The sequence below is a fragment of the Olivibacter domesticus genome, from assembly GCF_900109575.1.
In the GTDB taxonomy this organism is placed as follows: domain Bacteria; phylum Bacteroidota; class Bacteroidia; order Sphingobacteriales; family Sphingobacteriaceae; genus Olivibacter; species Olivibacter domesticus.
The window spans coordinates 1,642,734-1,700,404 of record NZ_FOAF01000001.1; the positions used below are offsets into that span (position 1 = coordinate 1,642,734).

Consider the following 57,671-nt stretch of genomic DNA (forward strand, 5'->3'; position numbering starts at 1 on the left):
TGAAACTTGCGTCATCAGAAGCCAGGAACAAGACTGTTTTCGCGATTTCATTAGGATCACCAAGCCTTTGCAGCGCTGTAGCGCCAGCCAAAAATCCTTTTGCTTCAGCAGGTACTACCGTATCTAAGCCTGGCGTATCTATAGGTCCCGGACTAACAATATTGACGCGGATTTTTCTTCCAGCCAGTTCATTTGCTGCAATTTGGGCAATTTTATTCAATGCTCCTTTAGTTGCAGAATAAACAATGGCCCCCACGTTTGCCGCAGTGGCAGCAGTTGAAGATGTGAACAGTACTACCGCTCCATCAGCCAGATGAGGAAGTAATTTTTGCAACGTAAAGAAATGCCCCTTGACGTTGGTGTTAAATTGTGCATCAAAATTTGCTTCGGTTACTTTTTCTATTGGCTCAAATGTTCCAATTCCCGCATTCAGGAAGAGAACATCTAATTTGTTTCCACTTTCTGCAACTGCTTTTTCCAGAATCGCAATGCCATCGAGTTTTGAAGTGTCTGAAACCACCGTAAATAATTTCGGGTTGTTTATTTCAGCATTTGCTTTTTGTAAATTTTCGGTATTTCTGCCTGTAATCCAAACATTTGCCCCTGCAGTGATAAATGCTTTTGCTGTTGCCAGGCCTATACCTGTAGTTCCACCTGTAATAACGACGTTTTTATTTGTAAAGTCCATAATTAAATTTTAGCTATTTTTGTAGTCTGTTTTTTGAACTACAAACGTATAGAAAAGTAGTTTTAAAAACAAACTACTTTTAAATTTGACATAATGAAAACAATTGAAAGAAGATCAACATGCCCAATCAATTATTCGGTGGAAATTTTCGGCGATAAATGGATGCTGTTGCTCTTACGGGATTTAATGTTTAATGGGAAAAATTCCTTCCTGGAGTTTCGGGCATCGGACGAGAAAATATCTTCAGCTGTACTTACGGAAAAGCTCAATACACTATTAAATGAAGGGATTGTTTCTAAAGTAACCTCCCCGAAAAATGCTTCCAAATTCCTGTATCTGCTAACTGACAAGGGAATCGAACTGGTGCCGTTTATGGTGGAGATTCTTAACTGGGGCTCCAGGTACAACCCTGACGGCGGTCCCAAATCACTGCTTGAAGGAATTAAAAAGAATAAAAAGAAAGTAATTATTGAGCTTCAGGATAAATTAAGAAGCCAGCGACATTCTCATACAGAAAACCGAATCAACGCTTTTTAGTGAAGTCAATACGACTTGTCATCATTCAGTACGTCATTTTTAACTCTTAGAAAAGGTTAACCATATTTAAATCATATTTTGGTATATTATTCATGTGCTTTTGTATATTAAATATATATATATACTTAGCCGGTTGGTACATTTGCTCGAATCTAAAATAGGCTTATGAATAAAATCTTACTCAGAAAACTATGGATGCCAATTGGATGCTTCAGTTAATCATTTCAGAAAAATACCGATTTCAACGTCATTTGTTATTAATCGCATTTTGTATTGTTGTTTTGTATTACAGTCCACCGGACTATGTAGAGCCTTTCGAGACCTATAATCGAGTCGTTGTTTTTTTTCAGATTATCTTACTAGCCTACAGTAATATGTATTTTTTTGTGCCTAAATTTTTGTTTAGAAAAAAATACCTGAGCTATGGACTTTTTGTGCTTTCGAGCATGATTCTTTCGTTTTACATTCATGAAGTTTTTTCTTGGTGTTTCAAACCTAGTTTACTGCCTTACGAGGATGATAGTATTAACTTTTTCACCTTTTCGTTTATGATTATGATGCTTATTATTGCATCGGCAGCAGTTAAATTATTCCAGCAGTGGATATCCAATGCTCAACTCATTCATGATCTGGACTTGGCAAAAACTAATGCTGAGCTGGAACAGCTCAAGAATCAGATCAATCCGCATTTCCTTTTTAATATGCTCAACAACGCTAATGTTTTAATTGAAGATGATCCTAAAAAAGCTTCACAGGTTTTGATGAAACTAAGTGATCTACTTCGTTATCAGCTTTATGATAGCTCGAGAGATAAGGTTTTATTAACTTCAGAAATCCATTTTTTAGAAGATTTTTTAAACCTGGAAAAAGTTAGACGGGATAATTTTAATTTTTTAATATCCAAAGAAGGTGAGTTGAGCGGTGTGCAGGCCCCTCCCTTATTATTTATCTCATTTGTCGAAAATGCTGTAAAACACAATAATGACTCAGCGAAATTATCCTATGTAAATTTGTTTTTCGAAGTTCGCCATACTGAGCTTTATTTCAAATGCATAAACTCGAAACCCGCTGTAAAAGCAGTTAATAAATCTGGGGGATTAGGCCTGGCCAATATTAAAAGAAGATTAGAACTCCTGTTCCCTTCTTCACATGATTTGAAAATAGAAGACAATTCGGAAACGTACTGCGTTACCTTAATTTTAAAATTATAATGAACTGCATAATAGTAGATGATGAACCATTAGCAAGGAAAGCAATTCAAAAACTGGTTAATGAGACAGAAAATTTAGAATCTATAGCTTTATTTAACGGAGCAGATGCTACAAGAGAATTTCTGGCAAAAAATGCTGTTGATTTAGTATTTCTTGATATTCAAATGCCAGGAGTGAATGGAGTTGAATTTGCCAGAACTATTCCTAAAAAAACTTTAGTGGTGTTTACTACCGCTTTTCATGAATTTGCTTCCGAGAGTTATGAAGTCGACGCTATTGACTATTTGATCAAACCTGTAAAATTAGAGCGCTTTCAAAAAGCGGTTGAAAAAGCGCAGACGTATTGTAAATTATTCCATACTGATTATTCAAACAGCAACATAGAAAATATAACCGATGATTATATTTTTGTAAGGGCAGACCGCAGAATGTTCAAAGTGCATTTTAGTGATATACTTTATATCGAAGGGTTAAAAGATTATGTTATTATTTACTTAGAAAATCAAAAAGTGGTTACCCTAATGAATATTAAAACCATCCATGATTTGCTTCCGAAAAGTTTCTTTGTCAGAGTCAGCAAATCATACATCATCAATGTAAATAAAATAGATTCTGTAGATAACAATACAGTGTATATAGGAAAAAATGAAATACCGATTGGCAATATATACAGGGATTTCTTTTTTAATGAATTTGTAACCAAAAAGATTTTGAATAAGTAATAAAAAGGGTCCTTCCGATTTTAATGGGTCTCCTGGAAGTGCTCAACCCGTCCCCTATTTTTCAAACTCTACCTTAGAAATCCGCTTTCAAGCTAATCCACACGGGTGCATGATCGCTGCTCTTTTCCCACCCTTTGACATTTCGGTCAATACCAACCTCGATCAATCGTGGCGCAATCGTCGGGTTCAGCAAAATATGATCCAACCGAAGACCGGAATTGTGGCCATAGGCATTCCAGAGGTAGTCCCAAAAGTTTGAAAAAGAAAAAGCCAAATAGAAAGATCATCTTTCTCATGGAAGAAGGAATTTGGAAACGCTAATCTCAGAAGATTGGCGTTTTCTCTATAAACATGGTGAATTATTACTGTTAGCGAACGAAAAGTATATATCACTTGTAGGAAAGCAACAAATCACCTTTCACCATTAGCATTCATCAGTTCGGATTTTAACGCAACAAGATTTTTGATTCTTTGGGACCATTGTCTTTGAAGTAACCAGAGTTGAAATACAAACGCAATACCGATAAATACAAGAGATAATGTTCTAAAAACGGCCATATCCACTCCGTAAAAGAAAAAAAACAACATTCCAACCATGAAGATTATTCTGGAGCATAAGGAACCCCATTTGAACCGCTTGAGTTTCTCTAGATATACTGCTATTGAAGTGATTATATTGTCGCCGTGTACAAGATTTTTTGCAGCCAAATATCCTGTGAAATTAAAAGCAATTGCTTGCAGTATGCAGATTATAAATATCATATTAATGGCCAAAGGTCGCTTTTCACCGTCAAACATACTGTAGTATACACATAGGACAATTAGCCATGCGCTAATTTCCAGTAACAGCTGCTTTCTGATCCCTTTAAGGATTGGATGAGATCTTTCTGTAAGCATTCCTGCCAATTCCTCTTTTTGCTTTACCCCGATGGGCTGTCCGGTCCAAAGGCTTTTCATTTCTTCAATTCTCATGACTGTTGGTTAATAATAATCTGATTTTATTTTTTATCCGGGAAACCTTCACGCCAACATTGTTCTCTGTTATCCCTATGATATCTCCTATCTCCCGGTAGCTATACTCATCGAGGACTAAAGCTATAATCGCACGATCTCCTTCGTCCAACATTTTAATTGCAGCCATCAACCGATCTTTACAATCGGCTAACGCACAGTCCTCATTTGCGGGCGGCATTTCTGGCACTTGATCCACATAGCTTATCACATTTTTTTTCCGATTATTCCGAAATGCTGCAATAGCGGTATTAAGAGCAATGCGATAGATAAATGTGCTGGTTTTTGACTGCCCCCTGAAATCATCAATCGAACGCCATAGCTGAAAAACTATTTCCTGGAATAGATCTTCCCGATCAGTCGGCGTGTCCCGATATAATCGGCAGACCTTATGAATGATTCCCTGATGGACTGAAACGATCTGTAAAAATTGGTCTTCGTTCATACTGTTGGATGGGTTCCGCTAAGTTATAAATACTATTGCGACTGTTTCTCGTTCATCTCCTCCTTTCTAGCTTTTCTATTCTTTTAGTAAGGATACCAACGCTGTCAAGAAATAGGCGGTTCTGCTGTTTCAACGCGTCAAGCTGTTCGACGATCTGTTTGTCTCTAATAATTGACCTGCCTTCTGGAGAAGATTCGCGGCCGCATCCGCTTATTGCGAAAAGAAAAATAATGAGTAGGGCTTTCATACTGCTAATTTTTGAAGGTTAGTTGCATTTTATGAAGCGAATCTTACAGATTATGGAAAAAAATTTATACCTCATCCATGATAAAAAAAACCTACCTCTGTGGTTTTTACCCATTCGACATGAGAGCGATGAATCATCAATTCTGATGAGGGGGCAAAAGTTTTTGCGTTCCAAAATCGGCGCCGCTCATGCGCTGCGGATCGATTTTAAAGCAAATAGTATGTGGAATAAGCCTATTTTTTTAAAAGTAACTACGTTATTCAAAATTTGGTATTGTATATTTTTACGTGTAAATTTGAGATAATTTGTGCATAAACGCTAAACAATTACCTTTATTTTCCCGTTATCAAATAAACTATTAGGAATATTATTCTCTCATTTATGAATAGCTATCACATTCTTGTTATTGAAGATGATGAACTGATGCAGAAGGTCATGCATTTTATTTTATCCAAAGAGGGCTATACAGTTACCGTGAAGAGTAACGGAAAAGAGGGCTTGGAAGCATTGCAAGATGTTGAAAATAAGTTCGACTTAATAATTACTGATTTAATGATGCCGCATGCCAATGGATTTGAAATACTTAACGTTGCCCGGCAGACGGGTAATGGTGGAATTCCGGTTATTATTGTGAGCAATTTAAGTAATGAACAGATGATTCTAGATGGTTTTACAATGGGTGCTTCCGACTATGTTAAAAAACCTATTATGGCAGGTGAGCTCGTTTTACGGGTGAAGCGTTTGCTAAACAGCCCAAAGCTTGTCTAAACTGTATTATGCTAAACATGCTGCCTATGTTTAAACTTTCTTTACCGGATGGACCTTTTGCCATCGAAATAGCTTCGATTCTCATTGGGGTTGCGGTTTTTTCAACCTTGCTGGCCTATATTTCAATGCTCATTTATCGATTGAAGGGTTATGTGGGACAAAAAAGAGCAGATAACACGATTCCGCTTGTCGATAATCTCTTACTTGAGAAAGTGTTATTGCATCCGCAGATTAATACGGAAATACCAAAAGTAGAGATGGTTGAGCTAGCTAAGTCTTTTGATATAAAAGAACTGAATCCAGGCTGGGCAAAACACTTGTTGATAGCGAGACTGGTAAACTACAGAAAGAACGTCCGTGGCAATATAGGAAATGCTATCCGTTCGCTCTTTATCCAACTAGAACTGGATAGCGTGTGTTTAAAAATGCTCCGCTCGAGAAAATGGTATAAAAAAGCAAAGGCGCTATATATACTTGTAGAAATGGAGATTGTGATTCCGGACGTAACACTCCTGCCACTTACTAACAGTCATAATCATCATCTCCGTTCTGCTGCTAGACTGGCCTATATTAAACTGAGCAAAAATGATCCATTTAAGTTTTTCGATGTAGTTACCGAGCCATTATTACAATGGGATCAGGTAGAGCTTTTCCGCGTGATAACGAGTTCGGAAAATTTCTCGATGCCAAACTTCGCACGGTGGATTACCTACAGTTCCAATAAGTCGGTTGTGTCGTTCTGTCTAAAACTTGTTGTGCATTATATGCAGTTAGAGGCGGTACCCGCTGTTATACGCCTTTTAGACAACAAAGATCATTTTTTAAGAGCCAACGCCATTAATGCATTGGGCAAGATGGATGTAGATGAGGTAGCAGACCAATTGCTGCATATGTATCATAACCAGCCGATCATTTGTCAAACTGAAATTTTGAAAGCCCTTGGCCGTTTTAGAAATCAGCAGGCAAAAGAGTTTTTGAAACGAGAGTTTCTACATTCCAACGATTTTAACCTACGTAAACATGCAGCTCGCTCCTTAATAAATATTTTATCTAAGGAAGATGTATTGATTAAAGAGCTCATGAACAATGCGACGAAGGAAAGTCTCATGATTTTGAAACATTGCATGGATCCGCTAATCAAATTTTAATATGGAGAAAGTAAGTATTAGGGAAGTGTTTGCGCAATTTTTCGAAGGAGCTGTTTTTGCATATGGACTGACCCTTTTGCTGATTTACGCCCTATTGGCTTTTTTTTCCTTGATAGCGGTAAAACGTTATAAACGATTGGATGATCTGCAAAGCCTGAATGACTTAGTTGCCTCTTCGCTTACACCTGGTATTACCGTCTTAGCGCCGGCATATAATGAAGGTCTAACGATTATCATGAACGTGCGATCCTTGCTTACCCTGAATTATCCAAATTACGAGGTAATTATCATTAACGATGGCAGCGAAGATACGACACTTTTACAAATGGAGGAAGAGTTTGATCTTCTATTAATCGATTACGCTTATAATGAACGCATTATCACCCAGCCCGTTAAGGGAGTTTATAAATCGAAGAACCCTGCCTATTCAAAGTTGACGGTTATTGATAAGGTAAATGGCAAAAGCAAGGCCGATGCAGTAAATGCAGGCATCAATGCCGCCAATTACGCCCATTTTGTATGTACTGATGTCGATTGCGTGCTGCATAAAGACACCTTGTTAGAACTAATAAAGCCAGTTTTGCAAGAGGAGAAAAAGCGAGTCATCGCTGTAGGAGCTACCTTACGATTAGGCAATTCTTGCGATTTTGATCATGGAGTAATGATACGCATGCGTCCTCCCCGTCAACTATTGGCTCGTTTTCAGGAAGTTGAATATATCAGAGCCTTTGTGATGGGAAAAATGGGATGGTCTGTATTAAACAGTGTACCCAACGTTTCAGGTGGCTTAGGACTTTTTGATAAGGAGGTGGCCGTAAGTGCAGGAGGTTATGATCACCAGTCGTTCGGTGAAGACATGGAACTTATGATTCGCATGTGTCGATTTTCCCTTGATAATGGGATCGATTATGTTATTCATTATTTGCCCAAAACCCTATGTTGGACAGAAGGACCCGCAACGATCAAGGTGTTTATGCGGCAACGAACGCGTTGGGCTAGAGGGCTTGCCCAACTTATGTATACACACTTTAGCATGGTGTTGCGGCCGAAATATAAAACCATGGGAATGGTTGTGATGCCTTATAATTTCTTGTTCGAACTATGTGCGCCACTTATTGAATTTATTGGTATCCTGATTTACCTTTTTATGGCACTCACCGGGGTAGTCAATTGGCCTTATGCTGTTATTTTACTAATATTTGTATACACATATGCGGTGATGATTACCACCTTCGCTATTCTCACAGATCAATTAGCTTTTCGATATTATAAAACTTGGAAGGAAGTGTTACTTCTTTGCACTACTCCGCTGATGGAGTTTTTCATCTACCATCCCTTAACTGTTATTTTTTCGATAAAAGGCTATCTACAATTCTTGGGAGGAAAAAAGCAAAGCTGGGGTAATATGCAAAGACAAGGGATGGGCACAAAAAAAATATAAAATGATTCAAGAAATCAGTCATATAACCGAACATATAGTATTCATTTACGGTTGTACGCTCTTGTGTATATATACTTTGCTTGCCTATATGGCCTTACAGGGCGTGCGCAAATTTAAACGCAGAAATGACTATATGGATTACGATAAAGTTCTCGGCTCAGAATTACTTCCGGGTATTTCTGTTGTGGCACCAGCGTTTAACGAGGGGCTCTCAATTATCAGTAATGTGCGTTCGCTGCTTACACTCAATTATCCCAAGTTTGAAGTTGTGATCGTGAACGACGGAAGTACAGATAATACTCTCGAGCAGCTCATCGTTGAATTTGAAATGCAAGAAGTGGATTTCGCCTATGACGAACAGATCGTAACACAGCCCGTCAAACGGATTTTTAAATCTCGGAAAGCTGTATACGGCAATCTAATAGTAGTTGATAAGGTGAATGGAAAGAGCAAGGCTGATGCTTCCAATGCCGGTATAAATGCCTCCACCTATAATTATTTCTTATGTACAGATGTTGATTGCCTGCTCGATCGCAATACGCTGATACAGTTGATCAAACCATTTCTGGAAGAAGAAGAGAAAAAAATAAAGGAGGTTGGAGAACCATGTCCGGAATGTGGTTACGTGCATGTGATTGAAGATAATGTACGTGTTATCGCCTCGGGTGCTACGCTACGTTTAGGTAACTCCTGTGAGGTAGAAGAAGGCGTAATCACACGTATGAGACCGCCAAGACAACTGCTTCCGCGCTTTCAGGAGATGGAGTATATCCGTGCCTATGTGCTCGGTAAAATGGGATGGAGCGCGATGAATGCTGTGCCAAATGTATCAGGTGGTTTAGGGCTTTTCGATCGGGAGATAGCTGTTAAAGCGGGTGGTTATGATGCCAAATCCTTTGCGGAAGACATGGATATTATTACCCGTATGTGCGCTTACATGATCGAGAATAAAATGAAATACGCAATCCGATACATTCCTGTTACGCTGTGTTGGACGGAAGGGCCAGCTACTTTAAAGGTTTTTGGACGTCAGCGTACGCGTTGGGGAAGAGGATTGGCCGAAATTATGAGTATTCATGGCAGGCTTATTTTTAGGCCAAAATATCGGAAGCTTGGTATGATTGTGATGCCTTATAATCTCTTTTTTGAGTTTTTGGCCCCAATTATTGAAACACTCGGTGTTTTTTATTATATCTATCTTATCCTTTCCGGTAGCGTTAATTGGCCTTATGCTGTGCTACTTCTAGTGTTTGCCTATCTCTTTTCTGTGATGATCAGCAGTTTAGCAGTTCTGTGGGATCAAATAACTTTTCGTTATTATAAGACTTGGAAAGAGGTTGTAGGACTGTGCCTGATGGCTTTCCTGGAACCTTTGATATATCACCCTTTAATAGTGTTTTTTGCCTTAAAAGGATACTTCAACTTCGCAACGGGAAAAAAACACTCTTGGGGAAATATGCAGCGGCAAGGTTTTGGAAAAAAGAAACCCGCCATGGCAGTAACCAAATAAACATAACGTCAATCATCGGATAAATTTTTAAACATGAAAGTCGTAAAATTATATTTCGTCATTCTATTCCTCAGTTCTTTTATAAGGGAAACACAGGCACAATTGTTCGAGAGAAAGGATCAAGCAGATACCTGGATGACCCGCGCCCAGCAAGCGCTTAAAAAAGGAAACTATCCAAAGGCGGTGGAATATGCTGAACACGCTTTTAGCGAAAGGAAAAATGATGCCGACGTAAAACTACTCCTAGTTCGTAGCTATATACTGAACAAACAAGGTGTTAAGGCGAGACCTTTGGTGAGAGAAATAATTCGAGAGCATCCTGAATATCGAGATGCCTACCTGTACGGAATCAATATCGAACTGAACAGTCGCCAGCTGGCAGCAGCTGAGTCTATTGCAAACCAGGCTATCCAGCAATTTCCCAATGATATTGATTTTATGGTAAAGCGATTGAGCATCTTGGACGAATCGCAGAAGTATATTCGAGCTGAAGATTATGCGGAGAACCTGCTGCGAAAATATCCAGATAACCAAAGGGTAAAGGATGCCTATACGGCACACTATGTGCAAAGTGCGCAACACTATAGAAGAGAAAATCTGGAACAACGTGCACTACAAGACTTAAACAAAGCGTTGGCTATTGATCCAGGTCATCATGATGCCCGTGAATTGTTGAAGAGTATCAACAAAGGCTCGGAAAATATAAACGATCGATTGCAGCAGATTGAAGCAGCGCTGGAAAGTAAGCCGGGCGACTATAGTTTGTTGCTGGAGAAATTGAATATTCTCCGCGAAACCTATCACTATGCTGAAGCATTAACTATTTGGCAACAGCTTCATAGACTTTTTCCAAGTGATACTAAAGTAAACGGCCTTGAGGTGGAATTGCGTAAGGAGGCGGCGACGTTCTATGCGCAAACAGATCCTTATTCCTTATATATTTCGTTATTAGATAAAAATCCTAATGATATTGAGACCCTTCGTAAATTAATTGCTTGGAGTTTAAGCAGAGGGGCTTACCGCGAGGGCCTGAGCTGGGTGAACAAAGGATTGCGACGAAATCCTAATGCTTTTGAGCTGCTTGCACAGAAAGTAGATTTACTGGAATATACACAACGTTTTACGGAGGCGGCTGCGCTTGCGCAGCAGTTATACCAACAACGTCGGACAGACGACTGGAAAGAGCGCGTGGTTTATCTTAAGAATGCGAGTGCCCGTGAGTATATTGCGCAACAGCAATATCCAGAAGCACTGGACGAAGTGTCAGCAGGGTTGGTGTTGAATCCGCAAGATCCAGATTTATTGCGCACGCAGATTAATATTTATGCTTTGCAAAAAAGAATTAACCTTGCGATCAACGCTATCCGCACACTGAATCAGGTAGCACCCAGCAATCGTCTGCGTTTGCAGGAAGGCGTACTACTTATAGAGACGAAGCAATATGATGAAGGGCTATCTATTTTGCATCAGTTGCTGGAAGCTGAACCAACAAATGAAGAGATTAAGCAGGCGTGGCTCGATCAAAACTTGGCCATCGGCAGAGATTTTATGCAACAAGAGGAGTTTCAGCTCGCAGTGGGTCCCTTGCGTAACGTTTTGCAAGTGCAAGCCAATAATCGTGATGCGTTGGATTACCTCGTCAACCTATACAGTGGGATAAATCAAGTGGACAGTGCCTTGTTTTTTGCAGATCAAGCATTACAAGCTTTTCCCGACGATAAAGGTATTTTACTAAAGAAATCGGCCGTGTTGACGCAGATGAAACGGTATCAAGAAGCCAACGCCATTACAGAACAATTAATTCGGCGATATCCCTATACAAAGAACTACCTAACGAGCTATTTGGAAAATCAGTACCTTGCTGCGTCTGCTTATAAAAAGGAAGGAGAACTAGATAGTGCTATCGCGATTTATCAAAAATTGCTTAGCTATGCTCCAAAGGATTCAACCGCTTTGCGTAGCCTGACTGATTACTACCTAGAGCAAAAAGATTATTCCCAAGCACTTACTTTTGCCGAACGAGGCGTGGCGGCCCATCCCGAGTTGGGAGTATTTATGCTGAGAAAGGCCCAAGCATTAGAAGGGCAAGCTAACTTCGCTGCCGCGTCAGCTGCTGCGGATTCAGCTTTTATGCAGGCACCCACCTTGGTTAACAGGTCCTATGCCGATTATTTAAAAAGCAAAACCCTTAAAAATCAATTTGGCCTATTTTTTCTAAAGAGCTCTTACGATTATTCTGATGAGAATTACGATATAGCTACTATTGAGTACCGCCGGTTTACTAAACATGGATCATGGGCAACCCGTATAAATTATGCCGGACGAAAACAGGGCACAGGATTACAAGGCGAGTTGGAATTATATTATAACCACAATAAAAGTCTGTATTCCTATGCCACTGCAGCCTATGCTAGTAAGCTTGTGTTTCCAGAATGGCGGTTAGGGTATTCTTTGTTCAAAAACCTAAAAAAAGAGTGGGAAGTTGAACTTGGAGTTCGTTATTTAAAGGCAGATAGTAACTATTCCGCATTCTCTGGCGTTGCTTCCGTTGGTAAAACAATAGGCGATTTTTGGTTTAACCTGCGCGGTTATGCTATTTTTGACCAAGAAAATACTAATAGCTCTTTTAACCTAGGATCTCGGTACTACATGAACAGACGGCAGGATTATTTTTCAGTAAATTTAGGATTAGGTACTTCACCTGATGACCGAAGCCGATTGGTATTATTCCCGAATCTGCAAGGGCTTCTTACACGCTTTGTGGGGGCAGGTTTTAATAAAACATTTGCCTATCGCACTACTGTAGGAATCAATGCCACTTGGATTACCCAAAAAATAGGGGACGATATTTATCAAAACCAACATGATATCTATTTTACCTTGATGCGTAAATTTTAAGACATGCATGCATATGACGACCTATAGAACAAGTTTCATTCTCTGTTTACTGCTTGTCAGTATTTCCGCCTGTTCTTCCGCATCACTCCCTGTTGTTATCAAAGGTGTGGCAACGAGTGAGATTATCCTGACTAGCTATGCCACTGCACGCGAAGAGCAAGCAGCGCATGTGCTGCAGCGGCATGTCGAGTTAATAACAGGTACACGTATTCCGATTGTAACAGGAGCCACATCTGCTAAGAAAACACATATCTGGATCGGACAAGCTGCCCTTGATAAAAAAGGCGATCTCGAAACGATCACCTTAGCCGGGGAAGGTCACGCTTTGCTAACCGAGGCGCCAAATGTATACATTGTCGGACATAAGGGGAAGAGCGTTCTTTATGGCGTGTATAGCCTCCTTGAAACCCATTTCGGTGTCCGCAAATACGATGCCGGCCCTGTAAGCTTTAAAAAGCGAAGCGATTTAGTTTTGCCGGATCATTTGCACGAGCTGTTTGAATCCCCCTTTATATATAGAGAATCTTTTTATCCAACGTCTACCAATGCTGAATATTTGGATTGGCACAAATTACACCGATTTGAAGATCTGTGGGGCGTTTGGGGGCATTCCTTTTTTAAATTTCTCCCGCCCGAAACCTATTTTAAGGCGCACCCCGAATATTATGCGTCGGTGAATGGAAAACGCCAGGCCACTCAGCTGTGCCTAAGCAACGCGGCCGTTTTACAATTAACAATCGCTTGGTTTAAAGAAAAAATAGCGGCTAATCCAGACGCTAGCTATTGGTCTATCGCTCCTATGGACGGGGCAGGTTATTGTACCTGTTCACTATGCAGCAAAGCAGATGCAGAAGAAGGTGGCCCGCAGGGTTCTCTGATCCGTTTTGTAAACGCTATAGCAAAAGAGTTTCCTGCGCAGCAATTTACCACCTTGGCATACGGATATACAGCCAACGCACCCCGCAAAACTAAACCAGCTAAAAACGTTTTCATTCAGCTGAGTACGATCGACGCCAATCGGCAGCTCCCCCTCTCGTCGGAACCAAAATCTGCTGCCTTTAGGAAACAATTGCAAGATTGGGCTGGCTGTACCGATAATTTATTTATTTGGGATTATACTACGCAGTTTACCGCTTACCTAAATCCTTTTCCAATGTATGATACCTACCAAGAGAATATGCAGTATCTATCCGCTCATGGTGTAAAAGGAGTATTTGAACAAGGTGGTGGTTCTACTTTTTCAGATATGGCGCCTCTGGTTTCTTATTTACAAGCAAAATTACTTTGGAATCCAAAAGCAGACCCCTTTGCTATCCGCAAAGACTTTCTAAATGGTTACTACGGAAAAGCTGCTTCCTTTATAGACGCTTACCTAAATATGTTGTTGAAGGCGCGCGATGAAAGCCACGCTATTTTGGATATTTATGGCAGTCCGATATTAAGTAGGACTAACTATCTTAGTCCACAATGGATTGAACGCTATAGTGAGCTATTGGATGAGGCTGAGGCATCAGTAGAAGGCAGTCCCTTATTTTCAAAGCGTGTGGAGGCCGTTCGCTTAAGCCTTGAATATGCTGTTTTGCAACAGTCGCGAAGTTTCGGCGTATATCCACATGGTTACTTAGAAAAGCTCGGTAGCGCCTATCAGGTAAAAACAAATTGGCCAGCTCGTATAAAGCATTTCGTTTTCCAAGCTAAAGAACATGGAGTACAAGAGTTAGCAGAAGGCGGGGCATCACCAGATGCATATGCCGCTGAATGGCAGGAGATATTTGCCAATCCCTATTTACCGTCTCTTTTACTAGGGCAGCAAGTAGAATTAAAAGGTGATTATGTGCTTGATTATCCTGCAAACGGACCGCAAACATTAACAGACGGTTTAGTAGGCAATACCGATTTTAGTTATAACTGGTTGTTATTTGAAGGGCTTGATGCCGATGCAATCATTAAGTTGCCCTTGCTAGCAAACCAATCAATATCGCTGCGGTTTAATTACCTTATAGATCCCCGCCACTATATATTTTCGCCTTTACAAGTGCTTATTCAAGCCTCACGCGATGGCAAAAATTTTCAAACGCTAAAAGAGCAATCATTAGAAGAAAACTATACAGAAGGCACTAAGGTACAGCAAAAAGAACTTACATTTCAAATTTCCAGTGAGATGAAATACATGAGATTAATACTGAAATGCCCAAACGAGCTCCCGAACTGGTTTTCGGGTGCACGTACGAGAAAACCACTTATCGCCTTGGATGAAATAACCTTAAAATAATAGTGTGAAAAGAAAGAGAATTACTGCGTAATTGTTTGTGCATATATGTATAATGTATTTAATTAATGAACTAAAGAAGTCTTTATTTGTTGTATTTTTGATCAAATAAAATCAAATTTAAGATGAACCATCCAGTTCCTAAAAATGAGAAAGAACGTGTACAAGCCCTGAGAAATTATGGTATACTTGACTCTTTGGAAGAGGATGAATTTAATAACATTACCGAAGCGGCAAGCTTAATATGTGATACCTCCATTTCACTTATATCTCTTATTGACGAAAACCGACAGTGGATAAAAGCTAAAAAAGGAATTGATATTACCGAGACACACAGAAGTGATTCGGTATGTCAGTATACCATTTTAGGTGATAAAATTTTTGAAGTTACGGATTTGTCGAAAGATGTGCGATTTTTGGGCAATCGGGATTTGACGGACGGTTCTCAGCTTTCCTTTTATGCGGGATTTCCTTTAATAGATCCTAATGGTTACGCATTGGGAGCGTTATGCGTTATTGACAAACAGCCTAAAAAACTTAACAGAAAACAAAAGCGATTATTGGAGCTTTTAGCTAAAAATGTAGTTACTTTAATTTTAGAAAGAAAACACACGCAAGAGGCCAAATATTTTGCCAAGCTATTTGTCATATCCAAAGATCTTATTAGTTCCGTTATGTTAGACGGAACAATAAAAATGGTAAACCCAGCTTTTCGAAATCTTTTAGGATGGAAAGAGGAAGATTTATTAGAACGGAACATTTTGGAATTTGTTTACCAGGAAGATCTGAAAAAAACGGAAGAAGAACTCGGGAGCAGGAGTTTAGGAAAGTCGACAATCCATTTTACGAATCGTCTATTGACGAAGGATGGTAATCACAGAACTATTCAATGGTCAGTAAATCCTAACAGCATTGAAAATCAAGTATTTGTTGTCGGCCGGGATATTACTGTAGAAACGATCAAAAATCAGGAACTTGAGATAAGCGAAAATAAACTTCGTTCTTTTTTTGAAAATTCCCAAGGGCTTATGTGCACGCACGACCTATCGGGAAATTTTTTATCAGTTAACCAAGCAGGTGCAGCCATATTAGGCTACGAAAAGAGTGAAATTCTAGGCATGTCGTTATTCGACTTGGTTCCTTCTTACCATCATGAATTTTTGCAAAATTATCTAAAAAAAATCAAAGAAAACCGAAAGGATTCAGGTTTAATGAAAACACTTCACAAAAATGGAGATCCTTTATTTTGGCTATATAACAATGTTTTAGAGCAAGATGCAGACGGAAACGACTATGTAATCGGTAATGCAATTGATATGACCGAACGTTTAAAGTTGGAACGGGATCTAAAAAAAACAAAGGAAATGTTAGAGCAGACCAACCTCGTTTCAAAAGTAGGTGGCTGGGAGGTCGATTTGGTTAATAATCGGACAATATGGTCGGATGTTACCAAGCGCATTCATGAAGTACCTGCAGATTATGAGCCAAACACTCAAAAAGCTTTAGCTTTTTACGAAGATGAAAGTCGGGAAGTTATTCAAGAGGCTTTTCAAGACGCCATTACAAAGGGAATACCTTATGATCTCGAATTACAGTTGCTTACAGCAAAAGGGCGGTTAATATGGGTCAGAAGCTATGGTCAACCTGAAATAGTTGATGGTGTTTGCAAACGTGTGTACGGTGCCTTTCAAGACATTACGGAAAGTCATGAAAAGAACCAGGAATTAAAAAAAGCAAAACTCTTGGCAGAACAGGCTAGTAAAGCCAAATCTGAATTTTTAGCAAATATGAGCCATGAGATTAGAACACCTCTCAACGGCGTTATAGGTTTCACAGATCTTATATTAAAAACAGCTTTAAATGAAACACAGAAAGAGTATCTCGCAATTGTAAATGACTCTGCAATTTCGCTTTTGGCAATCATAAATGATATCTTGGATTTCTCTAAAATAGAAGCGGGTAAACTTGAGTTGAATATAGAGAAGGTCGACTTATTTGATTTAGGCGAACAGGTTACTAATGTAATCACTTACCAAGCACAAAAGAAAGGCTTGGAGTTACTTCTTGATATCTCTCCTTATCTTCCTCGTTTCATATGGGCTGATGACGCAAGGCTAAAACAGATATTGATTAATTTATTAGGAAATGCCATCAAATTCACCGAAGCAGGAGAAATTGAACTTAAAATAGAAGAAATCGAAAGAAGTTCGCAAGAAAATAAATTAACACTAAGATTCTTCGTAACCGATACGGGAATCGGAATTCAACCTGATAAACAGCAGAAGATTTTTGAAGCCTTTGCACAAGAGGATAGCACAATTAGTAAGAAATATGGTGGAACCGGTTTGGGATTAACAATTTCCAATAAGCTACTAGGATTGATGGGAAGCACATTAGCTTTAAAAAGCGATGTGGGATTTGGTAGTACATTTTATTTCGATCTCGAACTTTCGTACGAAGATGGCGATCCAGCGCATAATGGAGATTTGGTAGACATCCAATCTGTTTTAGTTGTGGACGATAATGAACACAACCGAATGATATTGAAAAGAATGCTATCATCAAAACAAATCGATGTTGAATCGGTAAACAATGGTTTTGATGCCTTGCAAAAGTTATATGACGGTAAAAGCTATGATTTATTGATTATAGATTACCATATGCCTATCATAGACGGATTGGAGGTGATCCGGAAAATACGGCAAAACACTATTAGTGAAAATTTTCAAGTGCCCATTATTTTGCTACATAGTTCATCTGAAGATGGTACAATTATCAGAGAGACGAAAGACTTAGCGGTAAGCCATTTAACAAAGCCGATTAATTCGAGAGACATGTATGAAGCACTAAAAAAAATACATAACATCGGTAACGTTGAGGTATTTGGTATCGATAGTTCAACATCAGATATCGTCACTTCTTCTTTTGAGGTATTGATTGCTGAAGACAATACGGTAAATATGTTGCTAACCAGTACAATTATTACGAGAGTTGCACCTAAGATTCGCATTTCCAAGGCAGAGAATGGTTTACTGGCCGTCGAAGCATGTAGAGCGCAGATGCCAGATCTTATCTTTATGGATATCCAAATGCCTGAGCTCAATGGCTTGGAAGCAGCACGCCGTATTCGACTGCTACCTTACGGCAATGATGTGATTATTATAGCCCTTACCGCGGGCAATGTGAAGGGAGAAAGGGAAAAGTGTCTAGCCGCTGGTTTTAATGATTTTATTGCCAAGCCTATTGTTGAAAAAGATATAGAATCGAAAATCAAAAAGTGGTTAGCGCCAAAAAATGAGGAGGATATAGATGAACAAATGCATTTTAACAGCAAAAAAATTGAAGAGTATGCTGATGGGGACGAACAATTTGCCCGAGAACTCATAAAAGTTACCATCTCCGAATTGGAAAAAGCGAGTCAAAAACTTCAGGAAGGAAAGGAGTTAGATCTACTTTCTCTTAATCAGTTAGGACATAAACTTTCAGGAACAGCAAGTGCCGCGGGTTTAATTGTGTTGACAGAATTAGCCAATAAGTTAGAGAAATCAAATAGTTTAGAGGAGGTGAATGCAAATATGTTGGTAAGCCAAATCCAACATGAAATACAAGTGATTAATGCGTTTTTTAAACGTAAATTTAGCTAAATAGGAAAAGAGCGTATGTTGATTTTAATTGCGGAAGACGACGAACACCTTCGTAAGGTATTGCAAATCAGGCTGTTAAAAGATGGATATCAAGTTATTGTAGCCACAGACGGCCAAGACGCGCTGGATAAGCTCTCGAGCCATTTTCCTGATTTAGTAATAACAGATATTGTGATGCCTTACATATCAGGGTTAGAGGTGGTTAAATTTGTAAAGGCAAATACAGAGAGGCAGGTTCCCGTGATTGTTCTTTCTGCTTTAGGCCAAGAGGAAATTGTGCAGGAAGCTTTCCTGTTGGGCGCCGATGATTTTATCGTTAAGCCATTTAGCCTCGCCGAGTTTGTGCTTCGTCTCAGACGATTTGCATTAATGATTAAAAACTGATGCACATCGGTTTCAGTTGTATTGATTGTATAAACCTGCACGAGGTAAGCCTGGGAGCCGAGCGAAATTTTGATTTCCGAAGGAAGGATGGGCATATGAACCGCTATTCGATTAATCTGCAGCATGGTTCTTTACTGCTTATGAAAGGCGATCTGCAGCTTTACCGGGAGGGAACACAGATAGCTAAATCGAGCGCAATTATAAGTCCTAGGATAAATCTGACGTTTAGAAAGGTGATGTGAATATTTGAAAAAGCAGACTGATGGTTGTCATAAACACAAATTTAACTACAAGCCATTTAAGTAATTACTGCTTCATCTCTTGTTTGACCTGTTTTCTTTTTGCAGTCTTCCTACCAATTCATCCTCCTGCCCTTCTGTGTAGGTTAGATCATCATCTGTTAATTCACCCCACTTTTGCTTAACTTTCCCTTTCAGCTCGTTCCAAGAATTGCGAATCTATTGATTTAAAACTATCATCTCTTTTCCCTTTGCGTAGATTTTTTCAAAAAAAATGAATGGCAGGCTATTTCTGCACAGATAATCCTTTAGGTCATCTACCGTCATTTTAAGTTCGGCAGCGAGTAGAGAAGTTACCGGAATACCGAGCGCTGTTAACTGATCGATTGTTTCCTTGCTGAAGAATCCTTGCTTTTCCGCTTCTATATAAAGATTTCTAAGTTGACTATTTCGTTGAAAAACCAATCGTTCTCGACTGGTCAGTTCCTCCTGCCTTTCAGCCATGATATTTGTGGTAAACTGGTGCATTTGTTTGATATGATGTAGCGAAAGCTTTGCATCATGGCAAACCAGCTGATCGCCATTCTTTTTTGACATCCGCAATATGAAATGTACATTTTCTGATGAATCATCGTTGAGTTCTTCGAACTCCAAGTAAGTGAAGCCTGTTTTTATTTTTATCCGGTTACGCGGCATTTTATCTAACGGTATTACAGAATTAAACCATATTGAAGTATTTAAATTTGCATTTTAACTCTCATTGTAGGTGGCGTTTAACCCTTCGAACAAAATCATCAATATTGAATGGCTTGCTTATAAAATCCAGGAATGTGCAGCGCGAATCATTACTGGAATTAACTACAGCAGACATCAGTATGATAGGTATGATTTCCCGGATGTCCGGATTATCCTCAACGAGTAAAACTTTCTTTTTTAGAATCACAGCAATAAATCACTTTAGATATGCACAACTTCTTATAATAATAGTTACGAAATTTTGCGATGTTCGGTTTTTTCATTTAAGTTTTACATCAAAAGTGTTACACACGAAATGTATGATACCTCTGTACTGTTCCTGTAATTTACAGAAAAGCATATTGATCCATGGATACGTGGTCAATCAGTATCGGTAAATGATGCTGTCGTATTTCGTTGCATAAGGTGCTCTCTAATTCGAGTTCATCACCCGGTTTAAGGCCGAAGTTCGCATCATCCCTCACGCAATAAGCTGTCCACTTTTGTTCAGTTACTCTTGCTACAGCAGCAAAGCGCATACCGGATGTAGTGCATATTATTTCGAGTATTGAAGCTATATCATCTATTGCATTTAGTCTTTGGATAAGGTTTTGGTCGATATACATTTGCTGAAAATTAGTACAGAATCAAAGTTACTAAATTTTACCGGCAACCACCATTTGATCTAAGGTAGGTGTTTCTACACCGCCTTCTTTTTCAATAGTGATAGCAAACATCTCGGCCTTTTGAATTGTTTTCATCTGTTGCATAGCTTCTAAGCTAGCTTGGTTGAAAACACCGGCACTTACCGGTTTTCCATTTACAATTGCCCACAGCTGATATTGTTTTCCTTTAGGTAGGATTTTCAACTTGTTGGGCAGCAAATAAACTTCTTTTGTTGCGCCATCCCAATAAAGGGCAGCAGTAAGCTCCTCGTGGCCAGCTACCCCCTGTAGATCTAGTTTTCGCACCCCAAGTTTTCCAACAACGGCGATCCGCTGCTTAAGCGTATCGGCCTGACCCCGGTATTGTGTAAGCTCTGCTGTTAAAGACCGTTGTTGTGTGGCCATCAATAATATTTCGGTCTTCAGTTTTTTCACAGTATAGACATGGTATATCGCGCCCAATAGCAGTAATATGATGGCAGTCGCGGCAACGAAAGTGGCAGGATTTGTTTTGCGTTTTTTATGCTCAGCAATATCAACTATTTCCGGATGTTCCTGCGTATTGGTATCCAATGCACCGGCTTGATCCGCGATCAAACCCTCTTCCTGTAAAGCCTTTAATATGCGATCTTTGCCGGCTGCAGGTGGTGCTGTTGCATTAGCCTCGGCAAAAAGTTCAATACTTTCCTGCGCTTCCAATAAAGCCATCCTTATTTCAGGATATTGCATACAAAGTGCCTCCAGCTCGCGAGCTTCTTCCCCACTAGCCATACCGAGTGCGTACATTTCAATAACTCCTGACGATATGTATGCCTTTATATCCAATTTAATTCAATATTTGCCTTAATTGTGTTAATGCTTGCCTTGCTCTCGACTTTACCGTACCCAACGGTATGTCCAACTCTTTTGATATTTCCTCTTGTGTGTACCCTTGATAATAAGCCAACTCAATAATAACCCGATGCTCTTCCTTCAACTTATCCAACACGTTTCTTAGCCCCAAGTGATCTACCTTCGTTTGTGTTTCATTTCCGTTCACATGCTTACCGGGCTCCAGACTGTCGGTATGCTGTTCTTTTTTTCGGATTCCCGATCGAAGATAATCAATTGCTACATGACGCATAATATTGAGCATCCAGGTAAACAACTTACCTTTACTGACATCATACTGTTCGATACTCTTCCATACTTTTACAAAGCCTTCCTGTAGTATATCGGTCGCCTCCTCGCCCTCTCCTACTATACGCTGAATAACCCCATAAAAGGCCGCAGCATAGCTATCGTACAGGTAACTGTAAGCTTGCTGGTCCCTACTTTTCAGGAGGGATACCAATTCTTCTTCTGTATAGATGGATTTTGTTGGCAAAGACAATCAGATAAAAATCTAGTAAATATAGTTAACTTTTCCGTTTTACAACAAGTACTGCCACCAATTGTTTTGTCTACCATCTTTGACCCATATACGGTAGGCCTGGCACATCGGATTTATGAGAACTGTTTTTGTGTTGGAATTGTGCTATTTTAATACGCTATTCTATTTGAGACTTTTAAACAATAAACTTAGCTGCTTCTTGTGCTTGTTCGTCAAAGCACAAACACGGATAAACTGTTTCTCAACTGCATAAAGTAACAGACAGGCAAAAAAACATTGTAGTGCTAAATGAAAATAGTTCAAACAAATTCGATCGTTTTTTTATTATAGTATAAAAAAATACTTTTTTTGAATTAAAATAGTTTATTATTGTTCTAAATTTGTATTTTAAGAGGAAGGTGAAATGCCATTTATTTAAAAATGAACTATAAACTAGTAAAAGACACTATACAATTGTTAGAACAATTTGAGATAGAAATGCAAGAGAAAGGTCAACACACCTGCGATATTAAAGACTTCAAACATTGGATAGCCAACAGTTTTCGCGAAGAAGTGTCTATTCAAGAACCTTACTGGGAAGGTAAGGAAAAAGGTAGAACACCCGAAAGTGCTATCAATACACTTATCGTTCACATGAATCGATATGCCAAGACCTATTCTAAGTCGGCAATACACAATTCGGACTTTTCTACGCAGGAGGAATTTATATATCTGATAAATCTCAGGGCTTTTGGAGCGATGACCAAAATGGAACTTATCAAAAGAAATATTCAGGATAAGCCTGTTGGTATGCAGATTATCAACCGACTGATGAACCAAGGATGGGTAGAACAACGGGATTCTGAAACAGATAAGAGGAGCAAAATTATACATATTACAAAAAAAGGGTTACAGTCGCTAGACAAGCAGATGGACAAAATCCGTCAAGCGACGAAAATCGTTACAGGTGACCTGACCCATCCTGAAAAAATGGAACTGATAAGATTGTTGAACAAACTTGATCATTTTCATCAACCGATATTTTCTCAAAATATAGACAGTGCAGAGCTGTTGGAGCGAGTGGCTGATGGGAATTTATCAGTAAAAAATAAAATACAATGAGAAAAAAGATAGCCATCATCGGTTCGGGAATTTCAGGACTTTCAGCGGCTGCCTATGCTGCAAAAAAGGGTAATGAGGTACATGTTTTCGAGAAAAATGGAAGTCCTGGTGGCCGCGCCAGACAGTTCAAAACTGATAATGGTTACACTTTTGATATGGGGCCGAGCTGGTATTGGATGCCTGATATTATCAATGATTTCTTCCGTGACTTTGGTTATGAAACGAACGATTTTTATGATTTAACACCACTGAACCCGCAGTTTGAAATGATATTCTCTGATGGTACCATTTCCCTACCAAAAAATTATGAGGAGATGAAAATCTTATTTGAGAACCTAGAAAAAGATGCTGGGATAAAGCTCGACGAGTTTATGGAAGCAGCTCAGTACAAATACCATGTGGGGATGAAAGAATTTGTAAACAAGCCTTGTCATAACTGGTCAGAATTTGTTTCGCTAAAGATCGCCAAAAGTGCGTTTAAGTTGGATTTACTGTCCAACTTCCGAGATTATATAGGTAAATATTTTTCGAACGCCAAACTGAAAGCCTTGATGGAATTTCCGGTCATTTTTCTTGGCGCATCTCCTAAAAATATTCCAGCATTATATAGCTTAATGAACTATGGAGGATACGTTCTGGGCACTTGGTATCCCATGGGCGGATTTTATGAATTAGTAAAAGCCATGAAGACCGTTGCCGAGGTGCAGGGGGCAAAATTCCATTTTAACCATAACGTTGAGAAGCTTAATACGGAGAAGGGAAAAGTGAGATCGCTTACTATCAACAAGGAAAAATGGGAATTTGATGTAGTGATTGCGTCGTCTGATTATCATCATACAGAAACGTTACTGGATGAAAAGTACAGGAACTATTCAGAAAACTATTGGGAAAGCAAAACATTCGCACCGTCCTGTCTCATTTACTATTTAGGATTTAAGGAGCCAATCACCCGCCTTAAGCATCATACGTTATTTTTTGAAAATGATTTTGACAAGCACATCGATGCTATTTATACGAATAAAAATTGGCCAGAAAAACCATTGTTTTATGCTTGTTGCCCTTCCAAAACAGATGCTGGTGTAGCTCCAGAAAATCACGAAAATATTTTTCTGTTAATGCCTTTGGCAACAGGTATTAAAGATGATGAAAACACAAGAGAAAGGTATCTGCACGAAATGCTTCAAAGACTTGAAAAACATACTGGTACTCCCGATTTACAACTAAAAATAGATTATAAAAAAAGCTATTGTGCACGCGACTTTATCAGTGATTATAATGCGTATCGGGGTAATGCTTATGGATTGGCAAATACGTTGAAACAAACTGCGGTATGGAAGCCCTCTATAAGAAATAAACAATTATCTAACCTGTATTATGCGGGGCAACTGACTGTTCCCGGACCGGGTGTACCCCCGGCCATAATATCTGGAAAAATAGTTGCAACAGAAGTTGATAAGCTAAAAACAATCCGCCATGAAAAGGTTATATGAGGAATTATCTTATGCCGTAAGCGAAGCTACAACCAAAAAGTATAGCACTAGTTTCTCATTTGGAATTCTGGCACTGCATCCCTCTATTCGGCCGTCTATTTATGCGATTTATGGTTATGTAAGACTTGCTGATGAAATAGTTGACAGCTTTCACGATTATAATAAATCTGAGTTACTGACGCGGTTTAAAAACCAGACAACAGAGGCTTTAGATGAAGGCATCTCATTGAATCCTATCTTACAATCCTTTCAGGAAACGGTCAATAAATACAGTATCGATAGGAACCTTATCTACCAGTTTCTACATAGTATGGAGATGGATCTAAAACCGGTGGAGTACAATTCTGACTTGTATCAGGAATATATCCTCGGTTCTGCGGAGGTAGTGGGATTGATGTGTTTACAGATATTTGTAGAAGGCAATAAAGCAATGTACGAATTATTAAAACCTTATGCTATGAAATTAGGTTCTGTATTTCAGAAAGTCAATTTTTTAAGGGATTTAAAAGAAGATTACCACCTTTTAGGTCGTACTTATTTCCCAAATATTCAAATGGGTGTTTTTAATAATGAAATCAAAATGCAGATTGAGCAGGGAATTGAGATCGAATTTAAAGAAGCATTGAAAGGTATTAGAAAACTACCCAATTCTTCAAAATTCGGTGTGTATCTTGCCTACAGATATTATTTGTCTTTATTTCAAAAAATAAAAAAAATGCCTGCAGAAAAAATTATGCATCAACGTATACGCATTGATAACAGGCAAAAATTGTCTTTGGCAATGAGTAGTTACGTACAGTTTAAAATGGCCTTAGTATGAAAATAGCATTATTGGTTTTTACAATGCTCTTGGGCAATCTTTTTACTTTGAATGCTTTAACCTTAGAAACTGTACGTAAGAATTATCAGTTGGCAATTGTAGACAAAAGTATTTGCAGATCGATGATCCAACAATTAGAAAACACCCAAACAAGCCATATACATATGGCTTATTTGGGCGCGTTTCAAACGATTTGGGCAAGGCACACCTCTAACCCAATTAGTAAACTTAAAACGTTCAATAAAGGTAAAACGAATATTGACAAAGCAGTCCGAATGGTTCCGAATAGCGTTGAAATAATTTTTATTCGTTATTCGGTGCAGCGTAATAGCCCTGGATTTTTGAGATATAACGGCAACTTGAAAGAAGACAGAAACTTTTTGCACGAAAAATGGCATAGCATCACTTCTGAGACTTTAAAAACCATGGTGGAACAACTTTTAAATCGTAAATAAGATGGCATATCAACTTCAAAGAACACAGCAACTCAAGAAACTGCTAAGGATTTTTGACTTCTGTCATCAAGTTTTGAAGGAATTATTTAATGCACAGAAAGAAATATGAACCTGCTGATAATACTACTTACATTCTTTATGATGGAAGCTGCCACCTGGCTCATTCACAAATATGTGATGCATGGATTTTTGTGGGGATTGCACCGTGACCACCACGATCGTGACGATGACAGCATTTTGGAAAGAAATGATTTGTTCTTTGCCATTTTTGCTACCCCTGCAATTATTTTGATGTATTTTGGAGCTAAACAAACCTTCGGCTACCTCTTTTCTATAGGGTTAGGGATTACCTTTTATGGAATAGCTTATTTTTTTGTTCACGATATTTTCATCCACCAGCGTGTAAAATTTTTAAAAAACACAAGAAACCCTTACCTTCTTGCTATTCGTCGTGCACACAAACAACATCATAAACACCTCGAAAAAAAAGACGGAGAATGTTTCGGGTTTCTATGGGTACCAATAAAATATTTCAAAATGTACTTTAAGAACAAAAACTGATGCAACCTTATACTTACTTATTGATCAACTTTTTTACAGTAATCATTTGTTTCATTTTTTCCTTTGACAAAAGAATACAGTTCAACAAGTATTTTGGCAGCTTTCTAAAAGCAGCTATTTTGGTAGCTATTCCGTTTATCACTTGGGATGTTTGGTTTACAGCAAACGGCATTTGGTGGTTTAATACCGATTACACCCTTGGAAAAAATATTTTTGGATTACCTATGGAAGAATGGATGTTCTTTATATGTATTCCTTTTTCCTGTGTATTCACTTACTATTGCCTGAACAAATTTTTTGACCTTTCTTGGGCAAATGCTTTTAATAATATTATAGTTTTTGTCAGTATTATTATCTGTGTATTAGTAGCGTTGTTGCATCACGACAAGCTATACACACTTGTCACAGCGTTAGTCACCATATTAACGCTCATTTATTTGTACTTTATAGCAAGAGCCCAATGGATTGGACAAGCCTCACTTGTTTTTACAGTCCTGATGCTCGGTTTCATTCCTGTTAATGGTATATTAACAGGAACAGGGCTTAATTCACCTATTGTCAATTATAATACAGATGCGATATTGAATATAAGGGTACTGACTATCCCGATAGAAGATTCGGTATACGGATATACGCAGTTTTTACTGGTTACTTATTTCTTCAGATTGTTTTCCAATCGCCAGAATGTAAAATGAGTAAGTTGGTATTGGGACACGACAGGGTGCTTTATCAAACAAATTGTGCTGCTTATTCTGGAAAGCCATTGAATACTATTTAGAATGTATCTAAAAATGTTACTGGGAGATTAATGGATTTATGATCTTCAGGCACTATTTTCAGGGCATCCAAACACTGTCAAATGAATAAACATCAATTATCTTTACTAATCAAGAAGTATCAAAGACTTATTGAACTTGAAAAAAACAGTTTAAAAAAAGCACTGTATCAAACATTTATTGAAGATTTGCAAACATTATTATGATTAGCATGTTGCTAAATTAGTTGTTTTACATAGTTAAATTTTTTCAAATTGTTTTAGTGACAGCAAAGCTCCTATCCAAGGAGCTTTGTTTTTTTTCTTACAATGAGAGACCGAATAGCTTTAATTGGTATCTTCTCTTTCTTGTGGATGATCCTCAAAATACTGGCGAGCCTGTTTTAAGCCAGTAGCAATTGCAATGCTTTCATCTCCGTTTTCTTTAAGGATCTCGTTGGCAATCTCTACCGCTTTCTCACGCAAGTATTTCGGTTGGTTCTTATATGATGGTGGATAATCTCCGTTATACCAGGGCATAGTTTTCTCTTTTTTATATAACAGTTGGCGCACAATTTTGATTGCCGCGGTATCACTGCAGGAAATGCTGCAATGCACTATATCCAGCTAAACAAATCAGAAAGCTTTTGGTTTATAACTAAGACGCCGAAATCGTTGATTAGGGCTCTAACTGGTTATGAATATTCTATCATGAGTAAAAGCAAAGATCTTAGTGAGAATAAAAAGCCATTAACGGATGAACAATATCGTAAGTTATTCGCACGTATCGATCAGGGTTTTGCACTGATAGAAAAAATTTCAACCCCAGTGGGTGTTCAAAGTAATTATCGCTACCTGGCTGTAAACGCGGCTTTTGAAAAGCACACCGGTTTAAGAGACGTGGAAGGAAAAACAATCTTAGAACTGGTGCCGGAAGCGGAAGAAAGAATTCTAAATTATTATGACAGTGTGGTTGCTGAAGGACAGCAAATAGCTTTTGAAGATCACATTAAGTCGATGGATATGTGGATGGCGGCTGATGTTATCCCGACGGAGGATTCAGAGCGTATTATTGTTCTTTTTACCAATATTACGGAGCGTAAACGTGTAGAGAAAATATTACGTGAAAACGAACAGCGTAAGGGGTTTTTTCTGCGACTAACAGATGCATTACGACCTTTTGACAATCCGGCTACCATCCAGGAGCTGGTAACCAAGCAGGCGATGGATTTTTTTCAGGCAGATAGGTGCTACTATTGTGAGATCGAACATGGAAATGCGATTATTCGACGAGATGCCTCCGTGCAATATCTACCGAGTGTAGCTGGTATCTACCCGCTGTATTCGATGCCTCTTTTTGATACGGTGATACGCGCCGGACGCCCCCTCATCGTTAATGATATTGAAAAATCAACTATTATAGATGCAAATGTGCATGCGTTATGTTTACAGTTAAAAGTAATTTCGTTTATAGACGTACCCGTTATCAAAAATGGAACCGCAGTAGGTTTGCTCTGTGTGGTACAGAGCAAACCCAGAGAATGGACACATTTTGAAACAACTATTGCGGAAGAATTGGCAGAACGCGCCTGGGCCGCAGTGACAAGAGCAAAATCTGAAGAAATGGCAAGGATTGCTGAAGAGCGGCTGCGAAGCTTAAATGAGGCATTTCTGACGACTGTAAATGGCTCACCATTGGTAGAGTCGCTTCAGATCCTTACCGAAATCATCTCGCGTGAGACTTCCGGTGAGGCTAGAAGTTCTTTTCATCTTTTTAATGAAGACAATACCCGATTAATAACGGTTCGTGCAGTGGGAAATATGCCTGACGCTTTTGCTAATTGGATGGATAGTATCGATGCTGATAGTTATCCCCTCACCTGTGGTCATATAGATGCGAAGGGTGCTTCGAAACTGGCCAGCGATATCACGTTGGAACCGCTTTGGTTACCTCATCTGGATATGGCAAAAGCCTACGACATTCGAAGTTATTGGTGTTTTGGATTGAATTGGGCCAACACAACACTAGGAATCCTTGCCTTATATTTTTCTAGAAACCAACAAGCTTCACCAGGCTATTTGACTTTAGCAACGGCCATTACTCAAGCAGCGTCGATCATTATTTCGCGCCATATGGACATACGGAAACGTATACTGGCAGAAGAAAAATACCGCACGCTTTTTGACTCTATTGATCAGGGCTTCTGTATAGTAGAAGTAATTTTCAATCGAAATAATGAAGCGTTGGACTACAGGTTTGTTGAGGCAAACCCCGCATTTTACAAACAGACGGGTCTTGAAAATGCCGTTGGGAAAACCATGCGGGAATTGGCACCTGATCATGAAGCATTTTGGTTTGAAACGTATGGTAAAATCGCTTTAACTGGCATTCCGGGAAGGTTCGAGCATACAGCTGAATCATTGGAAAGCTGGTATGATGTATATGCGTTTCGCATTGGTGAAGCGCGGGAACGTAAGGTAGCCATTATATTTAACGATATTAAAGACAGAATCAATTCTGAAGAAGCTGAACGTCTTCGAAATTATATACTGTTGGAACAATCCGAACAGATCGCTTTACTTGGAAGCTGGGAGTATGATCTTTTACAATCTGTTTTTATTTGGTCTGATGGGATGTACAAATTATTTAATCTAGAAAAAGGGATAGCGATTGAGCCGGAGATATATCTTAAATATGCCACGAAAGAGTGTCGCGCTAAAGCGGAACATTTGGTGCGCCTCATAAAAAGCGGAGCATCAGATTTTGATGAAAGGATTGAGCTGAAAATTGGCACTCAATTGAAAATTTTGCATTTGAAAGCTCGAATTATCTACAACCAACAAGGGCACCCCGTAAAGGTACTGGGCGTTGACCGAGATATTACAGCGACATTTTTGGCGGAAGAAAAAATTCGAAAGATGGAGGCTGACCAGCAATTGGAAATATTTCGGCAGACTTTAAACGCGCAGGAGGAAGAACGCCGTCGTATATCCGAAAGTTTACATAATGGACTAGGTCAAATGCTTTACGGCATTAAATTGAGTGTGGGGAATTTGACGATCAATGATGCCCTCCGTTCACCGGAGAATTACGCGGAAGCAAAAAAGTATACTGATAGGCTGTTAATGGAAGGCATTCGTGAAAGTAGACGCATTTCTCATGAATTGATGCCGACTATGTTGGAAGATTTCGGCTTGGAGGCAGCTGTTGACGACATCTGTAAACAGCTTACCAATGGAACCTTGTTTCATTGTGTCTATGAAAACCTGAACCGTAGACTTCCAAAATACATGGAGCTCGCAGTTTATCGAACGATACAGGAATTGATGCTCAATATAGTAAAGCATTCGGAAGCAAGCTCCGCAACGGTCAGCATTGTCAATAATAACAAAGAAATAATCATTGAAGTAAAAGATAATGGAGTGGGTATGCAGGCCGCTAATTATGCTAAGCAGGGTATTGGTCTCGCATCCATTAAAAATAAAGTAAAATTGCTTAACGGAAAAGTAAGGATTGACTCCACCCCGCAGCGTGGTACGCTTGTCAGGGTTGTTATGCCTTATCAGTAATAAAGAGCCTTTGAGTTAATGTAATACTTAAAGTCATCATTTATAGCATTTGAATTATGATAAAAATAGTTTTAGTTGAGGATCATAATGTGGTGAGAAAAGGATTGGCCGACCTATTCAATAAGCAGGAAGGAATGGAAGTTGTAGGCCAGGTAGCGGGAGCAGATGAGGTTCTGCAATTATTTGCGGAAGGTCTTGAAGCTAACTTGCTTATTTCAGATTTGAATTTACCTGAGATAGATGGGATCGAGCTAACCAAAAGAATGGCTTCCAAATTTCCTACTGTAAAGGTGGTTATACTTACGATGCACAATAAGGAAATTTTTGTTAGGGAGGCTTTTGAAGCCGGCGCTAAAGGTTATATCCTGAAAGATGGTGATTTTGAAAAAATGGTCAAAGCAGTACGCCAAGTCGCTGAAGGTAATAACTTCGTATGTGACACGATTTAATATTTAATGATACCTTTGATTTATTCCAATAATTCATCAAAATGAATAGGTAGCTTGTTGATTCGCTTGCCCGTGGCATGGAATATGGCGTTTGCAATAGCTGCGGGCATGGCAACTAAGCCGATCTCTCCTACTCCTTTAATACCTAACTCGTTAATCAGATCATCTTTTTCATCGGCAAATATAACTTCCAGTTGATGCACATCAGCGTGGGTGGGAATATGATATTCGGCCAGATTAGCGTTAATATATTTGCCGAGATTTTCATCAATAACGGACTCTTCTTGAAGTGCTTTGCTGATTCCCCACACCATGGATCCGCTTATCTGGCTGCGTGCGGTTTTTGGATTGATAATCTTACCGGCCGCCACGGCGGTGACGGCACGGCTAACTGTGATTGTTTTTAAATCTTTATCCACCTCCACTTCCACAAACGATGCGGCGTGTGTCATTTTGCTGTATTTACGCAGCTTTAGCAAATGAGGTTTGCCCATTTTTGTGGTTTTAATAACCTGCCCTTTATTTGCCGTAACGATTGCCTGAAAACTGATATGCACGGATGGATCATGCAGCAGGGAGATACCTCCGTTTCTAAAGGTTACATCTTCTTCAACAGCATCAACCAATGGAGAATTGGACATCTTCTTTGCTTTTTCCAATAGTTTTTTCTTCAGCACCTTCGCGGCCATAACGATAGCTACACCGGTTGAACTGGTCATTGACGAACCACCCTGAAACATCGAGAAAGGCTTTTTACTGTCGCCATAACTGAAAATGACATCTTCAATAGGCAGTCCCAGTTCATCGGCAGCAATTTGGGTCATTACGGTAAATGTCCCGGTACCGATATCTGTAACGGCATTATTGATCTTCAGTTTCCCCTCGTTGGTGATAATGGCCTCGATGCGTGAGGGAAATTGGTAAGCATCCCAGACGCCCGTTGCCATACCGTAGCCTACCAATTTATTACCACGTGTCATGCTACCAGGTTCAGGGTTGCGCTCGCTCCAGCCGATCTGGTTTGCCGCCTGCTGGTAACATTCCCTAAGTGCCTTGCTTGTAAAGGGTTTCTCGGTTGACGGGTCCACTTCCGCGTAATTGCGCAGCCTAAGATCAAGTGGATCGATCCCTAACTTGTATGCCAGCTCATCCATTGTACATTCAATGGCATGCATAGCGGTTACACCGCCAGGTTATTGGCCCCGCATCGACAAAGATTGCCACTCATTAACTCCTGCACCTCTTCCCGTGTATTCGCCTTTCCTTCTTTCAGCAAGCCGATTGCGCTACAAATCTGTCCGGGAGTACAATAGCCGCACTGAAAGGCGTCGTGATCAATAAAAGCTTGTTGTAATGGATGAAGCTGATTACCGTTGATAATTCCTTCAATTGTTAAGATTTCAGCGCCATCTTTCAACACGGCCAATGTAAGGCAGCTTAGTATCCGTTTACCATCGCAAAGAACGGTGCAAGCGCCGCATTGCCCATGGTCACAACCTTTTTTTGTACCGGTGAGGTTAAGATGTTCGCGCAATACATCCAAGAGGCTGACCCAGGGTAATAACTGCAGTTCCCGTTCTTCTCCATTGATCTTTAAGCGAACAGCTTGCAGTCCGTTGAATTGATCTTTGTTTTCCATTGGATTCGATGTGTTAGCCAAGACTTATACTCCATAGAGGCATTCATTTACTACCAATTGAACAATTTACGTTTACTATAGTTTCGGATGATTGTAAATTCACAAAAAAACTGTATTACAATAATTTTTCATCTTGCAACATTCAACGCGTGTTTAAGTAGGCAATATGAAAAGGACAATTTCAGGATAGCTGAAAAACCGGACAACCTACTTTTTGTGTTTAAAAGGGATGAGCAAGGTTCGGTCACTAGCCTTTCTATGTATGAGAACGCGGGTAATTCTTCTTTTTTACTGAATAAAGTGAGCCATGAATGATTAGTAAACAACGGGCAGTTAGATTTATTTACATTAAGATCCGCTCATCGAATTTCCATAGCGCTTAAAATATTCAAACTGCGACAGATATGATCCCTGTTGCCGTCCGATTTCTGCAAACAGCAAATCGGCATCAAAAAAACTGTCCAGATTGAGGTTTAGCGTGCCATTTTCTTTCTTTAAATAACCGAGCCTCCAGTTGGGACAATCCCGGCTCTCGCGCTGTCCCAGATAAAGGACGATGAGGTTCATATGGCGTTCGTCTTTCTGAATGATCCGCGTTAGCTTTTCAATCTCATCGAAAGAACCTTCCAATATCCCTAAAAATCTTCCCTGTAACTTGGATAAAAACTGTCCTTCCGCATAAAGCAGAAGGCCCGTAATGCCATGGACAGGGTTATAGAAATTTGATTTTTGATCTATTTCTTGAAGCTGATCGATCGACAATAATGATACGGCCTGACTCATATAGACCAATTGATAGGTTTCTTCTTGCATATGTTTGTTCTGGTTATTATAAAGGACTAAAACCATTCCAAAACAATTCTTCGCCAGGACCTAACAATCGTACTGGGATTTTTCTCTTGCAAATGCCCTGATCATTAGATAAAATGTTGGAGACATGCTTTAAAAACCAAGTGGGTTGGATATTTCTGAAACTGTATTCTACATCTACAGTTAAAATTCGGCTTTAGAAGTTCTCCGGATAGTGTCTTGTTACTTTATCAATCACGTCATACATTTCAAACGGCTTCTTGATAAAGTCAATGGCACCCGAGTTTTGAGCAATTAAATCAATTTCTTTTGCTGCAGAAATCATAATTATAGGAATATGTGTTGTGACCTGGTTTGCGCGTAATTCCCTACATAGATCGCTTCCCCAACACCAACCTAATTTTTCATCCATCAGTATTAATCCGATTGAATTTGCCTTTAAGATCTGAAATATATTTTTGCCCGAATCAGTAATGACTTCGTAAGCGTCGTAGCTCAGGATTTCTGCTACCAGCTCTTTCATATCTGAATCATCTTCGATGTATAGAATTCTCTTATCCATAAAAATTTGAAATAACTAACGTTAATTAGTTAAAGAGTTTCATTTAATGATCGTAAAAATAAGGAAAAAACACTTGGCAAAAAGTAACATTCACAGTGGCTTTCACAACAATCATCTATCTAAACCTTGTTCCGATTGAGTACATGCGGTGCGCGCCAAGGTGTGTAAGAAAATCTACATCAATTGCGTGACAGACTTTAATTCATACAACAAAAGAATATAGGAAAGCGTTAAGCATACGCATATTATTCAGATAATTAATAATGTATGGAGCCTTTAGATTGGAGTAAGATTTTTCTTAATGACTTGAACTTTTCACTTGCATTGGAAATTATACTACGAACGTTTGTAATGTTCGTATTAATTTTAACGATTCTGCGATTGTCTGGTAAGCGTGGCATCAGGCAACTTTCTCTTTTCGAAGTAGCCATTATTCTAAGTTTAGGATCTGCCGCAGGCGACCCAATGATGACGGAAGATATGGCAATTATACCATCTGTTATCGTGTTTCTAACGATTATTCTTCTTTACAGAACGCTCACTTTTTTAACGGCGAAACGAGAAAATATTGAAAAGCTTGTAGAAGGAAAGCCCATCTATATTGTGGAAGATGGCATGCTTGCTCTAGAGGGAATTAAGCGCGACACTTTGGCAAAAGACGAATTTTTTTCTGAGTTAAGGCAGTATGGCATCGAGCATCTGGGCCAAGTGAAAACGGCTATCTTAGAAACGAGTGGTAGTGTGAGTGTCTATTATTTCCCGGACGACAGTGTCAAACCCGGTTTACCAATTCTACCTAAACTTTATGAAAAGAGAAGCCCAAAAATTTCCATCTCAGGTTTGCATGCCTGTTCGTTTTGTGGGAACGTTGTATCGATTCAAAACGACAGCCATAAATGTATGCGGTGTGAAAGTGATGAATGGGTTGAAACACTAAGTAGTAAAAGAATTGTTTAAACTTACTTTTGTTGCTGAAACAATTGACAATATTCTGCTGTCTAATTTTTAATTCGGCGGGAAAAAGCTTGGATTGCTCCCGCCACGGAGGACGTTATAATTTGCAAGGTAGCGTAATTATAGGCACTACTAAAGAGTATTGAGAAAATAAATCTTCAGAAAAGCGATTAAAAGTTTTTAGTGAAAATGGTATCAGTATCATTACATAAATGAATAACAAATGTATTATACAGGAACGAGCGGTTTAGTATTACCCTATCCAAATAAAAGCCATTACCCCAAAGAATTTCAGGATAAAAGTAGAATTACCTTTTATGGTTCACTATTTAGTTCCATCGAAGTAAATAGTTCATTTTACCGAATACCACAGGCAGCCACTGTACGCAAATGGAGTGAAAGCGTCCCTGCAACGTTTAAGTTTACCTTTAAGTTATGGCGCGAAATCACCCACAGCGCTCAGGCAACGTTTAATCCAGATGCTATCTTACATTTTATGACCGCCATAGAGGCCACGGAAACCACCAAGAAAGGAAGCATACTTATCCAGTTTCCACCTAGTTTCAAAATACAGCAACATAAAAAACTTGTCGATATTTTGGAAACCATAAACGGTATTAATAGTAGTTGGAAGCTAGCAGTAGAATTTAGGGATAGTAGCTGGTATCAACCTAGTATCTACGAACTGCTATATGCATATCATGCTAGCCTGGTAGTACATGATAAAACGGGAACCTTAAAACCGCTGATAGATCAGCCAGTTAATTTTGCTTATGTTAGATTTCATGGTCCTGGTGGTAATTACAGAGGTAGTTACACCGATGATGTCTTAAGCGAATATGCACAGTACATTGCGGAATGGTTGAATGACGGAAAAGAGATTTATTCTTATTTCAACAATACGATGGGAGAAGCCATAAAAAACTTACAAACCTTAAAAGGTTTTGTAGATAATCAAAAAACTTAATTATTACGCTCGCGTGCTTTACATTCAAACGCTCAAATTAATCAACCGATAAGTACGCAGTTGTAGTCAAAATTGGACATGCGTTTAACAAATAGTCGTCAAAGAGAACTAAATCTGTCGTAATAGCAATTTTATTTATTAAGATTTGTTTCTTGCTTGTAATGGCATAGCGATTGCACTTTACGATGTACCTAGAAAAACAAATCTTATGAAGACAAAAGCATCGACACAAAAAACAAGCGAACTTATCACGAGGATGATGGAAAATGCTGACAGATACTTAATGCTGCGCCTGCACCTGGACCTTTTTAAGCATCGTCATGCTTTATCGAAAACGGACACCACAGATTATCAAATCGAGGGCGGCAAATCTAGTATTTCGGCGGCTTCTTGAAGACTTTGAGTTACCTGAGTTAAGCTGCAACATTCAAGCTATTACAAACAAATGAAAGCAATCTGTTCTGCTGATCAGATTGCACCTTATGCGATTTACCGAAACGTCATCGCAGCATGCTACAATATCGGAATTGTGTAGTTTTTTCATACGATTATTGTACTATGACTTATGTTTATTGATCGGCGGAAGAACATCAACAACTTTTTCGGTTTCCTTTTCCTCTATGTGAACCGCAAAATCTGCCGGTTCAATAGCAGATCCTTTATATTCAGCAAACACCCTTGTAAAGACAGCACCAAAATAGAGAATTGCTGCCGTATAGTATACCCAAAGCAATATCAATATAATAGAGCCTGCGGCGCCGTAAGCAGATTCTGTACCGGATGTTTCCAAATAAAAGCCAATCAAAAAACGACCAATAATAAAGAAAATTGTTGTAAATATTGCTCCGGCCCGTACATCTTTCCATTTGATCTTTACATCTGGCAATACTTTAAAGATGATAGCAAATAGGGAAGAAATGATAATAAAACTAATGAGTAGATTAATAATATTCAACAACAAAACCGTGATATCAGGGAAATATATCTTTAGCCGATCTGTCAACGCGATGATAACACCATTTACAATAAGAGAAACGACCAGCAAAAAGCCTAGGCTAATAATTAAAGATGACGATAGCAGGCGGTCTTTAATAAGTTTTACCCACCCACGTTTTGGCTTTGCTTTAACATGCCAGATCATATTGATAGAATTTTGTATATCACTAAAAACAGACGTTGCACCGACCGCTAATGTGATTATACTGATTACTAACGCTGTAGTCGACTTACCCGAGATCTGTAAGTTTTTGATCATCTCCTGCACCTGTAACGCCGGCTTGCTTCCAATTAAACCTTTTATCTCATAGAAGATTTTTCCTTCAATAGCATCCTGTCCCAAAAAAATACCAGCCAACGAAATCAGCAGAACAAGCATGGGACCAAGTGAAAAAACAGTATAATAAGCTAAGGAAGCACTTAACTTCATACAATTTTCGTCAATAAAGCCGTTGAAAGTGTCTTTCATTATTTTAAATCCGTTCTTGAAGGAGCTTTTTGTGAATAGCTTTGCCATAGGCCTCTGTTTAACTTTTTAAGTACAACAGGGTAGCAAACAATAAGGTTTGCGTTTGTGGTGAGAGATAATTAAAAAATACGCGGATTTGCGTTGATTAATTTTTTACTAGCGTTTACTCAGACTGTTTCTTTAAGTGTAACAGAAATAAAATTAGCTCTTCAAGTTCATCGAGGTCTAATGGTTTTTGGATATATGCATCGGCCCCTGCTTTTCGTGCAATCTGCTGTAAATCGTTCATTGCTGAAGACAGAACAACAGGGATGCTACTAAATCTTTTATCAGCTTTCAGTTGCTGGGCTTTGAAGATAAAATCAGTTCGACAAAAAAAGCATTCGAGTATCATGGAATCTTTCCAGAGAACCTATTTTCGCCAATTGGCTTAATGAAAGATCAAACCTTTTGCCCACTGTTTAAATATTAGACCAACCAGAACACTATAGGCTTCTATTTTGAAGTCAGCAATTTCTTCTTTAAAAAATTTAATGATACCTTTAGCTTTGATAGACCTACGATATCGGCCTTATAAGCAAATTAGTATGCCAGTTTAAACAAATTATGATGATAAAAGAGACGCCGATGGCGGGTGAGGAACATGCCAGCCAAGATTTCTGGTTTCCCGGCCGTTGGATAGGTGGAATATCTTTAATAATCGCTCCACTAGCGTTACTTGCGGGAATTCTGATTCGAATACAGTTCCATTTTTTCTTCCCCCAACAACTTGAAGCTTTTGAACAGCATCCAACTCTAGTGTCAACATCGTATAATTTTTTTGTGGCCGGTAATATACTTTTGTGGCCAGCCATTATTACATTGGCCAGATATATAGGCATAAAAAAAAGACAGTGGGCCTTATGGGGTGGATCTTTTGTTATTTTTGGATTATTTGCACGAAGCTTTCACGCAGGAGTAGACCATTTTGCATTCCAGCTGGTAGGGTTGCAGGGTTTGGATATGGCTACCAAAACGGTAGCCGATTCTTATGGAGTATTTCACATTATCTCAACGCTGAATGGAACTATTATATTTGGATGGATTATTTTGGCTATCGGTTCTTACCTCTCCGGTACACTTGGATTAATTCGCTCCATTGCCCTCGCTTGTATGTCGGCTCTAATGATTGGAGTATTGAAGGGTAGCTCAATTGTCTCGATTATTGCGACTCTGGGGCTTTGTGTCGCTTTAGTACCACTTGGCATCCATGTATTAAAAGATGGTCCCGGCTTGAGTTATAAGACAATTGGAAGCTGGTTACTATTAATAGCAGCTGTTATTGTTTGCCTGTTTCTTTTTGGCCAAGCAGGTTAAGTGTCAACATTTTGTTTTTTACCCACGTTTCATCATCTAGTACTATTCGTTTTACTTTCTCTCCAGTGAGTTTATAAATAAAAGAATCTCTCAATGGCAACTACAAAAGCACGGATAAAAGATCTTATGAAAAATGCCGACACGCTGGCGCTTGACGGGAGGATTGCTGACGCCATTAAAAATTATATCGCGGCAATAAAGGCTGATCCCTTACTTGCAAGAGCTTATAATCGGCTGATGATCCTTTATAGAAAACAAAAGGAATACAAAAAGGAAATGGCAATCATTAAGCAGGCGATTGGCGCCTACGAAAAAGAGATCAAAGCGGATCAGCAAGCCTGGAAGAAGGCAAACAGCAAGTCCGCACGGCTAAACACCAACCTGGCGAAAGCAATGGGCCTTCTTGACGACAAGGGTCTTCCTGTTTATGAGTACCCACAGGTTGGGACTTGGCGAAAGCGTATGGAAACAGTCCGGAAAAAATTACAAAGTCCTGCTCAAAAGGCCAAAAGCAACCGTTCATCTAAAAAGTAAACATTCTTTGCCTACTCCTATTGCTCTAGACTATTGAGCCATTTTTTAAGATGGTGGCATCTATTAACCTAAGCGATCGGGAGGCATGCGTCTGCAACAATTTGCAATAGAAGTGTTAAATATGCCCCGCTTTTTAACATCTCTAACCTCATTCTAATACATCGAATGTATTTTTCGTCAATTTCACCGGTGTTGCCGCGCTGTTAACCATAAATAGCGGAAATACCGATTTAAATGGGATTAAAACACAGGTATGTTACGGAAAACACAGAATAGCCGAACACTGAAGGATAATTTAATGCTTGCATCATCAACCGCTTTTGTGGCAGGAGCGGTTAACGTTACGGGTCTTATTGCCTTTTTTGCATTTTCTTCTAACGTGACGGGCCACGTTGCGAACCTTGCCAATAATATCGCTCTTGTTGACTCAGAAGATGTTATCTCTTTTAGCCTTTGGTTGGCTTCCTTCTTTTTAGGGGCATATGTATCCAGCTATATTATTAAAAGTTATGACAATTTCAGTAACTATAGGGCATACTCGATCCCCCTGATTATCGAGATCATTATATTGACAATGATTGCCGTATACTGTGACTTTTTTTACGAAAAGAAGCACATAGAAGGTGAAGTGATTGTGGGGTTTATGCTATTTTCCATGGGGCTGCAGAATGGCATGGCTAGCATTATTTCTGGCGGACTAATTAAATCAACACATCTCACAGGACTGATTACAGACCTTGGCGCAGAGATTGCCGACTACTTTCATCCGAAATCCGATCGGCCAACCTTATTGAAAAATAAACTTTTTATCAGGATAACTATTCTATCTTTTTATATAATGGGCGGAGTGATCTTCGGTTATTGTTTTTACCTTTTTCGATTTGAGATATTGTATGTAATCCCAGTGATTCTGATGACAATTCTTTACTATGATGTTTCAAGCGTATACCTCAACAAATTAATAGGTACGCTTAAAAATAAGCGATGAATATTTCCTTGTAACTCGCCAAAATCGATAGCTCAAAGGGCTTTTATAAATGGAATGGATAAATGCGGCTGTAGTATCATGTATGAAGTCTGCCTTGTGCCGTTACCCTCACATTTCATCGTTTTCCGAATGACTGTGTATTTAAAGTGGATAATTATTTTACTGCTATCGAAACAGGCGATAATGGTCTGATGTTTAATTAAAAATAGAGATCATTTATCTTCGGGGATTTTTAGATTATGACAAATATATTTGATTGTGGTTGGTTTAATCTGGAACTTAACGGCGTGAATCTGGAAATTAGTGAGCATGCTGTCCGCAATCTGATTGTATATCATATTTACTTCAGTGACGGACGTAAACCCTTATCGATAACCCGAGCATTGAAGCCACAGACGACAACAACGTGGATCAGTTTGCCTCATGGAAGAGAACAGGAAGCAGAAGAACTGGGTATTGAAATCATGAAATATTTAAACAGAAATTAATTTTTCTTGTAATAGCCGTAATAAACATACTTTTGTAGCTATCAAAGCGTAAATAATCCAGCTAAATAAATATTGTTAAAAACCTATTTAAGCTATCCAACATTATTAAGAACATTTTATGTTAAAAAAAACAAACTATCTATTTCATGCTGGTTTAGGGATTGTGTTATTAGCCATGATTTATTGTGGCTATAAAGAGGTTAGTCTATCGCACTATCAGAAAGAAGTAATGGAAGACTACAGTACAGTAAACAGCGTAGCTTTTGGCTTACTCTCGATCGACAAATGGGAAGATAAGATCGTTAAAATAGTTGACCGCCAGATACAGAACTTTAATTTTACGCCTAAAGAAAAAGCGGATCTGCAGAAAGAGATAGAAAAGATTCTTCATGCGATGATTGATAAAGCCATTGCCACGATTAATGAGAAGCAGAAGAGTATTGGCGGAAAAATCAGAAAGGCTGCCGTAAATATTTTTGTAAATGAAGAAAAACTTCATGAGCAGGTGCCAGAATTTGCGCTGACAATTGTAAATGAGATCAGTAAGCCATCTACAAAGAAAACGCTTAAAAATTTAGCAGGTGAGAAAATCGAAGATTTAACGGAGTCTACATTTGATAGTTCTATGAACGCGCAACGGAAAGTTACACGCGCCATATTTAAAAAATATAAGGTTAATAGCGCGCAATCATTTGAAAAAAAGGCGAGCGAACTATTTGAAAAGGTCCGTTTTCGTGGTTATATGTATTTTTCTGCGTTGTTTGTGGGTCTACTTTTATTTCTCACACTTTGGCGGATATGGCGAAATCGCGAGGAACTTCACGCGCCTTTGTTCATTTATTCACTCTTGGCGGCCGCCATTGTACTGACAACGGGTGTTTCGTCGGTAATGATTGAAGTAGAAGCCAGGCTTGAAAAGATAGACTTCCACCTACTGGGCGAACACCTTATTTTTGAAAATCAGATATTATTTTTTCAGAGTAAAAGTATCATCGATGTGGTATTTGTTCTAGTGAAAAATGCCGAATTTGATTCGGTGATCATCGGTTTTCTTATTTTTACTTTCAGTGTTTTGTTTCCATTGGGGAAACTTATCTGCTCGGGCATATACATCCTCAATGAAAAAATGCGCGTAAACAAAGTGATATATTTCTTCGCTTTCAAATCTGGCAAATGGAGTATGGCCGATGTGATGGTGGTGGCTATCATGATGACCTATATAGGATTGAACAGCTTATTGAATAGCCAGCTATCAGATCTTAACATAAAAGAAGAGTCGTTTACAAGCATAGCAACTAATAATACGGCGCTTCAACCCGGATTTGTTGTATTTTTAACCTTTGTACTTTATGGGCTTACGCTATCAGAGATTTTGCAGCGGATAACACAAAAGAATATAGACAATACAACGAGGCCGGTGAAACAAACTTAAAAGTGCAAATCAGAAAACATCACTAAATCAGAACGGAAAAAACATTCGAGTAACGATGTATATTTTTTTATTAGTTATATTTATAGCCTCATGATATTTCTCAGTTAATATAAAATATAGGCTTGGATGAAAGAAACCTTTTCTGTTGGTTTAAATGAAATTTATAGAGAACTCGTTATTGACTCGCCTGTGGCAATTTATACCTGTAACACGCAAGGGTACGTAACTTTTTTTAATGAGGCAGCTTCTATCCTTTGGGGCAGGGCTCCAAAATTAGAGGTCGACCTCTGGTGTGGATCTTGGAAGATCTATCATCCTGACGGGAAACCGATGCCACTTGATGAGTGTCCCATGGCGCTCACATTAAAAAATGCCAAGTCTTTTGAAGGTGCAGAAATTGTTATAGAACGGCCCGACCACACCTTTAAAAACCTGCTTGTTTACCCACGGCCAATATTTAATGACGACAAATCTCTGATAGGAGCCCATAATACGCTGGTTGATATTACTGAACAGAAATCCAACGATGAGAAGCAAGCGATACTTTCAGCCATTGTAGAATCATCGGAAGATGCTATCGTCAGTAAAAACTTGCAGGGTATTATTAAAAGCTGGAACGCGGGCGCTCAAAAAATATTCGGATATCGTGAAGAGGAAATAATAGGTAAACACATCAGCATCCTAATTCCAGAAGAGCTGCGGACGCAGGAAGATGAAATCATTGCCAATATAAAAGCGGGAAGAAAGGTAGACCATTTCCAAACCATCAGAGTGCATAAAACTGGAGTAAAAATTCCCATTTCACTTGCTGTTTCGCCAGTTAAAGATAATTTTGGAAATGTTATCGGTGCATCGAAAATTGCCAGGGATATCTCTGAGCGCGTGCGAGCAGAAAAGATTATTCAACAAACTGCCGAACGGCTAAAAATTCTCAATGACATTGGAAAAAACATTTCTAAAAAATTGGATGTAGAGGTCATTCTTCAAAATGTCACGGATGCTACGACGAAAATAACGGGTGCTACTTTTGGTACTTTTCTATATAATAAGGCCAGCGAGAAAGGCGAGTCTTCCATGCTGGTTACCTTTTCAGGGATACCGAAAAAAGTTTTTGAAAAACTTTCAACATCTTCTGATACAAATATTTTTCAATCAATCTTTAAAAACGAAAGAGTTGTTCGTATAAATGATATTACACAAGATAGTCGTTATAATAGAAACACATTGCATCTCGGAATATTGGAAGAAATGCCGGATTCGCTTAGTTATCTGGCAGTAGCGGTTATTTCCTCTTCTGATGAAATAATCGGGGCATTATTTTTTGGACACTCGCAGTCTAACTTTTTTAAGGAAGAACATGAAGCGATGGTGGTGAGCATTGCTTCTCAAGCATCGGTTGCATTGGAAAATTCGATGCTTTTTGAAGAGGTAAAAACATTAAGTTCAAAAAAAGACGAATTTATTGCATTGGCAAGCCATGAGCTTAAAACCCCGCTAACAACTATCAAAGGTTATTTACAGATTTTAGGTAGAAATATTAAAGACCAGTTGTCGACGACCTTTATACAGAAGTCGATCATGCAAAGCGGAAAAGCTTAATGCATTGGTGTCAGATTTGTTCGATATTTCGCGCATTGAAGGAGGCAAGCTTCATTTCGACATTGAGGTCTTCGAGTTAAAAGAGCTATTAATTGATGTGATAGAAACCTTTCATCACAACATTACAACGCATAGTATTGTCTTGGAAGATCAGAGCAGGAACACCAGTATAGAAGCAGACAAACAGCGTATTGAACAGGTATTAATAAACCTAATTAGCAATGCAATTAAATACTCTCCAAAGGCAAATAAAGTATTCGTGAAACTTGAAGATTCCGAAGAAGTCTTGTCAATTAAAATACTGGATAAAGGTATGGGCTTAACAGTGGATCAACAGCGACAGATATTTACACGTTTTTATAGAGCCGAAAATAAATCAGGCATTTCCGGCCTTGGATTAGGCCTTTACCTCACAAAAGAAATTATCGATCGGCACAGCGGTTCGATTGCGGTGAATAGTACGTTCGGAAAAGGTTCAGAGTTTATTGTAACCTTGCCAAAGAGGAGAAAAACAAACCATTAAACGACATTTATTGGCCAAAGCACATTTATTATTGTTCGATCTTACCACAAGAGAATCAAAACTGAAGAAAAAATGCTCTTAAATAATTCACACCTGATCTATAAAGAAGACAAGCGTGACTTTTTTTTAAAACACTTTTATCGGCACCTCAAGACGCAAGTTGTACGTTCACTTTATCAGTCAGCTCAAAAATATCAAAGGGTTTTGCTATAAAATCATTTGCCGGACACTCTCGTGCTATAACACTCATCTTGGCATGTGCAGACATAAGAATGAGCGGTACATTTCTAAATGCTTTTTTCTGCTTTAAGTCATTACAAACCTCCACACCATTTCCATCTGGGAGCATGATATCTAACAGGATGAGATCGGGCATTCTTGTTTCTAAAAGTTTGTAAAAACCGTCTACCGTAGCAGCAGCATTCACCTGAAAACCGGCATCCTTTAAAATGATAATAATCAATTCACTTATATCTATATTATCTTCTACAACATAAATAATTTTTTCCATTCGTAATTTGTTCTACAAGGTATTTACACAGCAAGAAATTAAATAGTATTCTAACAAATAGCTAGCCGGAAAAGTTTTAGTCGCTCTTCCCATGGAAATTATAAATCTCTTTATTGTGCTTCACGTTTGTAAGTAGTGCCACTTTAATAGAGCTAAATGAAAAAGATTTCAAGGAATGGGCCCTCCTATCATATTAAGACATTACGTCTCGGATAACTAATACTGCGAGCATCCTGCAGTTTGACTCCAATTGGCTTAAGGTAGAATACATTAAACTGGCAGAAGGGTGACCAATTACTCCGGGCCATCATATCAATATTTATAATTAACCTGCTTTCCACAGCAGTATTTTTATTGTGCCAGTCGAAAGGCAAGGTTTGATGTTAACCCTACCTTCCGCTGGACTTGCAACTTTTAGAATGACTCAGGGAACCTTATGAAATGGCAATTTGGCGCGGCGCCTTTTTCTTTGCCTCTTCCCTTTTGGGAATCGTAATATGGAGCAATCCACTATCATACCTGGCTTTGATGCCGTCTTCGTCTACCAAACCATCTGGAAGTATCAAGGTACGTTTAAAGGACTGGTAACTGAATTCCCTTGAGGTGTATTTACCACCCTGTTGATCTTCAGATTCGGAACGGAATTCAGAGCTGATAGAAAGTCTGTTAGCCTCCAGATTAACTTTAAAATCCTCTTTTTTCAGTCCCGGTGCAGCCAGTTCGACGAGATATTCATCATTCGTCTCCCTGAGGTTTACCGCAGGAATAGTCGTATTGCTGGTTGAATTGTTGAATGTATCCCAGTTAAATAGATCACGGGAAAAGAAATCATTGAACAGTGCGGGAAGGCTTGGCATTCCCTGTCTGTTATTTTTGATAAGTGACATGGCAACCTCCATTTTTAAACAGTTAAATAATTAAATTAAATAAGTGCTATTAATAGCGGGAGCTCCCTAAAATTTCCAGATCAAGGGATATGCCAAAGGATGCATGGCAGAAATTTTGACAGTGTGTCGGAAATTTTTTCACTTTTCCTGCTTTCTCTACTGCGATCTATGGATTTAGGAAAATATATTATTTGCTATTTCTGATCTTATTGGTCTACTCAATAAATTGTTCCCAGACATGCAGGTTTTGGGGTCTCATCCATACTGCTCATATGCTTAAAAGATAGAACCATTTATAAGCTACCTATCCATTTTGACCAACTGTTAGAATGAATGGGACAATTGCGCAATAGATCATTTGGCTTTAAACTTCTTCTAAAGTTTTAATGTCAAACTTTTTCATTTTCAAGTAAGCATCCAATACTTTCTGCGATTTTTCCGGGTTACTCAACAGTTTCGGTAAAATTGTAGGAACTACTTGCCAAGACACACCATATTTATCCTTCAACCAACCGCAATTCCCTTCTTTCCCACCTTCAGATGTTAATTTCTCCCAATAGTGGTCGATTTCTTCCTGTGAGTCACAGTCTATTACAAAGGACACGGCTTCATTGAATGTAAAATTTGGTCCGCCATTTAAGGCCATAAACTTTTTTCCATCCAATTCAAACGTTGCCACCATTTGATTGTCGGCGGTAATTTTTGAATTTGGAAAAATTGAGCAATAAAACTTAGCTGCTTCTTGTGCTTGTCCGTCAAACCACAAACACGGATAAATCGGATTTTTCATTTCAATATTTTTTTAAAGTGTTGATATTGCAAATGTAGGATGTCACAATAACTCAAAATAGAATGATCCCGACAAAATATCTTATTGCTTCCCTAAGTTCAAATACTCTTTAGGTGTTAAGTTTGTAAATTCTTTGAATGTTCTTATAAAGTGGCTTTGATCAGCATAATTGTTGTCAAAAACTATATCAGTAAGCTGTTTAAATTGCCTGCTGTTTAGTTGCTGAAAAGCAGCATTGAACTGAGCTATTCTTCTATATTGATCTGGTGAAATTCCAATTTCTTTTTTAAACATTCTTTGAAAAGTCCTTTCTGTTACAAAGATTTCATTTTGGGCTTTGGTTAAAATTTGTTTTGAAGGATTTTCAGCAATTAGCTTCGTAGCATATTCAATAAGTTTATTGGTGATTTTTATTTTATTAATGAGGTCGAAAATGAAACAATCTAAAATGGTCAACATTTCCTGAATGGAGAAAGCACTTAGTAATTTTTCCTGTAGCTCATTTGCTACTTTATATTCTACTAAATTTAAGTTAATAGGATTATCTGTAAATTCTTGAGCAGAAAAACCAAAAAGGGCCTTTAAAGAAAATGGTTTAAAAAAGTAGGCAATAAGTGTAAAGTTTTCGGAGAATGTGATTTTCTCAGGAAGGACAGTTTGCCCAAAAAGGGTTAAATAATTTTTGGTATTGTTAATTGTGCCTAACGTATTTTGAAAAAGTAACGTTGGTTTTCCATTTGCAAAAAGTGGCAGTGAAAAATTGCCTTTAACCGCATGATTTTCAATGATAAGAATTTCATCAACATATTCAGCAATTTTTTCAGCCGGTTTTAATCTTCTTGCTTTCAATTTTTCGAAACTTTATTAATTCTTACCGTAAAATTCGCAAAACAGCTAGATACATAATCTGCGTACGACTGATCCCATCTGGCGACATAAGCTGGGGCGCCAGATGGTTGAGAAGTATAGCATGTATTATCATCTCTCTCAAAGATAAGCAATAATCTAAGCATAAATATAATAAAGAAAGGCTATATATGTTTATCAACGTAGGGCAAAAAATCTAAAAATATTTCCAACCAACTACGCCAGTTTTTGTTGATAGTAAAACAACACATAATGAAAGCAGTTATTCTTTTGGGAACCTTAAAGAAAGATTCTTTATCCAACACCGAAACATTGGTAGATTTTTTTGTACCGTATTTACAAGCAAAAAACGTAAAATGTGAAGTTATCAAATCCGTAGAGTATAATATATTGCCCGGAACTTATACTCATATGGGAGCCGGTGATGCATGGCCCGATATTTTCAAAAAACTGGTAGAAGCTCAGATTATTATCTTTGCAACGCCTATTTGGTGGGGTAATCATTCATCAGAAACGCAGAAGATAATTGAACGTTTAGATGAGGTTCATGATGATATCCTTGCTGGAAAAGAATCGTCCCTGGCTAACAAGGCTGTAGGGATTATTATCACGGGAGATTCGGATGGCTCTCAACATATAATAGGATCTATTGCCAATTTTGTAAATGCGTTAGGTATGATTATTCCTCCGTACGCCAGCCTCACAGTGCAGGCAGCAGAACATGCAAAGGATCAAAAAACTAGTAAGGAAGCATTAATGGAAAAGTATAAGAAGGAATATGCTACCACTGCCGAAACCATGGCGTCTCAGTTGGTTGAATTTGGAAGTATAAAATAAATCATGATTTATAGCAAATTTGTTAAAAAAGTAACCGCCATAAATGTTCACCCATGAAAAGATCTGCTTATAAGCTGTTAGCCGCCGGCAATATGGTTGCCCTACTGATTACTTTTTTGATAAATTATCTTTCCAACACTGGCGTATTTAATGGTACTACCATTGCAAATATTTCCAACAGGTACAAGAACTTGCTCACGCCTGCTGACTATGCATTTTCGATATGGGGTCTAATTTATATTGGCTTATTTGCTTTTGTTATTTACCAAGCTTGGTTATTTGCCAGACCAGACCGTGCGCCCCAGGAGAAAGCAGCCATGCAAGTAGGTATTTGGTTTATTCTTTCATGTATTGCAAATTGTTTATGGGTTCTGGCCTGGGTATATGGATATATGGGGTTGTCGATATTGATAATGGTTGCCTTACTTTATGCATTGATCAACATTATAAGTAACACCAATATGGAACGCTATACCGCGACTTTAAGAGAAACGCTTTTGGTATGGTGGCCTTTCTCTCTTTACGCTGGTTGGATAAGCTTAGCCCTTGCAGTGAATATCGCTACATATTTGACAAAGTCAGATTGGGATGGGTTTGGCTTATCCGATCGGTTCTGGGCGATGACGCTTATCTGCATCATTGGCATACTGAATTTATTGATGATCTGGAAACGAAACATGCGCGAATTTGCGACTGTGGGTATATGGGGATTGGTAGCCATTGCTGTGGCCAACTGGAGTACGGAAAAATTTGTTGTAATTTTTTCCCTTGTCGTTGCCAGTTTTCTGCTAATTAACAACATAATACATGCCCGAAAGAATTTCAAGGGCTTTTTATAATGCCTTAAAATAGTTTTCAGTTTAAATACTAGCTATTACAACTAAAACTACGGAAGCGCCCCATCTTCAGATTCAGCATGGAAACAGGAATGACGCATTTCGAACTAGCGATCAGTTTAGCAAGCTTATACAAGTGACAATAGAATGTTCAAATTCCAACCTGCACTTAATGTACGGTTTTCCGAAAACAAAACATTTTCGTCTAATAATAATTTAGCAATAATATATTATTACTCCGATAATAAATCCTTAAGCAACGTTTGTGTAACCAATCATATTTTATGTGTAAAATTGAGCTATTTCTGTGTAAATATTTCCTTACTTATGGCAATAGGCTTTATATTTGGGTTACATATAGACATGATATTTATTAATATCCTTGTCATTTCAACATATTATTACTGAAATATTATCCGCTGGAAGCTATTTATAAGCAACGTTGCCGAATACCACATTTTTCCCATAATTATACACGTTTATTATAGTATCAAAGATAAAAAATCGGTACCGGTTAATTTTTTATTAAGAAAGCAATTAAACAAAGAGGACAATCAAAATAAGCAAAACAAATGTAACTGTAAGAAAAATCGATCTAGTTATCGTGATAGATGCCAGCATGAATAACACGAAGTATGCGCCATTCTTATAGAACCGTTTTCAACTGTTTAACAAAACCCGTTTAATTTCATTATGGATATTATGCAAAAAACAAAAGGCGACGATATGGAATGGTTGGTTTCCGATCATACGCGCCAATTACGCAAATGTATAAAGTGCACTACGGGAGAACTTGATTTTCGTATCCGTAGACCAGCGCTTTTAAATTCTTTCTGGGGTGGTTGCCCCTGAAACGCTACAAATGTAGTAAATGCAAAAGGAAGGTCTATATATGGGTCAAATAATCTTGCTACCCCATTGCTATTTTCTCAGCAGCGGCTGGATTACCTTCGTGAGACCTCGATAGCCGCTGTCATCGCGGATACAATGTACTCGGCTCAACTATATGCCTTATCCGTTTAGGGCTACTGTCTAGACCCATTTCTGGCTTGCCATCTATAAACCCAAATTTTGTACAGAGTATTATATCTTTACGTATAGGCTGAAGCCCTTCTCCCACCAGCTTTCATTTAAAACCGGGCCATATGCTTCCGCCGTATCAAGGAAGCAGGTTGCCAATCCAAAGCATATAAAACTCCGGACTGGCACCAACAAATCACCTAAATTTAGATCTTATTTCACTAAAGGGAAAGCGTAGCCTACAGAAACCATAATTCTGCGGTTTTTAACAGATTGGTTACCTTTGTGAAGACCTGTTAACAAGGCATATCGACCATCAACGTTTGAATCTAAGGTACAGAAAATAAATTTGATTTACTAATAATTTTAGTATATTTGTATGTTTACGACTATGTCCAACAGAGTCATCACACAAAAACTTTAATGTTATGTTTAATAATAAGCTTAATATTCATCTTCAAAAAACGGAGGTTTCAGATCTAGAGAATTTATTTCAGTTTCAACTGGATCAGGATGCAAATTATCTGGCAGCATTTACCCCGAAAGATCCAGCTAACAAAAGAGCATATGTAGAAAAATACACTAAGTTATTAAGTGATCCTACTGTAAATAACTTTACCATTGTTGTAGATGGGATCATCGTGGGAAGTGTAGCGAAATTTGTCATGGAAGGAAATGCCGAAATTACCTACTGGATAGATAAGAAGTATTGGGGTAAAGGCGTTGCATCTTATGCTTTAAAGTACTTACTTGAAACTGAAGATAGCCGACCAATTTTCGCACGGGTTGCTTTTGATAATTTTGGTTCGCAGAAAGTTTTAGAGAAGTGCGGTTTTGTAAAAATCGGTACAGACAGGGGTTATGCCAATGCGCGACAAATGGAAATAGAAGAATTCATTTACAAGTTGAACTGATGAAAAAAATCCTTTTCCTAAAAAACTTGCTCACTGGGTTCATGGGTTAAAGTTTCCCTGGGAGTAGAGGATTGTTTCTTAAATGAATTTTCGTCTTTCGGTGAATTTTGACACCCATGATCAGGAAGAGACCAGCGACCTTGGATTCGACCGGATGCTTCATAAGGTCTGACCAAATGTTTTAAAGATTTCTTTCAGAATTCTTGCTTATTAATGTTCGCTATCGAACAGACACGTGTTCGTATACGGACACTTCTTTTAATAAAAATCTCTCTTTAAAGCCATAAGACTATCCTTCAGACATGGCAACGTTCTTGTAGCCTAACAAGAAATTGTTAAATTATGTTCAAAAGCTACTTCAAGATCACCTGGCGAAATCTTTGGAAAAATAAAACATTCAGTTTTATAAATCTCTTAGGTCTAGCTGTTGGTATGGCCTGTGTCTTACTCATCTACTTATGGGTAAATGATGAGCTTAGTATTGATAAATTTCACAAAAATGACACCCGGTTGTTCCAAGTAATGGAAAACCGGGTGAATGCAGATGGCATACTCACGTCGGGGACAACTTCGGGTCCAATGGCGAAAGCACTAAAAGAAGATATGCCTGAAGTAGACTTAGCGGTCTCGGTTTGTAGGGCTGGAGAACATATATTTTCTGCCAAAGAACACGATATCAAAACTACCGGTCAATATGCTGGGGAGGATTACTTTAAAATGTTTTCGTACCCCTTACTCCAGGGAAATAAGAATCGCATACTGATGGGAAGGAACGAGATCGTCATTTCCCAAAGCCTTGCCCGTAGACTGTTCGGTACCAGCGAAAATATGATCGGTAAGATGGTTAAATTTGATCATGGGGAACAGCTTATGGTTAGTGGCGTTTTTGAAGATATTCCGCACCAATCGTCCGAACGATTCGATTTCATTTTACCTTTCGATAAATTTACCGATGGACAAGAATGGACGAAATCTTGGGGCAACACATGGGCCAGTACATATTTGATGCTCAAAGAGGGTGCAGACGCCGCGCTGTTCAATACAAAAATTGCTGATTACATCAAGGTAAAGAATAATTACAACAGGGAGGAGATGCATCGCACGGCATTCATAGCGCGGTATGCTGATAGATACTTGTATGGGAAATATGAAAACGGCAAACTCGTGGGAGGCAGGATTGACTATGTAAAGCTTTTTTCAATTATCGCGATATTCATTCTCGTCATCGCCTGTATAAACTTTATGAATTTGTCTACAGCAAAGGCATCCAAAAGAATGAAGGAAGTGGGTATCAAAAAAGCTATGGGAGTAAATCGAAGAGCACTGGTTTTTCAATACTTGGGTGAGTCAGTAATGATGGCGATGTTTGCATTGCTCATTGCTGTGGCCATTGTTTTTGTCCTCCTACCCCAATTCAATTACATCACAGGAAAACAACTTGCCCTCCTTCCTGATCCGTTCTTTATTCCGTCTTTTTTGGTAATCGCCTTATGCACAGGATTAATAGCTGGCACCTATCCCGCCTTCTATCTGTCTGGCTTTAGCACAATTAAGGTGCTGAAAGGAAAACTAAGCAATTCAATAGGAGAATTATTAACACGTAAAGGACTGGTGGTATTTCAATTTGCCCTATCAATCATACTGATTGTTTCAGTATTAGTGGTTTACAGACAGATCGAATTCATACAAAATAAAAATCTGGGGTATACTAAGGAAAACATCATCTATTTTAGTAGAGAAGGAAAAGCGGCGGAACAGGGCAATCTAGCAACTTTCGTTTCGGAGGTGAAAAAAATTCCAGGTATTATAAATGCCTCAAGTACTGTACACAATATGCAGGGGCATAACAGTGGGACTTCGGGTATTCAATGGCCGGGAAGAGACCCCAATGACGGAACTGAATTTGAGCATGTAACCGTTAACTATGACCTGATAGAAACATTGGGAGTAGAAATGAAGGAAGGACGTACCTTCTCTCGGAATTTCGGTTCTGACACCTCGGCCATTATATTCAATGAGGCAGCCATCGCCTTCATGAGACTCGACAACCCTATTGGAAAAACGGTTGATCTGTGGGATAGGAAGGTGCAGATTATCGGAGTGGTAAAAAACTTCAATTTTGAGTCGCTTCATGAAAAGGTAAAGCCGTTGTTTTTCAGGCTAGCACCAGAAGAAACGTCCTTATTTATGGCGCGGATTAAAACAGGCATGGAACAAGAGACCATTGATCGTCTTAGACAGCTCTACCAAACTTTTAATCCTGGTTTTCCTTTTGATTACCGGTTTCTGGATGAAGAATATCAAGCGCTGTATACTTCTGAGCAAAGAGTTGCAACTCTTTCCAGCTACTTTGCAGGGATCGCCATTCTTATATCCTGTCTAGGCTTGTTCGGTTTGGCAGCATTTACCGCCGAAAGAAGACAAAAAGAGATTGGCATCCGTAAAGTCCTGGGAGCTTCTGTGAACGGTGTCATAGCCCTGCTTTCCAAAGATTTTATCCGGCTCGTCCTGATAGCTATTGTCATAGCTGTTCCTATTGCCTGGTATGCAATGGACAAGTGGTTGCAAAATTTCGCTTACCATATTGGCATAACCTGGTGGATGTTTGCATTGGCAGGATTGCTAGCAGTGGCAATTGCCTTACTTGCAGTAGGTGCACAGTCGATAAAAGCAGCGCTTATGAATCCTGTTAAGTCTCTAAGGTCAGAGTAAAAAGCGGCAGCTAAAATATCTATTTTTTTATCTGCCATCCATTGCCACTTTTCTTTGGAGAATTTAATGATTTCCTGATCGGCAGGGGAATTTTGTGCAAAAGACCATTGCACACCCATAGTGATCAAGCATAGACTTAGCATGAATGTTTTCATTTCGATAATTAAAAGAATCGGCCTCTATATATTTTTATTTTTCATAGGATGAAAGGGATATCGATACCACGAAGACACCTGATATCCAAATTTAAGTGATTCACCTTTTATTAATTACTTTATCAGTAACATTGGTAGTTAAATCAGTAATTTGTATACAGTAGATTATTCTTTTTATGACATTTTTGTAATGTGCTAGCTAAGAATTGATTTAAAGAAAATATTTTAAACAATAGTACCATGATAGCGACTAAACTAAACATCAACAAAAAAACGCATACCGTAGAAGTTGATCCTTCTACACCGCTCCTGTGGGTATTACGTGAACATCTTGATTTAGTAGGGACCAAATATGGATGTGGTGTGGCATCTTGTGGTGCGTGTACCGTGCTCCTCGATGAAACAGCAGTACGGAGTTGTTCATTGCCGATCTCTGCGATTGGTGATAAAGCGATTACTACTATTGAAGGTCTATCGGAAAATGGAGACCATCCGCTGCAACAGGCGTGGGAAGAACACGATGTTCCACAGTGTGGCTATTGCCAGGCCGGACAGATCATGAATGCAGCCGCACTATTGAAATCCAAGCCCAATCCGACCGATGAGGATATCGACACAGCTATGACGGGCAATCTTTGCCGGTGCGGTACCTACCTGAGAATAAAAGCAGCTATTAAAACAGCCGCCAGTTATTAATCTAAAGCAAAAGACGATGACCCTAATAAAAACTACCGTAAACAGACGGTCCTTTTTGAAAGCAGCGCTACTCGCAGGCGGCGGTATGGTGTTACATTTCAGCTGGCTTGCCGGCTGCAAGCCTGCAGGAAAGAAAGTGCTTGAAATGCCGGAGGAGTGGTTTGAAATGAACAGTTACATAAAGATCGGTGAAAATGGTGTGGTTACCCTATTCAATCCAAACCCTGAATTTGGACAGAACGTAAAGACCTCCCTGCCCATGATACTGGCCGAAGAGCTGGACATCGATTGGGAACAGGTTATCGTGGAGCAGGCCGATTTTTACCCCGAACGTTATGGAAGGCAATTTACCGGTGGCAGTCAATCTGTCCGACAAGCTTGGTCTCCCTTACGAACGGCAGGCGCCACTGCAAGGCAGATGTTGATCCTGGCAGCTGCGGGGCAATGGAATGTCCCTGCTTCGGAAATTACCACTGAACATGGTACGTTATTGCATAAAAGCAGCGGAAAAAAAGCCGGATATGGTGAAATGGCTTCTGCTGCGGCCAAGATACCGGTACCAGAAGAGGTGAAACTAAAGGCTGTTTCCGATTTTAAGGTGGTGGGCTCCTCCAAGAAAAACGTGGAGATTAAAAATATTTTAAGCGGCAAAGCTTTATTTGGATTGGACTATAAGACGGAGGGCATGCTTATCGCGATGGTGGTACATCCTCCTGCATTCGGCATGCGGTTTAAATCGATGGATGATAAGGTAGCGAAATCTATGCCCGGGGTAAAAGCCATATTTACCATCGACTCGCTTAAGGAGGACATTGTACAGAACTTTTTCGACACTACTAGCTTCACAAAATTTGCCGTAGTAGTTGGTAATACTACCTGGGAGGTTTTGCAGGCTAAAAAAGCCTTAAAAGTGGAATGGGAACAAGAACCGGAACGTACTTTTAAGATGGGATCATCGTGGACTCCAGGGGCTGAAACTATAGAAGCGAAATATCCTTCGGGTTTGGAGAGTACCGAAATTCATCAGGCCAAGATGAAAGAGTTTAGTAAAAAACCGGGAAATATCATCCGCAGGGATGGAGACCCGGAAAGTGCTTTCAGATCAGCCACAAAAATCCTTGAACGCACCTATACTGCTCCTTTTTTGGCGCATAATACCATGGAGCCCGTAAACTGTTTTGCTCATGTAACGGCAGACAAAGCCGTATTATATGGACCTATACAGGCCCCCGAGTTTGTTGTGGGAACACTTTCGCAAAGACTCAGCCTGCCAAAAGAGAAAATAGAGATCAAACTGGCCCGTATGGGTGGTGGGTTTGGTCGCAGAGCCTATGGGCATCATTTCATTGAGGCAGCGGTTATTTCTCAGCAGGTTAAGGCTCCTGTGAAATTAGTTTATACACGTGAAGACGAGATGACTGCCGGTATTTATCGCCCTACTTACAGTGCTACCTATCGTGCAGCACTGGACAAAGATAACAAGCTCATTGCTTTCCATGTAAAGGCAGGGGGAATTCCCGAAACACCAGTACATGCCGATCGTTTTCCGGCGGGCGCCATTGATAACTACCTTGCTGAGGGGTGGCAAATCCCTTCTAATATTACCATTGGAGCTTTCCGGGCACCGCGTTCTAATTTTATTGCTTCCGCCGAACAGTCCTTTTTGGATGAACTGGCGATGGAAATGGGTAAAGATCCAATAGATTTCCGTCTGGAGCTATTGGAACGGGCAAAGACAAACCCTGTTGGCGAAAAGAATGATTACGATGCTGCACGCTATGCGGGTGTATTGCAACTCGTACGTGAGAAATCTAAATGGAAGGAAACACCGCAGGGAGTGCACCGTGGTGTATCTGCCTATTTTTGCCACAATTCCTATGTGGCGGAGGTGGTTGATCTGGTAATGAAAAACAATGCTCCAAAAGTAGAAAAAGTGGTCGCTGCCATTGACTGCGGAGTTGTGGTTAACAAAGATGGTGCTATCAATATGGCTGAAGGAGCCATTATTGACGGTATTGGAAACGCGCTCTATGGAGAACTTCCGTTCAAGGATGGTGCACCGCAAAAGAATAACTTTACAACATACCGGTTGATAAGAATGAACGAGGCCCCGAAAACGATCGACGTGCACTTTGTAAAAAATGAGGAAGATCCCACAGGAATGGGAGAACCTCCATTCCCACCAGCTTTTGCCGCGGTGGCAAATGCACTTTATAGGGCTACCGGAAAACGCTTTTATAACCAGCCGTTCATCAATGAATTGAAATCAACCTAATCGGTAGAACAGTAAATCTCAAATTAGAATTATTTAAACAGAGAAGTATGAAAAAATGGATCATCGGATTATTGTTAATCATTGTGGGTATGCAATTGTCTTTCGCACAAGATTCGGCAATAGAAAAGGAGATCAAGGATCTCTCTGTGGCTTGTCTTATCTGCATTACCTAGCCATTTTAATTCAAAGGGTACCCAGATTATATCTGGGTATATAACAAAAATTGTAGACAGAGTGCTGATCAGTTCAGATGCCTATATTCTTTTGGTGTATAGCCAACTCGGTTTTTGAACAACCTTGCAAAATGCTGAGGATATTTAAATCCCAGTTCATAGGCTATCTCATTAATAGTTTTACCGGTATCAAAAATTTTATCCTTTGCTATGTCAATGATTTTGTTCTGAATATAATCCTGTGCCGACTTTCCGGTCTCTTTTTTAATCAGGTCACCAAAATAGTTTGGTGACAGGTGGAGTTTTTCGGCAAAATAGGCTACCGAGGGTAAGCCGGAATTATAGGGTTCTTCGGATTCAAAATAGTTATTGAGCGATTCTTCAAATTTTTCCAGAATTCCTCGGTTCACATTGTCCCTTGTAATAAATTGACGATCATAAAACCGTTCGCAATAGTTTAGGAACAATTCGATATTGGAAACGATCAATTGCTTGGTATGTTTATCAATGCTGCGCTTCAGTTCAAACTGAATTTTTTCAAAGCAGT

Annotated in this window: 59 protein-coding genes (2 of these 59 cut by a window edge); 37 read left to right on the forward strand and 22 right to left on the reverse strand. The window is 39.0% G+C overall.

Features of this window, described 5'->3' with window-relative positions; all coding sequences use genetic code 11:
• Nucleotides 1-688: the 5' portion of an SDR family oxidoreductase gene (locus tag BMY50_RS07225; protein ID WP_093321155.1), read on the reverse strand. 56 nt of this gene lie to the left of the window's left edge; 688 of the gene's 744 nt are visible here — the first part of the coding sequence; the start codon lies at nt 686-688; its stop codon lies beyond the left edge, outside the window.
• A 93-nt stretch (nt 689-781) separates the two neighbouring features.
• Here BMY50_RS07225 and BMY50_RS07230 point away from each other — a divergent pair, with 93 nt between their 5' ends.
• The 3 genes from BMY50_RS07230 to BMY50_RS07240 all read left to right on the forward strand — a co-directional run bounded on the left by BMY50_RS07230 (nt 782) and on the right by BMY50_RS07240 (nt 3,158).
• Entirely contained in the window at nt 782-1,225 is a 444-nt protein-coding gene (locus BMY50_RS07230) for a winged helix-turn-helix transcriptional regulator (RefSeq protein WP_093321159.1), read from the forward strand.
• A gap of 554 nt (nt 1,226-1,779) precedes the next feature.
• Nucleotides 1,780-2,436: a sensor histidine kinase gene (locus BMY50_RS28305; protein WP_202907761.1), complete on the forward strand. Its 657-nt coding sequence runs from the start codon at nt 1,780-1,782 to the stop codon at nt 2,434-2,436.
• Nucleotides 2,436-3,158, forward strand: coding sequence for a LytR/AlgR family response regulator transcription factor (locus tag BMY50_RS07240; protein ID WP_093321166.1), 723 nt, complete (start codon nt 2,436-2,438; stop codon nt 3,156-3,158). Before BMY50_RS28305 ends, BMY50_RS07240 begins: the two co-directional genes overlap by 1 nt.
• 73 nt (nt 3,159-3,231) lie before the next feature.
• Here the strand turns inward: BMY50_RS07240 and BMY50_RS28720 are convergent, their stop codons facing one another.
• The 4 genes from BMY50_RS28720 to BMY50_RS07260 all read right to left on the reverse strand — a co-directional run bounded on the left by BMY50_RS28720 (nt 3,232) and on the right by BMY50_RS07260 (nt 4,861).
• Complete coding sequence (locus BMY50_RS28720; RefSeq protein WP_377533743.1) at nt 3,232-3,432, reverse strand: endonuclease/exonuclease/phosphatase family protein; 201 nt, start codon at nt 3,430-3,432, stop codon at nt 3,232-3,234.
• Nucleotides 3,433-3,569: 137 nt separating this feature from the next.
• Entirely contained in the window at nt 3,570-4,130 is a 561-nt protein-coding gene (locus tag BMY50_RS07250; protein WP_093321171.1) for a hypothetical protein, read from the reverse strand.
• Nucleotides 4,120-4,614 carry an RNA polymerase sigma factor gene (locus BMY50_RS07255; RefSeq protein WP_093321175.1) on the reverse strand — a complete coding sequence of 165 codons (495 nt, stop codon included), beginning with the start codon at nt 4,612-4,614 and terminating at the stop codon, nt 4,120-4,122. The genes BMY50_RS07250 and BMY50_RS07255 overlap by 11 nt, the downstream gene beginning before the upstream one ends.
• A 52-nt stretch (nt 4,615-4,666) precedes the next feature.
• On the reverse strand, nt 4,667-4,861 hold the full coding sequence (locus tag BMY50_RS07260) for a hypothetical protein (protein WP_093321178.1): 195 nt from the start codon (nt 4,859-4,861) through the stop codon (nt 4,667-4,669).
• 381 nt (nt 4,862-5,242) lie between these two features.
• On the opposite strand from BMY50_RS07260, the gene BMY50_RS07270 reads away from it, so the two are divergent.
• The 9 genes from BMY50_RS07270 (at nt 5,243) to BMY50_RS07310 (ending at nt 19,165) form a co-directional block, all read left to right on the forward strand.
• Nucleotides 5,243-5,629, forward strand: a complete 387-nt coding sequence (locus BMY50_RS07270; protein ID WP_093321185.1) for a response regulator transcription factor — start codon at nt 5,243-5,245, stop codon at nt 5,627-5,629.
• Between the two features lie 26 nt (nt 5,630-5,655).
• A complete protein-coding gene (locus tag BMY50_RS07275; RefSeq protein WP_139202228.1) occupies nt 5,656-6,777 on the forward strand; it encodes a HEAT repeat domain-containing protein in 1,122 nt (373 codons plus the stop codon).
• 1 nt (nt 6,778) lies between these two features.
• Nucleotides 6,779-8,218, forward strand: coding sequence for a glycosyltransferase family 2 protein (locus BMY50_RS07280; RefSeq protein ID WP_093321193.1), 1,440 nt, complete (start codon nt 6,779-6,781; stop codon nt 8,216-8,218).
• A gap of 1 nt (nt 8,219) precedes the next feature.
• A complete protein-coding gene (locus BMY50_RS07285; RefSeq protein WP_093321197.1) occupies nt 8,220-9,728 on the forward strand; it encodes a glycosyltransferase family 2 protein in 1,509 nt (502 codons plus the stop codon).
• 33 nt (nt 9,729-9,761) lie between these two features.
• Nucleotides 9,762-12,626 carry a tetratricopeptide repeat protein gene (locus tag BMY50_RS07290; RefSeq protein ID WP_093321201.1) on the forward strand — a complete coding sequence of 955 codons (2,865 nt, stop codon included), beginning with the start codon at nt 9,762-9,764 and terminating at the stop codon, nt 12,624-12,626.
• A 13-nt stretch (nt 12,627-12,639) separates the two neighbouring features.
• Entirely contained in the window at nt 12,640-14,898 is a 2,259-nt protein-coding gene (locus tag BMY50_RS07295; protein WP_162276552.1) for a DUF4838 domain-containing protein, read from the forward strand.
• Between the two features lie 122 nt (nt 14,899-15,020).
• Nucleotides 15,021-18,539, forward strand: coding sequence for a response regulator (locus BMY50_RS07300; RefSeq protein ID WP_093321208.1), 3,519 nt, complete (start codon nt 15,021-15,023; stop codon nt 18,537-18,539).
• A 15-nt stretch (nt 18,540-18,554) separates the two neighbouring features.
• Nucleotides 18,555-18,923 carry a response regulator transcription factor gene (locus BMY50_RS07305; RefSeq protein ID WP_093321213.1) on the forward strand — a complete coding sequence of 123 codons (369 nt, stop codon included), beginning with the start codon at nt 18,555-18,557 and terminating at the stop codon, nt 18,921-18,923.
• On the forward strand, nt 18,923-19,165 hold the full coding sequence (locus tag BMY50_RS07310; protein WP_093321217.1) for an alpha-ketoglutarate-dependent dioxygenase AlkB: 243 nt from the start codon (nt 18,923-18,925) through the stop codon (nt 19,163-19,165). Before BMY50_RS07305 ends, BMY50_RS07310 begins: the two co-directional genes overlap by 1 nt.
• Before the next feature lie 72 nt (nt 19,166-19,237).
• Here the strand turns inward: BMY50_RS07310 and BMY50_RS07315 are convergent, their stop codons facing one another.
• From BMY50_RS07315 to BMY50_RS07330, 5 genes are all read right to left on the reverse strand, one after another.
• Complete coding sequence (locus tag BMY50_RS07315; protein ID WP_202907806.1) at nt 19,238-19,381, reverse strand: CsbD family protein; 144 nt, start codon at nt 19,379-19,381, stop codon at nt 19,238-19,240.
• Nucleotides 19,382-19,858, reverse strand: coding sequence for a hypothetical protein (locus BMY50_RS28310; RefSeq protein ID WP_202907762.1), 477 nt, complete (start codon nt 19,856-19,858; stop codon nt 19,382-19,384).
• Nucleotides 19,859-20,244: 386 nt separating this feature from the next.
• Nucleotides 20,245-20,523, reverse strand: a complete 279-nt coding sequence (locus tag BMY50_RS07320; RefSeq protein ID WP_093321222.1) for a hypothetical protein — start codon at nt 20,521-20,523, stop codon at nt 20,245-20,247.
• Nucleotides 20,524-20,553: 30 nt separating this feature from the next.
• Nucleotides 20,554-21,387, reverse strand: a complete 834-nt coding sequence (locus BMY50_RS07325; RefSeq protein ID WP_139202229.1) for an anti-sigma factor — start codon at nt 21,385-21,387, stop codon at nt 20,554-20,556.
• Nucleotide 21,388: 1 nt separating this feature from the next.
• Entirely contained in the window at nt 21,389-21,928 is a 540-nt protein-coding gene (locus BMY50_RS07330) for an RNA polymerase sigma factor (RefSeq protein WP_093321231.1), read from the reverse strand.
• Nucleotides 21,929-22,354: 426 nt separating this feature from the next.
• On the opposite strand from BMY50_RS07330, the gene BMY50_RS07335 reads away from it, so the two are divergent.
• The 6 genes from BMY50_RS07335 (at nt 22,355) to BMY50_RS07360 (ending at nt 27,056) form a co-directional block, all read left to right on the forward strand.
• Nucleotides 22,355-23,035: a MarR family winged helix-turn-helix transcriptional regulator gene (locus tag BMY50_RS07335; protein ID WP_093321235.1), complete on the forward strand. Its 681-nt coding sequence runs from the start codon at nt 22,355-22,357 to the stop codon at nt 23,033-23,035.
• On the forward strand, nt 23,032-24,525 hold the full coding sequence (locus BMY50_RS07340) for a phytoene desaturase family protein (protein WP_093321239.1): 1,494 nt from the start codon (nt 23,032-23,034) through the stop codon (nt 24,523-24,525). The genes BMY50_RS07335 and BMY50_RS07340 overlap by 4 nt, the downstream gene beginning before the upstream one ends.
• Nucleotides 24,509-25,345: a phytoene/squalene synthase family protein gene (locus BMY50_RS07345; RefSeq protein WP_093321244.1), complete on the forward strand. Its 837-nt coding sequence runs from the start codon at nt 24,509-24,511 to the stop codon at nt 25,343-25,345. The genes BMY50_RS07340 and BMY50_RS07345 overlap by 17 nt, the downstream gene beginning before the upstream one ends.
• The gene (locus BMY50_RS07350; protein ID WP_093321247.1) at nt 25,342-25,800 is read left to right on the forward strand and encodes a hypothetical protein; all 459 of its coding nucleotides are present in this window, start codon (nt 25,342-25,344) and stop codon (nt 25,798-25,800) included. The genes BMY50_RS07345 and BMY50_RS07350 overlap by 4 nt, the downstream gene beginning before the upstream one ends.
• A gap of 105 nt (nt 25,801-25,905) precedes the next feature.
• Nucleotides 25,906-26,361 carry a sterol desaturase family protein gene (locus BMY50_RS07355; RefSeq protein WP_093321252.1) on the forward strand — a complete coding sequence of 152 codons (456 nt, stop codon included), beginning with the start codon at nt 25,906-25,908 and terminating at the stop codon, nt 26,359-26,361.
• A complete protein-coding gene (locus BMY50_RS07360) occupies nt 26,361-27,056 on the forward strand; it encodes a lycopene cyclase domain-containing protein (protein ID WP_093321257.1) in 696 nt (231 codons plus the stop codon). Before BMY50_RS07355 ends, BMY50_RS07360 begins: the two co-directional genes overlap by 1 nt.
• Nucleotides 27,057-27,463: 407 nt before the next feature.
• On the opposite strand, the gene BMY50_RS07365 is transcribed toward BMY50_RS07360, so the two are convergent.
• Nucleotides 27,464-27,655 carry a DUF2188 domain-containing protein gene (locus BMY50_RS07365; protein WP_093323665.1) on the reverse strand — a complete coding sequence of 64 codons (192 nt, stop codon included), beginning with the start codon at nt 27,653-27,655 and terminating at the stop codon, nt 27,464-27,466.
• 171 nt (nt 27,656-27,826) lie between these two features.
• Here BMY50_RS07365 and BMY50_RS07370 point away from each other — a divergent pair, with 171 nt between their 5' ends.
• Both BMY50_RS07370 and BMY50_RS07375 read left to right on the forward strand, forming a co-directional pair.
• Nucleotides 27,827-30,685 carry a GAF domain-containing protein gene (locus tag BMY50_RS07370; RefSeq protein ID WP_162276553.1) on the forward strand — a complete coding sequence of 953 codons (2,859 nt, stop codon included), beginning with the start codon at nt 27,827-27,829 and terminating at the stop codon, nt 30,683-30,685.
• Between the two features lie 56 nt (nt 30,686-30,741).
• Nucleotides 30,742-31,134: a response regulator gene (locus tag BMY50_RS07375; protein ID WP_093321265.1), complete on the forward strand. Its 393-nt coding sequence runs from the start codon at nt 30,742-30,744 to the stop codon at nt 31,132-31,134.
• 20 nt (nt 31,135-31,154) lie between these two features.
• Here the strand turns inward: BMY50_RS07375 and BMY50_RS07380 are convergent, their stop codons facing one another.
• From BMY50_RS07380 to BMY50_RS07400, 4 genes are all read right to left on the reverse strand, one after another.
• Complete coding sequence (locus tag BMY50_RS07380) at nt 31,155-32,309, reverse strand: xanthine dehydrogenase family protein molybdopterin-binding subunit (protein ID WP_093321269.1); 1,155 nt, start codon at nt 32,307-32,309, stop codon at nt 31,155-31,157.
• 5 nt (nt 32,310-32,314) lie between these two features.
• Entirely contained in the window at nt 32,315-32,794 is a 480-nt protein-coding gene (locus BMY50_RS07385) for a (2Fe-2S)-binding protein (RefSeq protein ID WP_317040813.1), read from the reverse strand.
• 327 nt (nt 32,795-33,121) lie between these two features.
• Complete coding sequence (locus tag BMY50_RS07395) at nt 33,122-33,586, reverse strand: BLUF domain-containing protein (protein WP_162276554.1); 465 nt, start codon at nt 33,584-33,586, stop codon at nt 33,122-33,124.
• A 193-nt stretch (nt 33,587-33,779) separates the two neighbouring features.
• Nucleotides 33,780-34,145, reverse strand: coding sequence for a response regulator (locus BMY50_RS07400; RefSeq protein WP_093321283.1), 366 nt, complete (start codon nt 34,143-34,145; stop codon nt 33,780-33,782).
• Nucleotides 34,146-34,526: 381 nt separating this feature from the next.
• Here BMY50_RS07400 and BMY50_RS07405 point away from each other — a divergent pair, with 381 nt between their 5' ends.
• The 3 genes from BMY50_RS07405 (at nt 34,527) to BMY50_RS07415 (ending at nt 36,460) form a co-directional block, all read left to right on the forward strand.
• Nucleotides 34,527-35,102 (forward strand): DUF421 domain-containing protein, encoded by a 576-nt coding sequence (locus BMY50_RS07405; RefSeq protein WP_238383689.1) that lies wholly within the window; start codon nt 34,527-34,529, stop codon nt 35,100-35,102.
• Between the two features lie 220 nt (nt 35,103-35,322).
• Nucleotides 35,323-36,066 carry a DUF72 domain-containing protein gene (locus BMY50_RS07410; protein ID WP_093321291.1) on the forward strand — a complete coding sequence of 248 codons (744 nt, stop codon included), beginning with the start codon at nt 35,323-35,325 and terminating at the stop codon, nt 36,064-36,066.
• Nucleotides 36,067-36,274: 208 nt separating this feature from the next.
• Nucleotides 36,275-36,460 (forward strand): hypothetical protein, encoded by a 186-nt coding sequence (locus BMY50_RS07415; protein ID WP_093321295.1) that lies wholly within the window; start codon nt 36,275-36,277, stop codon nt 36,458-36,460.
• Between the two features lie 162 nt (nt 36,461-36,622).
• Here the strand turns inward: BMY50_RS07415 and BMY50_RS07420 are convergent, their stop codons facing one another.
• Nucleotides 36,623-37,579: a YihY/virulence factor BrkB family protein gene (locus BMY50_RS07420; RefSeq protein WP_093321300.1), complete on the reverse strand. Its 957-nt coding sequence runs from the start codon at nt 37,577-37,579 to the stop codon at nt 36,623-36,625.
• A 115-nt stretch (nt 37,580-37,694) separates the two neighbouring features.
• Complete coding sequence (locus BMY50_RS28575) at nt 37,695-37,820, reverse strand: hypothetical protein (protein WP_262496893.1); 126 nt, start codon at nt 37,818-37,820, stop codon at nt 37,695-37,697.
• A gap of 317 nt (nt 37,821-38,137) precedes the next feature.
• On the opposite strand from BMY50_RS28575, the gene BMY50_RS07430 reads away from it, so the two are divergent.
• From BMY50_RS07430 to BMY50_RS07460, 7 genes are all read left to right on the forward strand, one after another.
• Complete coding sequence (locus BMY50_RS07430; RefSeq protein ID WP_093321310.1) at nt 38,138-38,887, forward strand: hypothetical protein; 750 nt, start codon at nt 38,138-38,140, stop codon at nt 38,885-38,887.
• Nucleotides 38,888-38,980: 93 nt separating this feature from the next.
• A complete protein-coding gene (locus BMY50_RS07435; protein ID WP_093321313.1) occupies nt 38,981-39,421 on the forward strand; it encodes a hypothetical protein in 441 nt (146 codons plus the stop codon).
• 253 nt (nt 39,422-39,674) lie between these two features.
• Complete coding sequence (locus BMY50_RS07440) at nt 39,675-40,409, forward strand: YoaK family protein (protein ID WP_093321318.1); 735 nt, start codon at nt 39,675-39,677, stop codon at nt 40,407-40,409.
• A gap of 239 nt (nt 40,410-40,648) precedes the next feature.
• Nucleotides 40,649-40,897: a hypothetical protein gene (locus BMY50_RS07445; protein WP_093321323.1), complete on the forward strand. Its 249-nt coding sequence runs from the start codon at nt 40,649-40,651 to the stop codon at nt 40,895-40,897.
• A gap of 118 nt (nt 40,898-41,015) precedes the next feature.
• Entirely contained in the window at nt 41,016-42,329 is a 1,314-nt protein-coding gene (locus BMY50_RS07450) for a paraquat-inducible protein A (protein WP_093321328.1), read from the forward strand.
• A gap of 126 nt (nt 42,330-42,455) precedes the next feature.
• Entirely contained in the window at nt 42,456-43,928 is a 1,473-nt protein-coding gene (locus BMY50_RS07455; RefSeq protein WP_093321333.1) for a PAS domain S-box protein, read from the forward strand.
• Between the two features lie 7 nt (nt 43,929-43,935).
• Nucleotides 43,936-44,451: a sensor histidine kinase gene (locus BMY50_RS07460; RefSeq protein WP_162276555.1), complete on the forward strand. Its 516-nt coding sequence runs from the start codon at nt 43,936-43,938 to the stop codon at nt 44,449-44,451.
• A gap of 148 nt (nt 44,452-44,599) precedes the next feature.
• On the opposite strand, the gene BMY50_RS07465 is transcribed toward BMY50_RS07460, so the two are convergent.
• From BMY50_RS07465 to BMY50_RS07480, 4 genes are all read right to left on the reverse strand, one after another.
• Complete coding sequence (locus BMY50_RS07465) at nt 44,600-44,962, reverse strand: response regulator transcription factor (RefSeq protein ID WP_093321342.1); 363 nt, start codon at nt 44,960-44,962, stop codon at nt 44,600-44,602.
• A 434-nt stretch (nt 44,963-45,396) separates the two neighbouring features.
• Nucleotides 45,397-45,849, reverse strand: a complete 453-nt coding sequence (locus BMY50_RS07470) for an Hsp20/alpha crystallin family protein (protein WP_093323667.1) — start codon at nt 45,847-45,849, stop codon at nt 45,397-45,399.
• A gap of 364 nt (nt 45,850-46,213) precedes the next feature.
• The gene (locus tag BMY50_RS07475) at nt 46,214-46,639 is read right to left on the reverse strand and encodes a VOC family protein (RefSeq protein ID WP_093321345.1); all 426 of its coding nucleotides are present in this window, start codon (nt 46,637-46,639) and stop codon (nt 46,214-46,216) included.
• Between the two features lie 81 nt (nt 46,640-46,720).
• Nucleotides 46,721-47,488, reverse strand: coding sequence for a helix-turn-helix domain-containing protein (locus BMY50_RS07480; protein WP_093321349.1), 768 nt, complete (start codon nt 47,486-47,488; stop codon nt 46,721-46,723).
• A 270-nt stretch (nt 47,489-47,758) separates the two neighbouring features.
• Between BMY50_RS07480 and BMY50_RS07485 the strand changes: the two genes are divergently transcribed.
• From BMY50_RS07485 to BMY50_RS28580, 7 genes are all read left to right on the forward strand, one after another.
• The gene (locus BMY50_RS07485; protein WP_093321354.1) at nt 47,759-48,343 is read left to right on the forward strand and encodes a flavodoxin family protein; all 585 of its coding nucleotides are present in this window, start codon (nt 47,759-47,761) and stop codon (nt 48,341-48,343) included.
• A gap of 53 nt (nt 48,344-48,396) precedes the next feature.
• The gene (locus tag BMY50_RS07490) at nt 48,397-49,182 is read left to right on the forward strand and encodes a hypothetical protein (RefSeq protein WP_093321357.1); all 786 of its coding nucleotides are present in this window, start codon (nt 48,397-48,399) and stop codon (nt 49,180-49,182) included.
• Nucleotides 49,183-50,627: 1,445 nt separating this feature from the next.
• On the forward strand, nt 50,628-51,113 hold the full coding sequence (locus tag BMY50_RS07495) for a GNAT family N-acetyltransferase (RefSeq protein WP_093321360.1): 486 nt from the start codon (nt 50,628-50,630) through the stop codon (nt 51,111-51,113).
• Between the two features lie 342 nt (nt 51,114-51,455).
• Complete coding sequence (locus BMY50_RS07500; RefSeq protein ID WP_093321364.1) at nt 51,456-53,825, forward strand: ABC transporter permease; 2,370 nt, start codon at nt 51,456-51,458, stop codon at nt 53,823-53,825.
• 395 nt (nt 53,826-54,220) lie between these two features.
• Nucleotides 54,221-54,676 carry a (2Fe-2S)-binding protein gene (locus tag BMY50_RS07505; protein ID WP_093321367.1) on the forward strand — a complete coding sequence of 152 codons (456 nt, stop codon included), beginning with the start codon at nt 54,221-54,223 and terminating at the stop codon, nt 54,674-54,676.
• 16 nt (nt 54,677-54,692) lie between these two features.
• The gene (locus tag BMY50_RS07510) at nt 54,693-56,951 is read left to right on the forward strand and encodes a xanthine dehydrogenase family protein molybdopterin-binding subunit (protein WP_093321372.1); all 2,259 of its coding nucleotides are present in this window, start codon (nt 54,693-54,695) and stop codon (nt 56,949-56,951) included.
• A 47-nt stretch (nt 56,952-56,998) separates the two neighbouring features.
• Nucleotides 56,999-57,124 carry a hypothetical protein gene (locus BMY50_RS28580; RefSeq protein WP_262496895.1) on the forward strand — a complete coding sequence of 42 codons (126 nt, stop codon included), beginning with the start codon at nt 56,999-57,001 and terminating at the stop codon, nt 57,122-57,124.
• A gap of 68 nt (nt 57,125-57,192) precedes the next feature.
• Here the strand turns inward: BMY50_RS28580 and BMY50_RS07520 are convergent, their stop codons facing one another.
• Nucleotides 57,193-57,671 carry the 3' portion of a helix-turn-helix domain-containing protein gene (locus BMY50_RS07520; protein WP_093321375.1) on the reverse strand. Its footprint extends 415 nt past the window's final position, so the window shows 479 of its 894 coding nt (coding positions 416-894); its start codon lies beyond the right edge, outside the window; the stop codon is at nt 57,193-57,195.

Excerpts from the sequence above, each read along its gene's own strand:
- BMY50_RS07230 (WP_093321159.1), top strand. The coding sequence starts at position 782 with ATGAAAACAATTGAAAGAAGATCAACATGCCCAATCAATTATTCGGTG.
- BMY50_RS28305 (WP_202907761.1), top strand. The coding sequence starts at position 1,780 with ATGATGCTTATTATTGCATCGGCAGCAGTTAAATTATTCCAGCAGTGG.
- BMY50_RS07240 (WP_093321166.1), top strand. The coding sequence starts at position 2,436 with ATGAACTGCATAATAGTAGATGATGAACCATTAGCAAGGAAAGCAATT.
- BMY50_RS07250 (WP_093321171.1), bottom strand. The coding sequence starts at position 4,130 with ATGAGAATTGAAGAAATGAAAAGCCTTTGGACCGGACAGCCCATCGGG.
- BMY50_RS07255 (WP_093321175.1), bottom strand. The coding sequence starts at position 4,614 with ATGAACGAAGACCAATTTTTACAGATCGTTTCAGTCCATCAGGGAATC.
- BMY50_RS07260 (WP_093321178.1), bottom strand. The coding sequence starts at position 4,861 with ATGAAAGCCCTACTCATTATTTTTCTTTTCGCAATAAGCGGATGCGGC.
- BMY50_RS07270 (WP_093321185.1), top strand. The coding sequence starts at position 5,243 with ATGAATAGCTATCACATTCTTGTTATTGAAGATGATGAACTGATGCAG.
- BMY50_RS07275 (WP_139202228.1), top strand. The coding sequence starts at position 5,656 with ATGTTTAAACTTTCTTTACCGGATGGACCTTTTGCCATCGAAATAGCT.
- BMY50_RS07280 (WP_093321193.1), top strand. The coding sequence starts at position 6,779 with ATGGAGAAAGTAAGTATTAGGGAAGTGTTTGCGCAATTTTTCGAAGGA.
- BMY50_RS07285 (WP_093321197.1), top strand. The coding sequence starts at position 8,220 with ATGATTCAAGAAATCAGTCATATAACCGAACATATAGTATTCATTTAC.
- BMY50_RS07290 (WP_093321201.1), top strand. The coding sequence starts at position 9,762 with ATGAAAGTCGTAAAATTATATTTCGTCATTCTATTCCTCAGTTCTTTT.
- BMY50_RS07295 (WP_162276552.1), top strand. The coding sequence starts at position 12,640 with ATGACGACCTATAGAACAAGTTTCATTCTCTGTTTACTGCTTGTCAGT.
- BMY50_RS07300 (WP_093321208.1), top strand. The coding sequence starts at position 15,021 with ATGAACCATCCAGTTCCTAAAAATGAGAAAGAACGTGTACAAGCCCTG.
- BMY50_RS07305 (WP_093321213.1), top strand. The coding sequence starts at position 18,555 with ATGTTGATTTTAATTGCGGAAGACGACGAACACCTTCGTAAGGTATTG.
- BMY50_RS07310 (WP_093321217.1), top strand. The coding sequence starts at position 18,923 with ATGCACATCGGTTTCAGTTGTATTGATTGTATAAACCTGCACGAGGTA.
- BMY50_RS28310 (WP_202907762.1), bottom strand. The coding sequence starts at position 19,858 with ATGCCGCGTAACCGGATAAAAATAAAAACAGGCTTCACTTACTTGGAG.
- BMY50_RS07320 (WP_093321222.1), bottom strand. The coding sequence starts at position 20,523 with ATGTATATCGACCAAAACCTTATCCAAAGACTAAATGCAATAGATGAT.
- BMY50_RS07335 (WP_093321235.1), top strand. The coding sequence starts at position 22,355 with ATGAACTATAAACTAGTAAAAGACACTATACAATTGTTAGAACAATTT.
- BMY50_RS07340 (WP_093321239.1), top strand. The coding sequence starts at position 23,032 with ATGAGAAAAAAGATAGCCATCATCGGTTCGGGAATTTCAGGACTTTCA.
- BMY50_RS07345 (WP_093321244.1), top strand. The coding sequence starts at position 24,509 with ATGAAAAGGTTATATGAGGAATTATCTTATGCCGTAAGCGAAGCTACA.
- BMY50_RS07350 (WP_093321247.1), top strand. The coding sequence starts at position 25,342 with ATGAAAATAGCATTATTGGTTTTTACAATGCTCTTGGGCAATCTTTTT.
- BMY50_RS07355 (WP_093321252.1), top strand. The coding sequence starts at position 25,906 with ATGAACCTGCTGATAATACTACTTACATTCTTTATGATGGAAGCTGCC.
- BMY50_RS07360 (WP_093321257.1), top strand. The coding sequence starts at position 26,361 with ATGCAACCTTATACTTACTTATTGATCAACTTTTTTACAGTAATCATT.
- BMY50_RS07365 (WP_093323665.1), bottom strand. The coding sequence starts at position 27,655 with ATGCCCTGGTATAACGGAGATTATCCACCATCATATAAGAACCAACCG.
- BMY50_RS07370 (WP_162276553.1), top strand. The coding sequence starts at position 27,827 with ATGAGTAAAAGCAAAGATCTTAGTGAGAATAAAAAGCCATTAACGGAT.
- BMY50_RS07375 (WP_093321265.1), top strand. The coding sequence starts at position 30,742 with ATGATAAAAATAGTTTTAGTTGAGGATCATAATGTGGTGAGAAAAGGA.
- BMY50_RS07380 (WP_093321269.1), bottom strand. The coding sequence starts at position 32,309 with ATGCATGCCATTGAATGTACAATGGATGAGCTGGCATACAAGTTAGGG.
- BMY50_RS07395 (WP_162276554.1), bottom strand. The coding sequence starts at position 33,586 with ATGCAAGAAGAAACCTATCAATTGGTCTATATGAGTCAGGCCGTATCA.
- BMY50_RS07400 (WP_093321283.1), bottom strand. The coding sequence starts at position 34,145 with ATGGATAAGAGAATTCTATACATCGAAGATGATTCAGATATGAAAGAG.
- BMY50_RS07410 (WP_093321291.1), top strand. The coding sequence starts at position 35,323 with ATGTATTATACAGGAACGAGCGGTTTAGTATTACCCTATCCAAATAAA.
- BMY50_RS07415 (WP_093321295.1), top strand. The coding sequence starts at position 36,275 with ATGAAGACAAAAGCATCGACACAAAAAACAAGCGAACTTATCACGAGG.
- BMY50_RS07420 (WP_093321300.1), bottom strand. The coding sequence starts at position 37,579 with ATGGCAAAGCTATTCACAAAAAGCTCCTTCAAGAACGGATTTAAAATA.
- BMY50_RS28575 (WP_262496893.1), bottom strand. The coding sequence starts at position 37,820 with ATGAACGATTTACAGCAGATTGCACGAAAAGCAGGGGCCGATGCATAT.
- BMY50_RS07430 (WP_093321310.1), top strand. The coding sequence starts at position 38,138 with ATGATGATAAAAGAGACGCCGATGGCGGGTGAGGAACATGCCAGCCAA.
- BMY50_RS07435 (WP_093321313.1), top strand. The coding sequence starts at position 38,981 with ATGGCAACTACAAAAGCACGGATAAAAGATCTTATGAAAAATGCCGAC.
- BMY50_RS07440 (WP_093321318.1), top strand. The coding sequence starts at position 39,675 with ATGTTACGGAAAACACAGAATAGCCGAACACTGAAGGATAATTTAATG.
- BMY50_RS07445 (WP_093321323.1), top strand. The coding sequence starts at position 40,649 with ATGACAAATATATTTGATTGTGGTTGGTTTAATCTGGAACTTAACGGC.
- BMY50_RS07450 (WP_093321328.1), top strand. The coding sequence starts at position 41,016 with ATGTTAAAAAAAACAAACTATCTATTTCATGCTGGTTTAGGGATTGTG.
- BMY50_RS07455 (WP_093321333.1), top strand. The coding sequence starts at position 42,456 with ATGAAAGAAACCTTTTCTGTTGGTTTAAATGAAATTTATAGAGAACTC.
- BMY50_RS07465 (WP_093321342.1), bottom strand. The coding sequence starts at position 44,962 with ATGGAAAAAATTATTTATGTTGTAGAAGATAATATAGATATAAGTGAA.
- BMY50_RS07470 (WP_093323667.1), bottom strand. The coding sequence starts at position 45,849 with ATGTCACTTATCAAAAATAACAGACAGGGAATGCCAAGCCTTCCCGCA.
- BMY50_RS07475 (WP_093321345.1), bottom strand. The coding sequence starts at position 46,639 with ATGAAAAATCCGATTTATCCGTGTTTGTGGTTTGACGGACAAGCACAA.
- BMY50_RS07485 (WP_093321354.1), top strand. The coding sequence starts at position 47,759 with ATGAAAGCAGTTATTCTTTTGGGAACCTTAAAGAAAGATTCTTTATCC.
- BMY50_RS07490 (WP_093321357.1), top strand. The coding sequence starts at position 48,397 with ATGAAAAGATCTGCTTATAAGCTGTTAGCCGCCGGCAATATGGTTGCC.
- BMY50_RS07495 (WP_093321360.1), top strand. The coding sequence starts at position 50,628 with ATGTTTAATAATAAGCTTAATATTCATCTTCAAAAAACGGAGGTTTCA.
- BMY50_RS07500 (WP_093321364.1), top strand. The coding sequence starts at position 51,456 with ATGTTCAAAAGCTACTTCAAGATCACCTGGCGAAATCTTTGGAAAAAT.
- BMY50_RS07505 (WP_093321367.1), top strand. The coding sequence starts at position 54,221 with ATGATAGCGACTAAACTAAACATCAACAAAAAAACGCATACCGTAGAA.
- BMY50_RS07510 (WP_093321372.1), top strand. The coding sequence starts at position 54,693 with ATGACCCTAATAAAAACTACCGTAAACAGACGGTCCTTTTTGAAAGCA.
- BMY50_RS28580 (WP_262496895.1), top strand. The coding sequence starts at position 56,999 with ATGAAAAAATGGATCATCGGATTATTGTTAATCATTGTGGGTATGCAA.